Origin of the sequence: Chitinophaga sp. sic0106 (genome assembly GCF_019219075.1) — a bacterium.
In the GTDB taxonomy this organism is placed as follows: Bacteria; Bacteroidota; Bacteroidia; order Chitinophagales; family Chitinophagaceae; genus Chitinophaga.
In genome coordinates this window covers 57,672-103,871 of the sequence record NZ_JAHUWJ010000025.1, presented here as the reverse complement: position 1 = coordinate 103,871, position 46,200 = coordinate 57,672, and the positions used below count along the sequence as shown (strand labels likewise).

Below are 46,200 nucleotides of genomic sequence, written 5' to 3'. Positions count from 1 at the left end.
AAAGGCGCATGGCTATGGAAGTCAGGGATCTGGCAATTGCTCAAATCGTTGTCTTATGTGGCGGAAATCCTGATATTTACTTCAAAACATAAAGAAATGGTCGGAATTTCTTCCGACCATGACTAGCTCAAATGGCCCTCTTTTTTTATCAGCGTTGGAAATACGTGATTATTGATCCCACCAAACTTTGGAGTTAAGGGTGAGTCCCCCTGGAACATTTTCGGAATTATAAGAGATTTCAGACTGTGGGTAAGGCAGTCGGCGAGGGATTTCCTTTCCGGTCACTTTTGAGGTGAGGGCAGGAATACCGGTGCGGCGCCAGTCGGTGTAGGTTTCTGCCTGCAGGTACATGGCAACATATTTCTGCGTAAGCACCAGGTTGAGTTTATTGGCGGCGGCATCAAAACTGCCACTGGTGGTCAGATAGTTACCAATTGCTGCACCCACTTTGGCAAAAGAGGCTTTCACCGCATTTTCGTAGTGGAGCTTACCATTTACATTATCTCCTGCTCTTACAAAAGCTTCTGCCAGGATGAATTCCACTTCATAGCTGGTGATCATCAATACAGATGAATTCGGAGAATCGTAAAAGCCTCCCAGGTATTCATCCAGGCGTGTATCACCGGCCGCTTCCATAAAACTAGTCAGATAGGTATTTTCGTACTCGGCATAACCTTCACGTTGCGTATTGAATTGATACAGCGGGTTAGCTCTGGACTCATCGTCGAGGAAGTAGACTTCTGCATCATCTGCTTCGGCAGTAATCAGGCCACCCGCGGCAGTGGCAGCAGTGATTACCTTGGCAGCAGCGCCGGCAGCATCTTTCTTAGTCTGGTGAATGAGCAAACGCAAACGCAGTGAATTGGCGAATTTGATCCATTTGGAAGCGGAACCGCCATACACCACATCATAAGTACCAGGATTTACACCCGGAACCGGATTGTTGAGATCAGCGATGGCTGAAGTGATCAGGCCGTCGATGGTCTTATACAGATCCTCCTGCTTATCGTATTTGGACTTATACTGACCTTCCAGGCCTTTGAATGCATCGGAGTAAGGCAGATCACCCCATACATCCGTCATGGTGAGTACGGTGTAAGCTGTCATCAGCTTAGTGATACCACCCAGCAGGAAATATTTTTTAGCATCTGCGGTATGCAGCAGTTCCTGATAATTAATCAGCGTACCCTGATACAGACTACTCCATGGGTTATTAAAGTTATCCGCTACCAGCTGATACTTCTCATAGTTACCAAATTGCCTGTCGGCACCGGTTACCTGGCCGGTAAGAATGCCTGTAATCAGGGAGAAGTCGGCGCCACCCAGGGTGTAGGCACCTGTTACCTGGGCGCCGGCAAGTACCGGACCAGGGGAAGCCAGTAAAGGTCTGTCTGGATCAACGTTTACATCCAGGTATTTTTTACATCCGGTGCTGAGCAGTACTGCAGCGATACCTAATGTGGCTATGATTTTATTGCTAAATTTCATGATGTCATTTTTTAAAATACTACCTATGTTTTTTCCGGACTAGAACTCGAATTTGAGGCTGAAACCATAGGTTTTTGTACCTGGGTTATTGAAGTAATCAAAACCTTGTGCTTCCTGGGTTCCGAACAGACTTGTTTCAGGATCTACACCTTTGTATTTGGTGCTGAGCCAGAGGTTGCGGCCGATTGCGGAGACAGTCACGCCCTGGAAGTAGCGCTTGTTTTTAAATAATTTCTTGCCATCAATACGATAAGAGAGTGACATTTCGCGCAGACGTACCCAGCTTGCATCTTCTACAAACGGTTCGTTTACGAGGAATCCACTACCTACGCCGGTATAGAAGTATTCGTCCAGCAAGCCCGGAATATCATTTTTATCTCCTTTTGTGATTACTTCACCAGTGTTGGCATCGATGTGACCTTTTACACCGTCAAACACTTTGGTAGTATACCTGTCGAGGGTATTGGCACTCACACCGAAGTTGGTCATTGCACCCCAGGTACCGTTCCACATGCTGAACTTCTGGCGTGTTTCGAAAAGCAAATAGAGGGAAATACCCTTATAGGTAAAGGTATTACCGAAGGAGCCGATCCATTTAGGATTGATATCACCCAGGTATTGTAAGGCATCCTGGAGGATTGGCAGGCCTTTATCCGGACTACCATCTTCATCGTTGATCACGAGGCGGCCCTGTGCATCTTTAAGGTAACCGGTGCCATAGAGGGTACCATATTGTTTACCTACTAATACTGATGTGGAGATACCGGTGAATCCGTTAAAATCGATTCTATCCAGGCCTTCTGCCAGCTTCACTACGTTATTCCTATTCTGTGAATAGTTGAACGTCATGTTCCAGTTAAAGTCCTTTGTTTTAACTGGTGTAACACCAAGGGTTACTTCATGACCAACGTTGGTCATGGTAGCAGAGTTGAGCCAGATGCTGCCGTAACCGCTGGAAGTAGCCACTGTTACCTGGTTTAGCAGGTCTTTGCTGGTTCCTTTGTAGAAGGTATAATCGAGTGTGATACGATCACCGAGGAAGCGGAGTTCAGCACCTAATTCCGTCTGACTGGTCTTTTCAGCTTTCAGCTTGTCGTTACCGATAACACTTCCTTTGGAGTAACCAACAAGACCGTTGTATGGGAAGGTAATACCGTTAGTCCAGCCGTCGCCGGGAGCAGTTTGACCGAAGTAGGTGGTTGTGAAGTATGGGCTGAGGGCTCTACCCACCATAGAATGAGCAGCCCTTATTTTACCGTAGTTCAGCACTTTGGAATGCATTTTTAATGCATCCGTAAACACGAAGCCGGCGTTAACAGAAGGGAAGAAATACCACTGGTTTTCTACCGGCAGTGTACTGCTGGATTCATAACGTCCGGTAGCTTCGATAAACAGGTAATTATCGTAGCTGAAGTTGGCCTGACCATAGAATGCCACACGACGCTGGCGGGAGTTGGAGATGCCCAGGCTGTTGCTCAGGGTATTGGTAATCCCTTGGAAATCGTTAGACACAAACGCATCCCCTTGTGTGTGCAGATATTTATACGTATAGTCATATACGTTATGACCAAACATTAGACCATAGGAAACCTTTTTAGTCGTTTTCTGGAAGCTGGCGAAGAGGTCGTTGTTTATAGTAAAGCTGCTCATCTGGTCTTCAAAGTACTGACCGGCAACAGCGCCGGCAGAGTATTTGGAGTAGATTTGTTTGCGGTTATCGGAAGAGTAGTCCGCACCTGCACGCTCAGTAATGGTTAACCACTCAAATGGCTTGTAGTTCATGGTTAAATTACCATAAAAACGTTGAACGCTGCCAGTGTAGGGGTTCATATTTACGGTCCAGTATGGGTTATCATAACCACCGGTACCGCGGTAGCTCCGTTGTCTGCCGGAGTTATCGCCTAGCATATAGGTAGATGGATCATCGAATTTAAGACCACCGTTGGAGTTATCAAAAGTTGGCGTGGTACGAAGGAGCCCAAGCATGATACCGCTGGTGTTAGAACCTTGCTGCGGGCGGTTACCACCGGAGTTAGCGTAGTTCATGGAGGTCACCACGTTGAACTTGTCGTTAAACTTATAATCTGTGGAGAAGTTAACGGTTGTTTTTTTGAAGTTCGAGTTAGGGATGATACCACCCTGGTTCATGTGCGAAACAGAAACACGGTATCCCAGGCTGGTATTGCCACCGCTCACACTGAGATTGTGTTGTATTCCTTTACCGGTAACAAAAAAATCATAAGGATCATAAACATTTGCTTTTTTACCGCTTGGATTGGCGCTCCTGCCTACGAGGCGGCCGTTTTTATCCCACAGATAGTTGGCATTACCGTCGAACACCATCGTATCAATCGCAGGACCGAAGGAGTAAGATCTGAAGCCACTGGCATTATCAGGACCGAGATAAGTGCCTTCTAATCCCTGTGCGTATTTATTTTGTCTTTCCGGCAGTTTATTTACTCTATCGAAGTTGCCAGTAACAGTATAAGAAACATTGAAAGTTTTTCCATCTACGGTGCGTTTACCTTTTTTGGTAGTGATGACAACAACTCCATTAGAGGCACGGCTACCGTAGATTGCAGCGGCAGCGGGACCTTTCAGGGTAGTAATAGATTCGATATCGTCATTGTTCATATCTACCAGGCGGTTTGACTGGGTAACGCCTGCGGTTCCACCGGCATCGCTACCAGTATTTACTTCACTGTTATCCATTGGTATACCGTCTACAACGAACAGGGGTTGGTTATCGCCGAGTGTGGTAGGCCCGCGCATGGTTACACGCACTGCGGCGCCAGGTGTACCGGAAGCGGTGATAACAGAAGCTCCTGCCACCTTACCTGACAAGGCGCTGAGTGGATTCGAAGGTGCTGTTCTCGTAAGGTCTTCCGCTTTGATATCCTGTGCAGCGAAGCCGAGTTTTCTTTTATTTTCCTTTACGCCCAACGCTGTTACCACTACTTCACTGAGTGATTTATCGTCCTGGGTGAGCATAATATTTAAGGTAGCAGAAACGCCTGCGGGTACTTCCCTTGTCTGATAACCGAGGCTTCTGATTACCAGCACTGCACCTTCTGGCACAGTAAGACTAAAGCGGCCTTTAGAATCTGTTACAGTACCGGTGGTTGTCCCTTTAATTTGGATGGTTACCATCGGGAGCGGAACGTCGTCCGTACTTCTCACGGCGCCCGACAACTGCCGTGTCTGGGCATGTAGCATGCTGACTACTGCCATAAGCATGGCAAAAAAGAGTAGCATCTTTTTCATAGATGATTCAGATTTTGGTTGAACTTTAAATAATAAAAAATTATGGGATGGAATTCCACAAGCAATAAAAAACCTGTCCCTGGTTGCTATGAGTCATAGCTAACCTATAATAGCATAGGAAAACATCTAAACTGATTTTAAATAAATACAAGTAGTCACAGCTAACGCTATGTCATAAACAAAAAACCATTTCTTTAACAACAATAGTTACAAACTATAGCAAAAAAATCAGGCAACAAATAACGGGAAATCCTATCTGGCACAAGGTCTTAGTGATTATGGTAAAAGTATTATTCCACCGTTGTATTTGGCATATTAACGAATTACGACATTGTCATAAACGCTATTCGATTTAGATTTTGGTTGATGCATTGAGTTAACACAAGGTAGAAAAAATTTGTAAAACAAAAACTATTTTCCTTAACATTATTTTAACGCTCATTCCTACACGAAATATCGTGTTGAAATTCAATGGCTAAAACTTGTTCCGATATTGTTTTCGCTTAATTGAACTTTACCAGTACCTCAAAAACTCAGCATAGTTTGTAGTTGCACGGCTGATTTTTTGTTGCTACTTATCTTATCTAACCCGCTACCAATACTGGTTACATCCGGGTAGTAGGCCTGACTGCATTTGGCCCATACGGTCCAGTTTTTCCTGATTTTGTATTTCATATTTATATAGTACTGCCAGCCATTCCCATAATACTGACCTACGCTATTATCGTATAGCACGCTGCTTTCATAAGCGTATAACCGTGACTGATAACTATCTGTTTGAAACCAGGTGCAGCGGCCGCTAATGGAGAAGGGTAGCTGCTTACATCGATAGGTCAGGTCAAGGAAAGTTAAGTAACCTCGCTGCAATGCTGTTTCAGTTGTGGCCATCAGGTTATACTCCATCCTTGCTGCCGTTGAAAATTGCTTACTCCAGGTACGCTCGGTGTGGAGCCGTATACTTTTGGCGGACTGCTGGTCCGGATATTTTGTGCTTACCTTCAAGCGTAGCTGATACTGATATTCTTTCCGTGGAGTGAAAGTAAGTTGTGAAAAGAACTCTGTGCCGCCGGAGGGATAATCTATCCCATATTTTAGCCAGGGGAAATGGAAGAAATCCGCATAGCCATCCAAGGTCCATTTGCGGGCGAGCCTGAGACTTGTTCCGATATAAATCCCTGTTTCATTCATGGTTTTATAGCTATCCCCAAATCCTTTACTGTAGAGACTTTGATATTGTTTACTATAATTCCTGTATACAATAGAAATATCAGCATGACTGCCTGCACTCATTAGTACACCTTGCATAATAGCCAGGTTAGCGGATTTATCCGCTGCCACTTCTCCAAACAGGTGCATATTTCGAAATGTGCCGGCGTAGTCGGCGCTGAAGTTCAGCAGCTGATTCCCACGAAAATCAAACTGATTATATGGCTTTATTTCTTTCTGGATTGCAGGAGAAAACTGGTGCATCACCACATTGATCGCCGGCTGCCAGGTACCGTTCCACTTGCAGGAGAGGCCGTTGGTAAACTGTGTGAGTTGTCCTTTTTTCGCTATTTCGGAAGTGGTGCGGTGGTAACCACTGGCTACTACTGCGGTAGCTATCAGCTCGTCTGCAATGGTATCTGTGGCAGCTAATGTGCCATCCAGTTTTCTAAGCGAGGTAAAAGCGGTGATATCCAGCTGATGAATGCGGGTGGTTATACCCATGCCCCGGAAAAAATAATATTCTCCTGCCGAAGTGTAAGGCCGTAATACGGGGCCTTCCCGTTTTACCTGCAACACAGCACCACCTTTCCCTCCAGCCTGACTATGCCATTGCAGCAGCCCTTGTCCCAGGTTTACTGCATAATCGCCCACCGCCAGGTAGCGAACTGCTTTATAATTGGTCACAAACAGGTGAGCGCTGTAGAAATCGAACCCCGTTTGCTGTGCGCCGCCGAAAAAACTTTCTCCTGCATCCTTCTCCATGCTCATGCCGTAGCTCAGGTGCTGGGAAAAATTATAACGGTAACGAATAAACATACTTCCGGGTGTTCCGTGGTAATAGGAACGTGTGCTATCCTTTCTGGTATATCCTCCGGCCAATTCCAGCTGCCGGCGGTAACGCAGCAGTATAGCCTGCTCTCCCTTCCGCAGCAGATCTTTCAGGGAATAATGTGCCTGCAGATCGTCTCCTACTTTTACATAAGGTAATAGTTTTTTAATCAACGGTAAGTCAAAGCCGGGGACTGCCTGGAGTTCATAAATACTCACAAAGTTACCTAACAGCTGCCTGTATTGCAGCAGGTTTCCAACCTGCAAAGGCGACAATACCCCTAATGCAGTCAATTCCTGCAGCTCAGCTGTATTCAGCGACAGGCGATGCTTTTGCCGGTATGCCAGTTGCTGCCATTGTTCATCGTCTTCGCTGGTGCTGGTGGTGGCAGCTGTTTCATTTTCCAGGAGCTGCTGCATATCACGGGATAGTTCCTGCTCCTGCGCATATGCACTAATACAAACACCCAGCAATAACAGCAGCGCAACTATTGCTTTTGCCATACCAGTGTAATTGAAGGCGTAAGGCCAAGCTGCTGATGAAAAGCAGCACCTATATCCATCCGGAATTGCCGCATGGTAATCAGCACGAGCGCCTGCAAATAAGCAGGCAGGCCGGTTATAGCCAGTTGCAGCGCCAATGCGGGAACTAGGGAGGTGACCACCTGCACTGTGCCGTAATACTTTTTATCCTTAGTGTTACTGCCTTCCACGCTAAACAGCAACGCAGGAGAAGGCTGCCAGCCTATGCCTGCAAAATATTGGAGATAGTCGCCCCGCAATACCTGCACGGCGCTGGTCCAATCCTTCGCCACCTTCCACCGCAGGTTTGCCCCTGCCACTACATTGCCGCTGCTGCCATACTGCACCACCGCTTTACCGCGATACCCAAACTGCACACCTGCCTGCGCCAGCTTCCCTAAGCCAATGCCCATCCCCCCGCTAATTTCCTGCTGCCGCCAGTATTGATTACCAAATTGCATTAGCCGCATACCTACACCCATATTGCCCACAGGAAACATTGCTGCAGCCGTGTAAAGGGGAATACCAACCATACCAAAAGGCTGCGTCGCAAAAACCGCTACCCCACGCTTGCCTGTAGCCAGTAACGCAGGATTAACCAGCGATGAAACAGCATCTCTGTATACCTCCCCAAAAACCGCCCCATGCCAGTACCGCGCCGCAGGAGGTAGCTGCATGCCATTGATTGAAAGGGTGAAAAATAATAGAAAAAGCGTGCTTACACGCGGGATTAATATCAGCGGGTTAAACATAATATACTGGTTAAACAAACAATTATTTATGTAACAAAAATAGGGGGTAGAAAATGGTAAAACCTTTAGTGGATGTTAATGGGGATTTTTTTTGAGGAGGAGTGCCAACGTCACCTTCGGTGTCGTTGGTGTGGATGCCGGGCTTCGCCCGGCGGCCCACACATTAAAAAATGTTAGAACAATCCGTACAACTGAGAATCAATCTTCGAGATTATCTCACCCAGATCTTCGTCGCTTTCCGGAAATTTATTTTTATCAATATCAATCACCAGCAACGGACCTTCTTTATACTTCTCGATCCAGTTGTTGTAATATTCGTTTAGGCGTTTCAGGTAGTCGAGGCGGATATTCTCTTCATACTCTCTTCCTCTCTTCTGAATCTGCGCTACCAGCGTAGGCACCGACGCCTGCAGGTAGATCAGCAAATCCGGTGGCTTCACCATCGACTTCAACGTTTCAAAGAAATTGAAATAGTTATCGAAATCGCGTTTAGTCATCAGCCCCATTTCATAGAGGTTAGGCGCAAAGATATGTGCATCCTCGTAAATGGTGCGGTCCTGGATAACGGTTTGGTTGCCGTTCTGAATTTCCAGCAGCTGCTTCAATCGACCATTCAGGAAGTAGATCTGCAGGTTAAACGACCAGCGGGGCATATCCTCGTAGAAATCATTCAGGTAAGGATTGTGCTCCACATCCTCGTACTGGGGATGCCATTTATAATGTTTGCAAAGCATTTCGGTGAGCGTAGTTTTACCCGCACCAATATTGCCTGCTATTGCTATATGTTTGATTTTTGTCTGTTTCGCCATGCTTATGTTGATATGGTTCAAATAAGTATTGAAAATAAGGAATCAATAATATTTTAAACCGATTAATTTCTTCGCTTCCTGCAGTGTGGCGCTGGCGTTAGCCCTGGCCTTTTCTGCCCCTTGCTTCATGATCTTGTGCATGTAATCCGTATCACGCTGCAGCTCCTTCGCCTTTTCACGGATCGGTGCTACAAATTTCACCATGTCCTCACCCAGCTGTTTCTTCATATCACCAAAGCGGATGGTTTGGTTAGCCCAGGCATCCTGGTAGAACTTCACTACTTCAGGGGTAGACACCAGTTCCATCAGTGTGATCAGGTTGGTAACTGATTCTGGCATAGGCGCACCAGGTTCACCAGTACCGCTATCCGTTTTTGCCTTCTTCAGCTTCTGCATGATTTTATCATCTTCATCTGCCAGGTAAATGGTAGCCATTTCATTCTCACTCTTACTCATTTTACCATTGCCATCCAGGCTCGCAATACGCACCAGGCTATCGCCATAGTTAAATGCCGCCGGTTCCGGGAACAGATCCCCATAGCGATGGTTAAAGCGCTGTGCAAAATTCCTGGCCATTTCCAGGTGCTGGCCCTGGTCCTTACCTACCGGCACTTTTACGGCACGCTGGATCAGGATATCCACTGCCATCAGCACTGGATAAGTTAATAACCCGGCATTCACGTTCTGCGGCTGCAAACGCACCTTATCCTTGAAAGTAGGTACCTTTTCCAGCTCACCCACGTAAGCCAGCATATTCATCAATAAGTAGAGTTCAGCAATTTCAGGAACATCGCTCTGTGCATACACCACTGCCTTTTCAGGGTCCAGGCCAGATGCTATATTCTCTGCCAGCACGCGCATTACGTTACCCGGCAGATCTTTCGGATCAGGATGGGTGGTCAGTGAATGCCAGTCCGCCACAAATATGTAGCAGTTAAAATCTTCCTGCATCCGAATAAAATTACGGATGGCGCCAAAATAATTTCCTAAGTGTAAATAACCGGTGGGGCGTATGCCGCTTACCACTATTTCTTTTTCTGTTGCCATAACAGGGCGCAATTTAAAATTTCTGGCCGTTTATCCCTAATTTTGGAATACTATCAATTTACCATTTATAATTCATTACCTTTTCGTTTAATTTGTTTATGGAAGTCAACGACACACTGGTACAGCAATTGGCAGACCTCTCCCGCCTGGAATTCAGCGCAGAAGAAAAGAAAGAATTTACCGGTGACCTCCAGCGGATGATCACTTTCGTAGAAAAACTCAATGAGCTGGATACCAGCAATGTAAAACCATTGCTCCATCTTACGGAAGATTATAATGTGTTTAGGGAAGATGCGGTTAAACCCTCCATCACCAGGGAAGAAGCCCTGAAAAATGCTCCCGAAGCCACCGACGAATATTTCAAAGTGCCCAAAATCATCAAGAAATAACCTTACATGCAAAAGTCCGTCATTCACCTGGAAGAGATCCGAAAAAGCTATTACCTCGGTAAAAACGAATTGCCCGTACTCAAAGGGGTTTCTCTTGATATTCTCAAGAATGAATATGTAGCCCTCATGGGCCCTTCCGGCTCCGGAAAATCCACCCTGATGAATATCCTGGGTTGCCTGGATACCCCCACCAGCGGTTCCTACATACTCAGCGGACACGATGTAAGCAAAATGGAAGATAACGACCTCGCCCGCGTTCGTGGCAAGGAAATCGGCTTCGTTTTCCAGCAATTCAACCTCATGCCCCGCCTCACCGCCCTGGAAAATGTGGCCATCCCACTCATCTACGCCGGCATAGGCAAAAAAGAGCGCCTGGAAAAAGCCATGGCCATGCTCGAAAAAGTTAAACTCGAAAACAGGGCCGATCACAAGCCCAACGAGCTTTCCGGTGGTCAGTGCCAACGCGTGGCCATCGCCCGCGCCCTGGTAAACGACCCCTCCCTCATCCTCGCCGATGAGCCCACCGGTAACCTGGATACCAAAACATCCATCGAAATCATGGATATTTTTGGCGCCATCCACGCCTCCGGCAATACCGTAGTACTGGTTACACACGAAGAAGATATCGCTGACCACGCCCGCCGGATCATCCGCCTGCGCGACGGTATCATCGAATCAGACCGTATCAACCAGAAACATGTAGTCACCAACTAATACCTTTTCATACACCTTATTGATCCTTCCGGCCCCCCGCCGGAAGGATTTTTTGTTTTAATTTTAGTGCATGAAGATATATACCAAAACAGGCGACAAAGGCAAAACCTCCCTCATAGGCGGTACCAAAGTGCCTAAAAGCAATATACGCATCGATGCCTACGGCACCGTCGATGAACTGAATTCCTACATCGGCCTCGTAAACGACTACATGGCCGACCCGGACACCAAAAACCTGCTCCGCGAAATCCAGGACCGCCTCTTTACCATCGGCTCCGCCCTGGCATGCGACCCGGACAAAGAAACCAAACTCAAAATACCTGACCTCCACGAAGCAGATATCACCCTCCTCGAAAAAGCCATCGACAGCATGAACGAAGAACTGCCACCCATGCGCTTTTTCGTGCTGCCAGGCGGCCACGTAGCCGTGTCCACCTGCCACATCGCCCGCTGCGTATGCCGCCGCACAGAACGCCTCTGCGTAGGCATGCAGGAACAGGAAATGTTTATAGAACCACTCGTGCTCAAATATATTAACCGCCTCAGCGACTACCTCTTCGTGCTCGGCCGCTGGACCGGCCACAAGCTCGGTGTGGAAGAAATTCCGTGGAAACCAAGAGTCAGCTAACTTTCATAAATTCGCCATATGTTTACAGGAATCATAGAAACACTAGGAGAAGTAATTGCCACCAGACAGGAAGGCGGAAACCTGGTAATTACCATACAATCTGATATCGCTCCAGAACTGAAAGTGGATCAGAGCGTATCCCATAACGGTGTATGCCTTACTGTTACCCATATAGACGGTAAAACCTTCAATACCACCGCCGTTACAGAAACACTGCAGAAAACGAACCTCGGCCTGCTCACACCCGGCCAGAAAGTAAACCTCGAAAGAGCCATGGTGTTTAACGGCCGTATCGACGGGCACCTCGTACAGGGTCACGTAGATACCGTAGGCACCTGCGTTTCCCGCGAATCACAAGACGGTAGCTGGCTGTTCCGCTTCCGCTACCCTGCCGACTTCGCCGGCCTCATGGTAGAAAAAGGCTCCATCTGCCTAAATGGTATCAGTCTCACCGTATTCGATGTAACCACAGATGAGTTTTCTGTGGCCATCATCCCATACACCTACGAGTTTACCAATATCCAGTATATCAATCCGGGAGATACTATTAACCTCGAATTCGATATCCTGGGTAAGTATGTAGCCCGACAACTGGCAGTACGCCTCTAAATTCAGCCGATTGAAAAAACTGCTGTTCATCATATCTATCATTTTTCCGTTGCTGGTACACAGCCAGCAACGGAAACTGGTATACGCCTACGCCGGATACGACGTAAATGCCCTCCCGGAAATTTATAACTATACCCCCATTGGTATACGCCTCACCTTCAGCGACAGCACCACACAGGAAACCACCGGCATCGCCAACGGTAAACTGAAATGGAATAAGCTCTCCGTACAGTCCTCCAACGGAGAAGTAAACAACGGCATACTTACTTTTAACCGCACACAACTCCAAAAAGATAATTACCAGGTACAACTCACCATCAGCATGCCCGGCGAAACGCCCGTGCATACTACCTTAGAGCTGCCACACCTGGTAGGCATGCGCTTCAATCAATATTCCGATAGTCTGAAAAAAAATATCCGTTTTTACCTGAACGTAGAAGGTCAGTTCAGCAGTGAACGTATCCTTCCATTAGATACTAACCTGGTAAGATTTAAAACCTCCGCCGGACAAATCCTCGGGCAGGACCTGCTGCTTCCTGCCGGCGATACCACCCGCTTTATACAGGTAGAAGCATGGTATAAAATGAATCCTGAAAAATACCTGATCACCACCATTCCGGTAAAACAATTACCAGATAAAGACTAGATCAACATCCTGGACTTCAACTCCAGGTATTTATTCACCACATTTACGGTTAACTGCTCCGGTGGCGTCAGAATTGACATAATACCGTATTTTCCCAGCTCTTTTGCAATCAGTTTTTTATCATAGGCAAATTGCTGAGCGATCGTCTGTTTATAAATCCCTTCCATATCATAGGCTACCTCCTGGGTCATTTTCTTCAGCTCCGTATTCTCAAAAAATACGACCAGTAACAGGTGATACTGCGCCAGGCGCCGCAGGTACGGCAGTTGCCGCTGCAAGCCCGACATCGATTCAAAATTAGTAAACAATACCAGCAAACTCCTGTGCGGTAAGCGGCTGCGCAATTGCACACTGAGCGTTTCATAATCGCTCTCCTGCCATTGCGTTTCCTGTGCATAAAGCGACTCCAGAATACTGTTCAGCTGCACCATCTTACTGCTCGCCGGCAACATCTCCATTCTCTTTTCTGTGAAAGTAACCAGGCCAGCCTTATCTCCCTTGCTTAGGGCTATATTACTGAAAACCAATGTGGCATTGATGGCGTAATCCAGTAACGACAGGCCTTCGAATGGCATCCGCATACTTCTCCCCTTATCAATAACACAATAAATCTGCTGGCTTTTTTCCTCCACAAAACTATTAACCATCAGGTTACCTGTGCGGGCAGTAGCTTTCCAGTTGAGCCGCCGCACATCATCCCCTTTTGCATATGGCTTGATGTGATCAAACTCCACGCTCTGACCAACAATACGCCTGCGGTGTATACCAAAGTGATCCTGCTCCTGCAGAAAACTTTTTAACGTAAAATGCCGCAGCTGCTGAAAGCTGGGATACACGCTTACCTGCGTTTCATTGTCGATCACAAAGCGCCTGTGTATTAATCCCAAGGCTGTACTAACAAACACGTTCGTATAGCCGAAAGCGTAGTTACCCCGTTCCACCGGCCGCAACTGATAGGTAAACGTTTGATCCGCCCCCGGCGCAATTTGCATCTCTATACTAAAATCCCTCCACTGGAATTGCACAGGTACCTCTTCCAGTATCACGAATTTAGCCGGAAAGCCATAACCATTATGGACCTGCAGCTGCACTTCATTTTCATCCCCATTACTGAAACGGTTAGCCATGATTCTTTCTACCGTGACAATTGCCGACGGGCGCCCCATCAGTAAAATCATATCCGCCACCGTAAGCGCCACTGCTATAAAAAACAGCAATACCACAATGGAAAATAACACCGGCACAAAAAACGCTACCAGGAACAATATCACCACCACTCCCATCATCAGGTAAAACCTGTTGTGGAAAAAGAGATTTTTGAGGAGGTTATATTTTACAGCACCTGCCATATGTGTAGATTATCTTGGAACTTCAATTGTTTTAACAATCTGTGCAATCACATCATCCGTGGTAATGCCTTCCATTTCACGCTCCGGTGTAAGAATAATACGATGACGCAGCACATGTGTCACCATAGCCACCACATCTTCCGGAATCACAAAATCGCGGTTATTCATGGCTGCCTGTGCCTTCGCACAGTTCATAACGGCAATGGATGCACGTGGTGAAGCGCCGAGGTACAACGATGAATGCTGACGCGTAGCATGCACGATAGCAGCAATATAATGCAGCAGTTTTTCATCCATCCGCACCTGCTTCACCAACTGCTGAAACTGTATCAGCTGCGCAGCACTCAGCACTTTATTCACTACGGTCACAATACTTTCCTGCGATGGTAGCTGGTTCATTGCTTCCAGGATGGCAATCTCTTCTTCCAGCTCCGGATATTTCACCTGCACCTTGAACAGAAAGCGGTCCAGCTGCGCTTCCGGCAACCGGTAAGTACCTTCCTGCTCAATAGGGTTCTGGGTGGCAATCACCATGAATGGGCGGTCCAGCTGATAGGTATGACCATCGTTGGTGATCTGTCTTTCCTCCATTACTTCAAACAGGGCCGACTGCGTTTTAGCAGGCGCTCTGTTTATTTCATCGATCAGAACCAGGTTGCTGAACACCGGTCCTTTTTTATATTCGAACTCGCGGGTTTGCGGATTAAACACAGAGGTCCCCAATACATCTGCCGGCATGAGATCCGGCGTAAACTGAATACGGGAAAAATCAGCATCAATGCTTTGTGCCAGCAGTTTAGCGGTCAGTGTTTTAGCTACACCAGGCACACCTTCAATCAGCACATGGCCCTGTGCCAGCAAAGCAGTGATGAGCAGGTCCACCATTTCTGACTGACCTACAATTACTTTTCCGATCTCTTCACGCACCGCTTCCACTCCTTCCTGGAGCGCAGTAAAATCAGTACGTGGCTGAAATGTATTTGTGTCCATTTCTTATTTGGTATTTATATAAAACAGTTGAATATTACGATAAAGCTCTCTTACAAATTCGCTGTCCACATAGCCGTTGGACTGCACATTATGCAGGAGTCGCACCATACGTGCTACCTGCTCCCGTTCAGCCCCTGACTTATGCGCCAGCAGTTCTGCAAAAGCTGCATCGAGTTGATTGGTATTGATGTAATAACGGTTACGGATATACTCCAATACATGCAGCATCATTTTATGTGCGATGTTCGCATGATCCTGCTGCTGATAATACAGCTCTCCGATAGCATCTACAAACTCCAGTGAGGAGTTGGCAACGACAGGTTTTATTGGTATGACCCGCTGGCGGCGCTTACTTTCAAACAACACGTAGAGCAGCATTAAAGCCAGGGTAAGCCATAGTGCCCATCTGATGGCCGGATAGCGCAGCAACACCTGCCATTCCGAAAACTCATCATTCCTGGAGGCCTTTTGGGTGTTATAGAAATCATCCCAGTAAATGTTGGAGGCTACCTGGTCGAGGTAACTCATTTGTATCGCAAATGCCTCTGTATTGTTGTTATGGAGAATAAAATAGTTACTGAAAGTATATGGGTTCAGCAGCACAAAAATGCGGCCTTTTCCGTATCGTATTCTCACAAAGTTAGGATGTTCGTTTGTGCTATAACCTATTACCCGCGTGATGCTGGTATCTGCCTTGGTGAAATAACGCTCTTTCATTGGGCCGGCATAGCGGTAGGAAACATGGATATTATTGAGGGTATCCACATAAGCCTGTGATCCGCGTTTCACGTCACCACCATCGTCCGGGAGTTTGGTAACCAGTCCCAGCTTGATGTTCAGTGAAGGGTCCATTTTATTAACTGCAATAAACAGTTCGTTACCATTATTCACATAGGTCAGTAAACTGTTGACATCATTTTCTGTCAGAAACAGTTCATCGGCAACAATCAGATACACGTTACCGCTTTTGTGCAGCTCCGTTTCTTTCTTAAACGTATTGGAAAACGGTTTGGTAACGATCTGCAATGGTTTGTTGGCAAACAGCGATGGCAGCAGTTTTGCGGCTGCGTAGCTCCCGCCGGCTTTGGTGTCTTTGCTGGAAAAAGTAGGCTTGGACATGTCGGTACTTTGCTGCGCTTCCCGGTTGCTGTGCATACTGCCGGCGATCAGCAATACAAAAAGTATTGCTACCACAATGCCTGCTATATAGTATACTTTTTTACTCACTGCTGCTTACTGATTTGTTGTTTGAAATCGTGGAACTGTTGCTGAATTCTTTCAAAATCCGTTGCAGCAATATTAAATCCGCCATACCAGCTGTACTCATAGTCCATTGTCAGTACCGAAAAAGGTTTGTACAGCGGTGTATTCCTGAGTGTACGCAGATAATCTTTATTGGTTTTGTCTTTAGCGGTTTTGATCATACCGTTTTCCGCGAGCATGAACAAGGTATACAGGTACCACCAGCGGATGGCTTCGCGGATATTACCGGCAGCTTCGGCAGCATTAATTTTCTGCTGATATTCTGCTGCGTTGTGCACCTCTGTTTCTTCAGGTGTTACTACAATTCCTACCAATGCAGGTTTCCGGAAGAAGCTAAGGCCGTTTTTGCGCATGTACCTGTAAATCAGGTAGCCCAGCACCAGCAATACTATCCCGATAATCACCCAGCGGAAAATGAGGATATGTGCAGTAATATAAAGTAAGGTAGCACCAATGATGAGTGTCCACCAGGATACGCTTTCTTTGTCCTTATCGTCAGTATAATGCAGGCGTTCATCTTTCCGGAGTTCCTTCAATTTTTCAGAGGACACATCACGTCTGTAGTATCCCGGGAAACCTGCGGGTTCGGTGAGAGAAGAAAATTCTGCGGCTACTTCGTCTTCATCGTAGTAAGCCGAATCTTCTCCGGTGGCTGCATTGCTGGTATCAGTAGTGGCTTCCTCAAATGCGGTGCTGTCTGTACCAATCTGTTGCGCGGCAACAGGTTGAATAAACAACAGCAGCAAAACACATATGGAGCAGAGGTATTTTCTCATTTTACAATCACCTTTCCTGTTTCACTGATCGCATATCCTTTTTTATGTAGGGAGATGGGATACCAGATAAAATAAAATATAATGAAATAGAGCGAGCTTCCCAAAATCAGTAAGCTCACCGCGACGGGCATGGTAGAATGTCGGGTGATAAAGGCTTCCAGGAAGGCGGCTACAATAAATACCGGCACGAGTGCTACCATTATTTTCACGCCGTCTTTGGCGGCTTTTTTCAGTGAATCAATTCGTTTATGCGTGCCCGGGAACAGGAGGCTGTTACCTAATATGAGGCCTGCACAGCCGGCGATTACAATACTTGATAGCTCCAGCGTTCCGTGGATCATCACTACCAGTACGGCTTTCCAACCGAGGCCGTGGGATACGAAGAGGTAGTGAAATGCACCGATCATCACACCGTTTTTGAACAGCATGTATAAAGTGCCCAGGGAGAAGAAAATACCCATCACGAAAACAGATATCGATACATAGATATTGTTAAAGGCGATGCGCAGGAACATGTACCATTCTTCCGAACTGGCGTACACGCCAAAGGGGTCACCGTTGGCGATGTTTCGTTCTGTCATGTTCAGGTATTCATCGCCCAGCACGCCACGGACAAAAGTTTCATCATGTGCGCTGGAAAATGTTCCGATGAGAACGAACACTATAAAGAAGCAAAATGTATACAATAATGTACGGTGGTATTTACGGAACAGCAGGGGCAGTTCATACACAAAGAATTGCCGGAACCTGCCCTGGTCTTCCTTTTTGTGCAGGTATATTTTTTGGAAGATGCCGGCGGCGATGGTATTGAGGTAGCGCGTAACCTTACTAAAGCTATAGAAAGTTTTAGCGTAGGCGAGGTCGTCCAGCGTGGAGATAAAACGGTCTGACATCTCATCCGGATTATCGGTGGGTTCCTCCTGGTACTTTTTCCAGCGTGCTAAATTCTTCTTGATAAATAGAGATTCTCTCATGCCTGATTGGTGCAACAATATATAAACAATTGTGTAGATTTGAGCATGACCGCGATCAAAATCCCTACTTCATTTAATATCGACCTTGAGTTTGAGGCTGCCGATCTGGGCCAGCGCTTTCTGGCGTGGCTGATAGACTGGGTGGTCCGCGGGGTGTATATTACGATTTTTGTGCTGATCATTGGTTCACTGACAAGGTTATTTCAGGAGCCGGCGATGATGGTACTTTTTTTCCTGGTTATCATGTTACCGGTAGTAGCATATCCCTTGTTATTTGAAATGTTTATGGAAGGGCAAACACCGGGCAAATTGGCGATGAGCATCAAGGTGGTGGGCCTGGTGGGAAATGTACCAACTACCAGTCAACATTTGGTGCGCTGGTTTTTCAGGATAATAGAGCAGCCTTTATTTTTTTGGGCGATAGTACCGGTAATGTCGATATTAAGGTCACCGCTGAATCAACGCCTCGGCGATGTGGTAGCCGGCACTATCGTGATCAGTACCAAACCCAGGGGAAGCATAGAGGAAACTATTTTCAGGGATTTATCAGCATCCGGTTACCAACCGCAATTTCCTGAAATCTTACGATTGTCTGACAGAGACATGAACAAGATTAAGGAGTTGCTGGACCGTGCGCTTACGGGTGATCATCAGTTGGCGGAGCGTGTGGCGAACCGCGTAAAAGAAGTGTTAAAGATCACTACCAACCTGCCTGACACAGTTTTTTTGGAGACGGTACTCAACGATTACAATTATTACACAACCGTTGAGAAGTAGTACAGCAAAGGGTTTCGCGGGACTCAGAAAAATTATTTTCAAAAATATTTTCAAGAAAAACTGCATAAAATTTGGATTTACAACACATTGTATTACCTTTGCAACCGGCAAGTCTTATACGACCAGCTCCTGCTGAACTCCCCCAGGACAGGAATGTAGCAAGGGTAGGCGGTTGAAGCGGTGCGATATAAGTAACTTGCCTTTTTTCTTTTAAAAAGGTCATTAGGTCGCTGTCACTAGTCAGCTGGTTCACATCCCATCTCCCTTTCTAATGACAGTTACTCCGCAATTTGATACAACACGTACAACTTTTAATTTACATAGTATGAAATTCTTTATTGATACAGCTAATCTGGCGCAAATACAGGAGGCTCACGATCTCGGTATACTGGATGGTGTAACCACCAACCCATCATTGATGGCTAAAGAGGGAATTAAAGGTGAAGCTGCTATTCTGCAACATTACAAAGACATCTGCGAGATTGTAGGTGAAGGCGATGTAAGTGCGGAAGTATTATCCACTGATTTCGCGTCCATTATTGAAGAGGGAAAGAAACTGGCTGCAATTGATTCTAACATTGTAGTGAAGGTTCCGATGATCAAAGATGGCGTTAAAGCAATCAAATGGTTTACTGATAACAATATCAGAACCAACTGTACGCTGGTATTCTCTGCAGGTCAGGCTATTCTGGCAGCTAAAGCAGGTGCTACCTACGTATCTCCTTTCATTGGTCGTATCGATGACAGCAGCTGGGATGGTGTGGAGCTGATCGCTCAGATCGCCCAGATCTACAGCATTCAGGGTTTCAAAACTGAAATTCTTGCTGCGTCTATCCGCAATGCACTCCACATTGTGAAGTGTGCGGAAGCAGGTGCCGACGTTTGTACCTGTCCGTTAGACTCAATCCTTGGCCTGCTGAAACATCCTTTAACGGATATCGGCCTGGCGAAGTTCTTGGAAGATGCCAAGAAAATGTAATCGCAATATTTTTTAGATGGTGTATCCCCGGTGCAGAGATGTACCGGGGATTTTTTTTGCGCTTATTTCGCGCAAAGCTAAGAACCAAATTTTTAGCCTGGCTCCCCAGCGCCTGCGGCGCTGGGGAGCCAGGAGAGGAAGCTGGCCGCAGGCCTGGTTCCTCTCCTGGTAAAAAAAACAAATACCTCACTTCAGTGTTGTATGTATTATGGCAAAATACATTCTGGCGCTGGACCAGGGCACCACTTCCTCCCGCGCGATAGTTTTTGATAAGCAGGGCGCAATTGTAGCCGTTGCACAGAAAGAATTTAAACAGATATTTCCCCAGGCCGGATGGGTAGAGCATGACCCCATGGAAATATGGACCACGCAGGCCGGCGTTGCCGGAGAAGTGCTCCTGCGCGCTAATACCAGCGGAGAGGACATAGCTGCCATCGGTATCACCAATCAACGGGAAACGACCATTGTGTGGGACCGGAAAACCGGCAAGCCTGTGCATAACGCCATAGTGTGGCAGGACAGGCGCACCGCCGACTACTGTAACCAACTAAAAAAAGAAGGCAAAGAGTCCTATATCAGGGATAAAACAGGCCTTATTCTCGACGCCTACTTTTCCGCTACCAAAGTTAAATGGATACTGGATAATGTGCCCGAAGCCCGCACCAAAGCTGATAATGGAGAGCTGGCATTTGGTACCGTAGATACCTGGATCATCTGGAATTATACCCGCGGTAAACTGCACATCACCGACCCCAGCAATGCCTCCCGCACCATGCTGTTTAATATCCACGATATGCAGTGGGACGAAGACCTGCTCAAATTTTTTGATATTCCCGCCAGCATGATGCCCGAAGTACGGGAGTCCAGCGAAGTATACGGCAATACCGCCCCTACACTCACTCCTTTCAGCATACCGATTGCCGGCATAGCAGGAGATCAACAGGCAGCCCTGTTTGGCCAGCTATGTACACAGGAAGGGATGATCAAAAACACTTATGGCACCGGATGCTTTATGGTATTAAATACCGGCGCGCAGCCAGTGCCTTCCAAAAATAACCTGCTCACCACCGTGGCCTGGAAAATCAATGGGAAAACCAGCTACGCCCTGGAAGGCAGCATCTTCATTGGCGGAGCAGTAGTGCAATGGCTCCGCGATGGCCTGGGCATTATCCGCCACTCCTCCGATGTGGAAAAGCTGGCCGCCACCGTTCCCAATAGCGACGGCGTATACCTGGTGCCTGCCTTCGCCGGCCTCGGCGCACCCTATTGGAACCAATATGCCCGTGGTACCATGGTAGGCATTACCCGCGGCTCCACCGCTGCCCACGTGGCCAGAGCCGCCCTCGACGCCATCGCCTACCAAACACGCGATGTACTCAACGCCATGGAAGCCGATACCGGTATGCATATCAGCGAACTTCGTGTAGACGGCGGCGCTACCGGCAATAATATGCTCATGCAATTCCAGGCCGATATCCTCAACGCCACCGTAGTGCGGCCCAATATCACCGAAACCACCGCACTCGGCGCCGCCTACCTCGCCGGCCTCGCCGTTGGATTCTGGGATAGTGTGGAAACATTGGCCCAACAGTGGCAAATAAATGCCTCATTTAAACCCAATATGGAAGAGAACGTACGCCACGAACTCTGTCACAACTGGGAAAGAGCAATACGGGCCGCCCAGGCATGGACAGAATAACATCTCCCTGAAAAATTTATTACCTAAACCTGCATTGGTACAACCTGATTTTCGGGCGACTCCTTCAGTGTCACCTGTGCAATTCCGCGCTTAGCGCGGTAGGTAGCGGATTGCAGCACCACCTGCTTTAAGCGGTTGCAAAATGGAAAGCCATCGCTACCTTGGTAAGCTTGCAGCACCACCTGCTTTAAGCGGTTACAAGATAGAAAGCCATCGCTACCTTGGTAAGCTTGCAGCACGGATGCACCAGAACGGGATTATGGGCCAACTATTTTTTATTTTATTCCTAAAATCAACCACCTTTGTGTATAAATTACACATTATAAACTTTCATTTTTTTCTGAAAGTTTAGTAACTTTGATAATTATTAACGATAGCATAGGATTTGCTAACAGTGATAATAAGGAAACAACGAATCAGATATATCTTAAACTGAAACTTATGAGTCAGCTCAACATTCCGGACACGAACAATCCAAGGGTAGTAATAGTAGGGGGCGGTTTTGGTGGTATCAATCTTGCCAAGCACCTGAAACACCTGCCAGTACAGGTAGTGCTGCTGGACAGGAACAACTATCATCTGTTCCAACCCCTGCTGTACCAGGTATCCACCGCAGGCCTGGAACCGGATAGTATCGCATTCCCGTTAAGAGGTATTTTCCGTAAACAGAAAAACCTGGAATTCCGCATGGCGGAAGTGACTGGCGTACGACCACAGGATAACACACTCGAAACAGGCATCGGTGACCTGCATTACGACTACCTCGTGTTTGCCACCGGCAGCAATACCAACTTCTTTGGCAATAAAACCATCGAAGCAAATGCCATCGGCATGAAATCCCTGATTGAAGCCGTACAGATCCGCAACTACGTTGTTAAACAGTTTGAAGAAAGCCTGCTCCTCACCGATCCGGAACTCATCAAACCTAAACTCAACTTCGTAATGGTTGGCGGCGGCCCTACCGGCGTGGAACTCGCCGGCGCCTTCGCTGAACTGCGTAAATATATTCTGCCTAAAGATTACCCTTCCATCCCGCAAAATCTCATGAACGTATACCTGATCGAAGCAGGGCCGCGACTCCTCGCCTCCTTCTCCGATCAAACCTCCGAAAAAACCGTGAAAGCACTGGAAGAATTAGGCGTACGTGTAATGCTCTCCACCGGCGTGAAAGAATACGACGGCGAAGTAGTAACACTCAGTACCGGTGAACAAATCAAAACCCAGTCCCTCCTCTGGTCAGCAGGCGTAAAAGGAGTACCGGTAACAGGCATCGCACCGGATATAACACTGCCTAATGGCCGTATCCTTGTCAACGAATTTAACCAGGTAAAAGGCTTCGAAAACATCTACGCCATTGGCGATATCGCACAGATGACCAACGACTCCCGCTTCCCTAAAGGCTACCCAATGGTAGCACAGGTAGCCATTCAGCAAGGAGTAAACCTGGCCGCCAACATCAAAAACGAATTCCAGAAAAAACCGCTGAAAGCATTTCACTATAAAGATCTTGGCAGCATGGCCACCATCGGTAGAAACCGCGCCGTAGCTGAATTTGCCGGTATTAAACTGAGTGGATTCCCTGCCTGGGTAGTGTGGATGATCGTGCACCTCATGAGTCTCCTCGGATTCCGTAACAAACTGGTAGTATTCATCAACTGGTTCTACCGCTACTTCACCTTCGAAAGAGGTACACGCATCATTATCAAACGCGGTGCTGCCAACATCGTGAAATTGCGGCAGACGATTGTATCTTAATATATTCATTTGAAAGGCCCGCCGGTGGCGGGCCTTTCAATAACTTCTTCAAGGCGGAGGCCTTAGTTATTTTCTATTCAGAATAGAATTCAAAGTTATAGTCGACACCAACTCATCATTCCTCGCTCCCAGCGCACGGTAATACAACAGAATAGTATAGTTATTCTCCGTTTCCCAGCTATCTCCCTCCGTCAGCGACGTATCAAACTTACCAGTCGGATCTGACTTATCCACCAAGCCATAAATATAATTGTAGTAACCCTGCTTCAGCAGCATATTCACTTCATACGACCTCGTTTGCGGGTTGTACGTCATCCTGTTCAAATCATTACACTCGTAATTGGTCATCTCCCCAAACAGGTACATGTCGTAATTAGCATACGGCTCCGGTGATAAAAATGAAAAATGCACGGTGGCGTAGTCCCCTTCAAAATTTGGGTTATAATCGTCCAGCGTAGCCAGATAATATTTGCCATTGATGTCTTTGATAAACTGATAAATTTTATCAGCCCGCCCGGCATCCGGTACCGCATACACGTCCGTACTGTTTTTGTGATACTCTGTGTGCCGCACCCGCTCGGTCTGTAAACGGAAACTACGCAGGTCTATCCACCGGAACTCCTTACCTCCCGGAAACACACAATCAATTTCCGCATTGTATTTGTATACGTTCCCATTGATAAAAGAAGGCCTGATACCTGCTATAGCATTGTCCCAGCGGGCATTCTGCAATATCACCACCTTGATCTGTTCAAATGGATTTACAATATTCAGCGCACCGGTATTCAATTCAAAATTGACCTTCTGGTGCGTACGAAATAACTTTGGAGAGATCGTTTGCTGAATATAACCTGCAATCCCCGCTTTGTTCTCCACTATCATCAACCGGCGCGTAAAAGCCAGTTGGGAGGTGTCACTATCCAGATAAACCTTCACAATATAGTTGCCCGAACGCGTAGGAAAACTTTGATCCGGCAGCATGGCGCTGTAATGTGTATACCGCTGAAACGCAATACTGGACAGGCGATAGCTCTGTATCCTCGTAGAAGAGAACCCACGGAGGTATTCCAGCTGGTTCACCTGCGCCGGCGTCCAGTCAGCGTTACAAAGCACAAATGTGTAATAGTAATCTTTCACATCGTTATCCAGATCATCGAAAGCCAGTTCCAGCTTTTCGCCGGAGTTAAGCGTAACCATGGGTAAGCTCAGCGGATCACCGGCCTGGTTTAGCTTTACAGACTTAATATTGTTCATATATACATGATCGGGAGTAACAGCGAGTTGCTGGGCTTTCAGTGCTACAGGAGTGAACGCTGTAATCATAACAGCCACATAAACAAGTACTTTACGCATACTGGGTATTTGATCAATTCAAGTTACAACTATTTTAAGATTTTACGTTTTGGGATTTTTTTGATTTTGTCGGGAGGGAGTTTACCTTAGTAGAAATAACAGCCGGACCATCCATGGATATTTCTCAATTCATCGCTAAAAGGATAGCCTTCAATAAAAACAAATCCTTTTCCAAAGTTATCATCCGCATTGCCATGTGGGCTACCGCCATCAGCGTGGCCGTGATGATACTGGCTACCGGATTTGTAAATGGCTTCCAGCAGGTGATTAAGGAGAAAGTATTCAGCTTCTGGGGACATATCCACATTAATCAGTACCAGCCCAACGCCGGGCCGCTGACACAGGAAAAACCCTTCACTGCCGATACGGCGCTGATGAAGCATATCCAACATCTCCCCGAAGTAAAAACCATTAGCACGTATGCCACCAAATCAGCCATTATCAAGTCTGATAAGGAAATTGCCGGCGTAATGTTCAAAGGTGTGGATAAAGGCTACGACTGGCCTTCTATTAAAGAATATCTCGTAGAAGGCACGATTCCCACTTTCAATGATACCGCCTATGCACAAGGCATCCTCATTTCCGCAGCGCTGGCAAAAGAGCTGCAGCTACATCTCCATGATAAAGTTATCCTCTATTTTATACAAGGTGGCGGACAATCACCACGTGCCCGAAGGCTCACTATCAGCGGGATTTATAAAACATCTATCGAAGAATATGATAAAACATATATCATTGGAGATATTAACCTCGTACGCAGGTTAAATGACTGGTTAAGCAACGAAATCGGTGGTTATGAAATCTCCCTGAAAGACTATCATCAAATGGATGCTGTGGCCAGCAACATTGACCACAACCTGCTGCCAGACGAGCTTTTCACCCGCACCATCAAAGAAATTTATCCTAATATTTTCGACTGGTTACAATTACAAGGTCAAAATGAGGTGATCATCATCGCTATTATGACTATCGTAGCCATCATCAATATGATTACCGCCATACTCATCCTGATCCTGGAGCGCACCAACATGGTGGGCACCTTAAAAGCACTGGGAATGCGCAACTGGAGCATACAGAAAATATTTGTTTTCCAGGCTGCCTACATCGTTTTGCTGGGAGTAATTATCGGAAATATCCTCGGCCTTGGACTGGCATTTATACAGGTACAAACAGGGGTGCTCAGATTACCGGAAGATTCCTATTATATGTCTACCGCCGCTATCTCACTGCGCTGGCACGAAATTGTACTCATCAACGTGGGCACCTTCGTGGTATGTACAGCTGTATTGCTTTTACCTTCGCTCATCATCAGAAGAATCACGCCGATAAAAGCAATACAGTTCAAATAAACCTTACTCCTTTTTGCGACTTTCTATCACATAATCCTGCAGATAGGAACACTGATCGTATACTTTTTTGTACAACGCCGTCTGGTTATAGTTTGCAGCCAGTACCGGGAAATAACGGTTACGCATCAACGATAAGTAATAAAGTTTACTATCATCATTTTCCGGTACATGCTTTTGTGCACAACGTGCCGCCAGGAAAAGGCACCTGGCCTTAAACTCCTTATCTGTGGAGGCTTGCGCGGCTTTGGTATAAAATATTTCCGCATCATATACCCCATAGTACTGCCGCTCAAACGGATCTTTTTCACAGCTGGCTTCATACCATAAAGTACTTGGCCGGAAATCTTTCAGCATAAACCAGGTTTTACCATAATAGGATATATTAAAGAGACCTGTAGCTATCTTATGATATACGGCCGCGCTCACAGGCGGTTTCTTCGTCAGGCCCAGGAGCCGCACCATTTCTTCGCAGAACTGCGAGGCGGTATAAAGTGTACGGTGCTTGGCGGTAGCTGTATCTTCGCCAAAATCCTGCAACTGATCCACCCATACCTGGTAGGTCGACTGCTGCACCTTAGCCGGTACTTTTTTCAACCACGGCAATGCTGCAGTGAAATTACTTACCCGCATATAAGCTGTGCCTATGGCCATTTCCATGTTGAGGTGAGTAGGAAAATGGGACACAAGGTATTTTTCGTAGGCCGTTTTATTATCACTCTTCAGAAACGTATGCAGGGCAATCAGCTGCTCCGCACTCATCTGGTTTTTCACCATATCCTCTGCACCATAAGGGCTGGTACCGAGGCGCAAACTATCACAGCGACCGCGAATCAGCGCTTCTTTCGTATAGTCGCCCTGTTTATGATAGGCAGGCGCCAGGATAGTAGCCAGCAGATTGCGCATTGCTTTATTGAAGAAGAGTTTTTTATCAGAATTGTACCAGTACTCATCCTGGTTGAGCTTACCCAGCTTTGTTTCCAGCCATTTGAAACTACCCAGCAGTTTAGCTTCGTAAGCTGCATCCAGTTGCTTTTGCTCATTCAGTGTCACCAGCAGATTCACCAGTTCCCACTGGTCTTTCATAGCGGGATCTTGCACTGTATACTTCTCCAGCCTGCTCCTGGCGCCACTCAGATCTTTCCTTATAAAGGCAATATAGGCAGCACTTACTTTCCAGAAATCCAGGTCCTGTACTTTACCTTTTTGTATAGCTTCATCTGCCAGCCGTTGCAGGGCCATAGCGGAATCGCGATAGTTTAGTCCTTTCGTTTCGTCATAATAATCCATGTAAGAGTAGTAACCCAGATTGAGGCCGATACTGTCCGCCGCTTTGGCTACACGTGGCGTAAAAAACTCCGATTCCAGCTTATTGATTTCCCGGGTAAGCATGGGACTGAGTGCCGGCGCTGCGGGATCAAGCTGATAAGCCATACGCAAAGGCGTGAGGTCCACAAAAGGAATCTGGAAGCTGTAAAGCGCTATCGCATTGGCTTTCTCTTTATTGTTACGGCAAAGGGAGAATATATCCACCGCCGAAGTATTGGTCCATTTAACATTCAGGAAAGCCATTTCACGTAGTCCTGGCTCTGCTGCAAAAACTTTGGAGAACAGGTAAGCCGCATTCACAGAGTCATCCAGGTGATACAAGGCCCCTGCTTTCAATGCCAGTGCCTTGTTGTAAATCAGGTTATTGCTGCTTGCCTTGCCAAAATCTCTGTCAAACGCATCAACCGTTTCTTTGTACAACTTGCGGTAATGTGTGAGTCGCAGCAACTGAAACTTATAGCGCTGCGCAATATCTTTATCTTTTACGCCTGCTAACAACCCTTTGCCCTGCTCATATAAGGCGGTCATTTCAGGAGTCAGATTTTGTTGTTCTGCCCATGGATCGGGGTTGTAAACCACCTTTTCGCAATCCTTGGCAAACAGCAGGTAACGGGCTGCGTCACTATGTTTAGGGTTGGCCAGGTACATGGCAAAGCTGTTGCTTTTCACACTGTCGGCAAGCGTGTTGCTCTGCCCTTTGGCGCTACAGTCGGCAACCTGTGCAATCTGTTCCCGGTCGTACTGATAAATATAACGGTGGATATCATCTATTGAAACAGATTTATCATCCGCATAATTCCGCCAGTCCTGCACATTCACGGTGGCTTCGTCAGGAGTGGCATTGTCGTAATAATTACTGAGGGATGTAAAATAGAATGGTTCATATCCCTGTCCTTTCGTATAGGCGTTGAAGTAAGAGATGTAATAATCGTAAGGATCAATTTCACCGCCTCCACAGGACAGGATATAGATGATATTACCAAAGAATACGGCTAAAAAGCTAATTGAAAAGGCGATAAATTTCTTGTAATTCATGCAATGGGTAATTTTTCAAGGTGGCAGCATCCAGGTGATAAAAAATGATAGTGGGGTGATAGTCCTGCCTTTGTCTGGAAAGCATATGGGCGGCGGATTTCAGCAGGCCGATATTGGTTGCTTCCCTTCGCAGCTCGCTACCTTTGCGCAGCAGGTATCCGTTTATCAGTGTATCATTTTTTACCACAAACAGTTGTTTGCCCTGAGGTATAAACAGTTTATGGTTGCTTAGTTCGGTGGTTCCAATATTTCGCAGGATTCCTTTGTATTGCCCCTGTTCAAATAATACCGTCCAGTCGAACAGTGGCAATGCGATGTCCAAAGGTAAAGGATAATTTGTAATACGATCACTGCCGATATAGGCTTGCATGGTTTCCAGGTCGAGGATGGAGTTATGATCGCCGGCTTTGCGGAGGTCGCCCATGTTATAACACATGAGCAAGCCCTTATCCACCGGGGGCGTTCCGCTGCTGGTTCTGTATTTTACCTGGTGCATACGGATGGTGGCGGATATGGTTTTCCCTTTAAACCAGGGTTGTTGCTGAAGTTGTGTTAAATAGTTGAAATAGGGAGATGACGAAGTTTGCGTCCAGTCGCAGTCAATCTGTATCTCCTGTATACTTTTGTTGGGCAGACCGGCAGTCAGGGTTTCCAGTAAGCGCGTTGTTTTCTCTGTAAAACCTGCAATGGCCAGGGAGTCCTTCAGCTGTGCCCATACCTCGTTCATGATAAATATAACCGGCACTACCGGCTGTTCCGCCGGCAATGGCGCCTGCTGCCTGAATATGGCTACAGGTGTGGGTTGCCCGCTGACTGCATCCACCGTTACATCAAACATTTTGATATAGAGCTTTTTGGCAGGCAGCTGTTGCAGGTATTGCAATTCCACGGGATTGCCTATCCAGCTTTGTTTCCAGAAATAGAAAGCAGGTTCCGGATGCCGCTCCACTGCTTCCTGGCAGCTGGCAAACAGCAGGGTTATCCATATAAACAGGAGCAATCTCATATCAGTAAGCGACCGCAGATGATGCCGGTGGCTACGGCTGCATTGAGCGATTCTGCTCCACCTAGGCGGGGAATGGTGATCTGGTGGGTAGCGGCGGAAGTTACCTCGTCGGAAAGGCCGCGCCCTTCGTTACCAATGAGGATAATACCTTCTGTGAGCCGGGAAAATTGAGTGATATCCTTTCCATGCAGCGTGGCCGCATAGGAAGGCAGGGCTGTATTTTCCAGGAACGATTTTATATCGGTTTCGGATATACGAACGCGGGCGATGCTGCCCATAGTTGCCTGTATGGTTTTAGGATTATAAACATCCACGCAGTCCGGCGAACAAACGATTTCTTTGATCCCAAACCAGTCGGCTATACGAATGATGGTACCCATATTCCCCGGGTCCTGTATAGCTTCCAGCGCCAATACCAGGCTTCCTTTGCCGGGCAGCTGTGCACTGGCGGCAGGCATATCCAGCAATGCCATGGCTTTGTTGGGAGTAGTGAGGGCGCTTAATTGTTTCAGCACAGCCTCTTCCACGGTGTATACCGCTGAAGCGTCCAGCTTTTTCAGCACTTCCGTATGCCCGGCAATCCAGTCGGCAGTGGCATATACGGCTTTTACCGGCATACCGGCCAACAGCAGCTCCTGCACAATCTTATCCCCCTCCGCAATATACTGGCTGGATTTTTGACGGTTTTTTTTGTGCTGTAATGATTGAATATATTTAATTTGCGCCTTTGACAACATGGGCCCAAACCTACACGATTTCTTTTAATCAGCCAAGAACAGGCCGTGTAGCCCTCATGTCAGCAATTTCCTTACTAAAATATTTATAACGTTTTCGCCCGTGATGCAGCCGCCACAGAATATAAGGACATCCCTGCTGAAATATGTACTGTTACTGGCCGTAGTGCTGTTGTTGGGCGCATGCTCCAATACTAAATACCTGCAGCAGAACCAGTCGCTCTACATCAGCAGCAAGTTCAATGTACAGGGCGATATCCTCAATTCAGAGAAACAGGAAATCCGCAGCGACCTTTCCTCCAAATCATTGATGGTAGCACAGCCTAACTCCAAGCTGCTCAACACACGTATCAAAGTGTGGCTCTATAACCAGAAGTATAACGAGAAAAAATCCAACTGGTTCTGGAATATCGTGCTGGCGGAACGCAACCTGGAAGAGCCTTCCGTGTTCGATACCACCAAGCTGAAAGAGTCGCTGAACCGCATGACCAGCTACCTCCATAACCAGGGCTACTTCTACGCTACCGTTACTGTTGATACCAGCACCAGCAACCGGAAAACCAGCGTTGTATACAACGCCAACACCGGCAGGAACTTCGTAATAGACCAGATCACCTATAACATACCTGACTCCAACATCCTGGCGGTGGTAAAGGCCAACGAAAAGCTGTCGATGATCAAAAAAGGGAACACCTTCAAATCGGCCAACTTCAGCAGCGAAAGGGAACGCCTCACCCGTATCATCAAAGATGCCGGCTACTATAAGTTCAACAGGGATGCGATAGAATTCAGTGTGGACACGCTTAATAAAGCCCTCTTCAAAAACCCGCTGAACCCCTTCGAAGGTTTCGTTAACATCTTCAATGAAAACAAAGGAAGGGAAAAGCCGACGATGAACGTGGAGATCATTGTCAAAAATCCGGAAGACAGCACCTTCAGCGAATGGCAGAAATACCATATCCGCCGTATTTACGCCTATCCCGACTACCCGATCAATGGCAATATCAACGATTCCACCTTTAAACAGGACGTCCGGAAATATATTACCATACGCCAGCACCAGGAAATGCTGCGCCCTAAAATACTGTCGAAATCCATTCTGCTGCGCCCAGGCGAAGTATACTCACTGCAGCAGTATAACAATACCATCAATAAACTGTACGACCTGGGCCTGTGGCTCTTTGTGACCCTCCAATACAAGGAAGCAAAAGATACCGCCAACTCCCTGGATGCCTACCTGATGCTTACACCTCGTAAAAAACAGGAAGTAGCCGTCAATTTTGAGGTAAGTAATAGCTCCGATTACCTGCTGGGAAGTGGGGTGAGCCTTATCTACCGGCATATCAACCTGGGCAAAACTGCTACGCAGTTCGGCTTTGGCCTTAATACCGGTATTGAACTGATCAAAGACGCGAATAATAAATGGGCCCTGCAGTCCAAACAGTTTGGGGGAGAATTCGGATTCACCTGGCCACGCTTTGCGCTGCCATTTAATATCCACCAAAACCCACGTTCCAATGTAAAAACCAGGCTTACCGTAGGGGCTAACTACCTTTCCCGTGTGGAAAAATTTGACATCACCAGTATCAATCTTTCCTATGGCTACGACTGGAATTCCAGCTCTTACCGCCGCTGGATCGTACGTCCGTTTACGTTAAACTATGTGGGGGTAAACCTCAATCCGTATTTTAAGGATACGGTGGTAGATCCTAATCCCTACCTTAAACGCAGCTTCGAGCCGGCGCTAATTGGTGGAGAAAACATTTCTTACATATACAGCAACAACGATGTGCTGCACCAGAACCACTACACCTACTTCCGCATAAACGTGGAAGAATCCGGCCTCTGGCTCAATGGTATCAACAGCCTTATCAGCGCTGCCACCAATAAAAAGTCCAACCTGGAAACCATCACCAAAGTGGGTATTTCCAACTTCGTGAAAATAGAAGCCGATTACCGCCACTACTGGAAGCTGGGCATCCACAGCGGACTGGCCACCAGGGTATATGCAGGCATCGGTATTCCGTATAGTTATTCACAGGTATTACCGTATGTCAGGCAGTTTACTGCCGGCGGACCAAACAGTATCCGCGCATGGCGCCTGCGTACTCTTGGACCAGGCTCCTATAAGGACAGCTCTTCCACTGCGGAAATCTTCCCGGATCAAACCGGGGATATGAAGCTGGAAGGAAATGTGGAGTACAGGTTTGATCTCCTGCGGATGTTTGGTGGCACCATCAACCTGAAAGGCGCTACCTTCCTGGATATGGGAAATATCTGGATGATCAAGGACGATCCTGCCCGCCCGGGATCAGCGTTTAATATTAATCAGTTTTATCATGACCTGGCAATAGGCACCGGTGCCGGTTTGCGGCTGGACTTCTCGTTCTTCCTGATCAGACTTGACTGGGGCATTCCGCTGAAAGTGCCTTACTTCACGGGTAACAAGAATGGCTGGTATGTGAGTGAATGGAACCTGGGCAGTGGCAGCTGGAGAAGGGAAAATATTATCTGGAACGTGGCTATTGGTTATCCTTTCTAAAAGGAACGGCAGATAGGAATTTCAGGGCTGGCGCGCCGCGCCAATCGAAAAACCTTTCTGCCGGTATATTTATTCCGCTTTTTTAACAGCATTTTTCTCAATAAAATCATTCATCTCCTCAGCATCTTCCAGCTTAAACTCCCCGATGCGCGTGCGGCATAAGCTGCTCATATAACCGCCCACACCCAGCTCAGCGCCAAAGTCATTTGCCAGCGAACGTATATACGTTCCCGTGCTGCATACTACTCTGAAATACACTACCGGCATTTCAATTTTAGTGATTTCAAATTCCTTGATGGTCACTTTACGTGGTTCCACCTTTACTTCCACACCCTGGCGGGCCAGGTGATAGATAGGCTTGCCATTTTGCTTGATGGCGGAGTGTATAGGAGGCAGCTGCATGATTTCACCGAGGAATGGCTGTGTAGCCGCAAGTATAGCTGCTTCGGTAAGGTGGCTGGTATCCTGAGGATTTTCAGGTGCAGATTCCAGGTCAAAAGTAGGCGTGGTAGCGCCGAGGGTAAAGGTGCCGGTATATTCTTTTTCCTGTGCCTGGTATTCGTTTATTTTTTTGGTCATTTTGCCGGTACAGCAAATGAGGAGGCCGGTAGCCAGCGGGTCCAGTGTACCTGCGTGTCCTACTTTAGCTTTGGTAGTATTTCTGATCTTGCGTACAACGTCAAAGGATGTCCACGTCAGCGGCTTATTGATGAGTATAACCGCGCCTTCCTGGAATTTTGTTTTTTCTTCAGTTTGCATTTTGCAAAGATAGCTTTAAGCGATCAGGTTTCAGTTTTGCTTTTTTTGACTATTTTCACGGAATTTTCAAATTATGTCATTAGAACATCATAAAGACGCCAGATTACGTTACCAGCAGCAGGTGGATAACTCGCGCGACTATGTGATCCCTTTCATTCAGCAGGAATTCCCGGAGCTAAAGGGCCTGCGGGTAATGGAAGTGGGTTGCGGAGAGGGCGGAGTACTTACACCGTTCCTGGAGATGGGTTGCCAATGCGTTGGTGTAGACCTGGTTCCGTACAGGATTGAGCTGGCTACCAGCTTCCTGGAATCTTATGTCGCCAGCGGGCAACTGAAGCTCATAGCCAAAAACATTTATGATGTTGATTTTTTAGGAGAGTTCCGTAACTCTTTTGATATTATCATCCTCAAAGATGCGATTGAGCACATTCCTGACCAGGAGAAAATCATTGGTCATATGAAGCAGCTGCTGAGTCCTAACGGGCAGATATATTTCGGGTTTCCACCCTGGTATATGCCTCATGGCGGACATCAGCAGATTTGCAGAAATAAATTCCTGAGCATGGTGCCTTACATCCATTTGCTGCCAAGGCCGCTCTACAGGGGCGTTTTAAAAGCTTTCGGTGAAAAGCAGGATGTCATCATTGACCTGATGGAAGTAAAAGATACCGGGATTTCTATCGAACGTTTTGAGCGCTTCGTGAAGCGTCAGGGATATGATATTTCCCAGCGCAGGTTTTACCTGATCAATCCAATTTACAAGTATAAATTTGGGGTGAGCGCGAAGAAACAACTCGGACCTATTGCCGCCATACCTTATTTCAGGGATTTCCTGACTACCTGTGTGTATTACATGATTAAGCCACGATAATTCTTATCAGGAGTTTACAGGACCAAGGTGTTGTAAACTCCTGATATTTCCCCTCGCCGATGGCGAGGGGAAATATCAGGAAAATAAAGTTAGCTATTCCAAATTTCCCACGCTGCCTCCGCCTGCAATATCAACATTTCATGCCCATTCTTGATGGCAGCGCCTTTTTCTTCTCCCAATTGTAAAAACCTGGTCACTGGCGGGTTATATACCAGGTCGTACAGCAGGTGCTGACTACCGATGAACTCATAAGGAATTGGCGGCTGGGCATCTACATTCGGGTACATTCCCAACGGGGTGGTGTTTATAATCAGGGTGTTTTGTTCTATTATTTTTTTATCGAGAGATGTATAGGCCACGGTTGCTTCACTGGCCGTGCGGCTCACCACTGTATACGATATCTGCAGTTCACGCAGGGCATACATAACAGCCTTGGCAGCACCACCTGTACCCAGTACGAGTGCGTGGGTATGCTGTGGTTGCAGCAATGGCTTCAGTGAGTTGGTAAACCCGATTACATCTGTATTGTAGCCTATTTTCTTACCTTCTTCCAAACGGATGCAGTTTACAGCGCCAATAGCACGGGCAGCATCGCTTAAATCGTCCAGGAAAGGGATCACTACTTCTTTATAGGGAATGGTTACATTCAGTCCGCAAAGGTCCTCCTGCTGATGAAACAAGGTGGGGAAGGTGGCAATATCCGCGATGGGAAAGTTTTCGTATACACAGTCTGCGATGGCTTCTTTCTTAAACTTCTCTGCAAAATATCCTTTGGAGAAAGAATGACTGAGGGGGTAGCCTATAAGACCATATGTTTTCATGCAGATATTAGTTGATAGGTTTATAAAGACGTAGGGATTTTGTGATGCACAAAATCCCTACTATAATTTGCTGATACTAAATCAGGAGATCATTATTCCTTGTCGAGGAACAGGTGGAAGGTATCTCCACGCAGTCCTACGCGCATAGCTTCCAGGGAGATCACCTCATGGGGAGCCAGGTTACCGAGGTTGGCGTTGCAGCCTACCAATTCCAGGAAGTAAAGCTGTTGTGCTTTTTGTGGTGCTTCCCAGATAATTTTTTCAGCTGGGATCTGTGTCAGGATTTCCTGCACCAGCCCTTCGCGCACCTCACCTGAGCCGCGATAGATACCTACGTTGCCGCTTTCGCGTGCTTCAGCGATTACGTAAGTGGCACCGGCCGACAATTCAGCGCTCATCAGTTCGATCCATTTGTATGGAGGAATGATGTGTTCTGCGTCTTTGGAACCTACTTCGCTCAATACGAGCCCCAGTTTTGCCAGTTTTTCGATATAGCCGCATTTTTCAGCGTGAGGGATGATGATAGAACCATCAGATACCTCCATGTAGGAGATGCCATAATCCTGAACGGTTCTTACATATTCTTCGAACTGATTACGAATCAGGAAAGCTTCAAACAGGGTACCGCCAAAATACACAGGGATGTTGGCAGCCTGGTACAACTCAATTTTCTGGCGCAGGTTAGGGGTAACGAACGAGGTACCAAAACCTAACTTAACGATATCAACGTGTGGCGACGCCGCGGATAAAAAATTACGTGCTTCTTCCAAACTAAGCCCCTTATCCATGACCATAGTGAGTCCATGTTGCCGAGGTTTCTGAGTCCTTTCCGGGATTTGTGTCAGATTAAAATTCATTTAGTAATATTTTTATCATCTTAATGGTCATTAAAACACTCAACTAACTTAGCCAGGCACTATGGGATAGCTTAGCGGGCAATTTTAGTAACCGGAAATAGTATTGTTTTTAACCATGACAATTAAAAACCGGCGCAAAAATAAGAAGTATACTTTATTTTAAAAGGAAATAACATTGGTTAACGTTTCCTACGGTACTGTGCAATCATGTCGACCACACTCACATGCTGTAAAATAGCGGGATCCAGCTCTACTAATTTTTTCACGGCCTTGGCATTTTGTTGCAGTGCTGTTTCCAGGTGCAGCAGCCCCTCCTTGGTTTTACCCATGGTGATGAGGATGGCAGCACGGTAGTACTGGAACACCGGCTTGCGGCCTGCTTTCTCTTCTGCGGCATTCAGCTGTACGAGGGCTTCTTCCAGGAATCCGCCTATATAAAGGCCTCTGATCAGCTCCTGCCAGGTGGATACGCTCTTAGGACGGGTTCGCACGGCATTCATGAAAAAAGCCAGCGCTTCCTTGCATTTATCCATTTCGAGCAGGCACTCGCCCATACTCATATTATATTCAGCACTGTTCTTATTGATTTTCAATGCATTTTGAAGAGATTTAACGGCATTGGGCCAGTTTGCCTCCATCATGTAAGCTACTGCTATTTTATAGTAGAGCTTGTCATCATTGGGGCTCAGATGGGATGCTTTACGGTAATAATACCTTGCCTGGGTGTATTTGCGCTGGCGCTCATAACAATGGCCAATAGCCTCATAAATCACATCTTCCGGCTTTGCTATTTCCAGGTGCTTGGACAGGACCTCGATTGCTTCTGCGTATTTACGCAGGCGGATGTAGGCATCGCCAAGGTTACGGTATGCATAATCAAATTTCTCATCAATGACCAGCGCATACTGGTAGGCATCGATGGATTTTTCATAGAGCTTAAGCCCCTGATAGGCTGTACCCAGGTTGAACCAGGCCAGGTGATTATAGGGACTCTCGTCGATTATCCAGGTATGCAGGCGGATACTTTCCTCATTGCGACCTGTGAACTCCGTCCAAAAGCAGATTTTATGCAAGGCTTCCTCGTTGTTCGGATCATGTTCCAGCGCCATTTTCAGGCAATCGAACACTTTTTCAAATTCTTCCCAGTCGTCATACACATCTGCCAGTTCCAGCAATAACTCGGTGCGGTCGTCCCCGTCGAACTGGTCAATCTGCTCTTTGAGCACAGCAGCGGCTTTCTGGTGCTGGTTGAGCGCCAGGTAAACGTCTGTTTGCAGGATGTAGAGATTGATATCAGTTTTATCAAGAACGGCTGCTTTTTCAAGCATATCGAGCGCTTCCGGGTATTTTTTCGTCTCGATAAGTAAGCTGGCCTTTTTTAACAGGAGTGCGGCGGAAAAGGGAAATTGTTCTATGGCTATTTCAGCGGCCTGCAATGCTATGGGCATTTCATCATGCTCGTCGTAATAGTCTATGATCTGCTCAAATGAATCTTCGTCCAAAAAAGAATGAGACTTACCAGCTCTGAGGTTTTCAAACTGCTGCAATAAATCTCTCAGATCATCAAAATCCTCGTTTAAAAATGAAAAGTCTTTACTCATTACTGTAAATATAAACAATTTCCGTATCCGCCAAAAAGCAGTGACGCTAAACTATTTATAAATTTTTTAACATTTTGTTAAGGTTTCCTCTTTCAGACCGTTAAAAATTTGTTATATAATTAAGAGAAGTTGTTGTATCTTTGTAATGCAATGAAAACGAAAACTAACATATTAAGGGTCTTTTCATTGTCTTGCATGTTGGCAAGCGCTATGGCGCTATTCGCTGTTGAAGCCATGGCAAATAATAGCTTTTTGCCCAACGATAACAAAGACAAGGTGAAAAAGACGGAGAACAACCGCTTTGTCCTGAACACGGCAATGCCCAAGACTAATTTGGGCCTGGATGCCAGTTACCGTAACTCAGGTGCATTTAGTTCTGACTTTAAGTTTACCAAAACCGACAACGTTGAGTCTGTAAACTTTCAGCAGGTGATGACTTATACAAAAGGTAATGTCACCTACGTGGTACCTTACAGTGTACAAGTGCAGCAACAAATGCCTGGTAACCTCAATTTCCAGCGCTTGCAGATCATTCTGCCGCTTAAAAAAGGTTGATAACGTTTCTTCAGTACAATATCATAAGGCTGGTCGGTTGACCGGCCTTTTTTTTTCTTAAATGGAGATACAGGAGGCCTGTCACTTATGGAAGATCCCGATAACGTTTATTGGTATTGCCATCTTTGTTTTACAATCAGTAAAGATTCAGACCGGTAATTATCTCCCTTCCTGTTCAAAAACAAAATGCCGGCCCATCCGGGACCGGCACCAATAACATATCATCTGTTCACTTAATTCATATTCTTCAGCTCCTGCTGACTCACCTCCTTATACCCACTCCTCGGCACATCAAAATACGACGCCGGCACTGGAATCAACTCCACCTTAGTAGCCGTAACGGTGATGGTGGACCCCGTTTTTGTATGAATTTCGTATTCCAGTACCAACCCCTTCAAATTAGTAAAACGTTGGTTATAGAGCCTGTTTTCGGGCACTAAATCGGGCGTATAATAAAGTACATAGGTTTTACCATCCGGCATGGTCGCCAGCGCCTTTTTGCAGGTATAGCCGGCGATTTCCTTTTTTTCCGCCTGATCTGCGAATTTAGTACCCTCGTATTGCTTCATATCCTTATCAAACTGCTCCTTGCTGTTGCGGATAAGGTACCTGGACCCATGCTGGTCAATCAGCGTGGTCATTGTTCTTTCCCGGCTGTTGATCAGGTAAACGTAGTTAACGATGTTAAAATTAATTTCTACCCTGCTCAGGTAACTCCTCATGTAAATAGTTAAACTGCTGTTTTGCAGCATAGCATCGGTTTGCGCCATTTCTGGCGGCAAATCCATCCTGTAGGTGATTTTGGCATCTGATATCGTACGTTGCGCCATTGCGCTAACGCTGATCCACAGGCATAAAAACGTTGTTAAAAACCGGTGTGACATAGTATGGTCGTTTTTCATCGGTAGCGTTCAACCACTGCTACCAGGTCAGCTTTTCCTTGTTTAAAAAGGCTGCAATACCACGCTTGCAATCCGCATGGCCACGGGTGGCCGCATTCTGCTGCGCTGCATATTCCAGGCTGTCCGGTAAGGTATGGTCCAACACTGTGCCAATCAATTTTTTGGTCACTTTAAGGGAATTGGCCGAAGCCTCGTTACACAAGCCCATAGCCACTTTAGCCACATATTCCTGTATCTCTCCTGCAGGTACCACCGCAGTAATCAGGTTGGCCGCCGCCGCTTCTGCCGCTGATATTAATTTGCCAGTCAGCAGCAACTCCTTCGCACGCCCCTCTCCGATCTTGCGCACCAGGAAAACTGCTACCAGCGCAGGAATAAAACCAATCTTCACCTCCGTATACCCCATCTTCGCTTCAGGCACCACATAACTCAGGTCACATACGGTTACCAACCCACTGCCACCTGCTATGGCATGGCCTTCTACCTGGGCTATCACTATCTTGTCAAGTTCGTAAATCTCCCTAAATAAAGACATCAGTTCACGGGAGTCAGCCAGATTTTCTGCATAGGTATTTTGCTGCAACTGCTGCAGGTAGTCAAGGTCCGCACCGGCACAAAAAGCCTCGCCTTCTCCCTTTAAAATAATCACCTTTACCTGCTCATCATGGCCGGCCTGTGCAAATGCCTGCCGCAACTCCGCTACCAGCGCCCCATTCAGCGCATTGCGCTTGTCGGTACGGTTCAGCGAAATCGTGGCTATCCTTTCGGCCACCGTATACAGTAAGAACGAATAAGCCATGTGTCAATGTTTAGTTGCACCCTCCGGGAAACTGAAAAGGTGTAACGGGATATTGAACTCCCGTTACACCTTTCCCTATTCTCACCGTGAGAGTGACAGCAATGTAAGAAAAAAACCTTAATCCGTACTCAATTGAAGCTCACAGCAGTGACTATACGATTATTATCGGATCGCCTCTTCAATCACATGTCCTACGTTACCGCTGGGCATCTGGATCTGCAGCAGGGCGGCAATGGTAGGTGCAATATCAGTCATACCTACGGTACGGTTAGATTTACCAGTACGCACGCCCCAGCCCATCCAAACCAGTGGAATATGTGCATCGTACGGATACCATAAACCGTGTGTGGTACCGGTTTTGCCACCGTCGATATAGCCCGGTGTCAGTATCACCTGAATATCGCCGCTACGCTTGGCGTTCAGGCCATTGGTAAACATATTGCGCATCACAGAAGGCAGGATAACATCATCCAGATCCTTCAGAGCAAAAGCATTAGCGATGGCCGGAGATTTCATCAGGCGGGAAATAATAAATGCTTCCACATCCGATTCGCTTTTACCAGCAGCCTCAATGGCAGCATGATTCAACCAGAACTGATAGTTTTCCACCGCACGTATCGCCCCTTTAATACCAAATTTAGCATTCACTTCCTCGTTAACGGACGCCATAGCCGCATTATCATTCCACAGACCACCCGGGAGTTTGTTTTCTTCCATAAAGCCCGGCACATGGGCTACACCATGGTCAGCTGTGATAAAAAACAGGTAATTACCTTTACCCACTTTAGCATCCAGGTATTGGAAGAAAGTAGCCAGATCCTGGTCCAGGCGCAGGTAAGTATCCTCAATTTCAATACTGTTAGGGCCAAACTGGTGACCCACATAGTCGGTTGACGACAGGCTGATAGCCAGGAAATCCGTTACTGATCCCTGTCCCAGCTGGTTAGCTTCCATCGCTTTCTTCGCAAACTCCAGGGTCATGGTATTGCCGTAAGGAGTAGCAGCAATCGCTGAATTCGCAATACCGCTCAGTTCATGTGGGAAAGAGCTGTTAGTAGCATTTTTATACCTGCCTTCATACGGCTTTTCGTCGGTGGTGCTCAGTTTGTAGGAAGCACGCGGATACATAGGTGTCCAGGCTTTTGCCAGGTATTGCTGTGGTAATTTTTCGTTGTTGAAATCTGTGGCCCACTGCGGCAACTCCTTCATGTAATAAGTGCTGGTTACCCAGTTGCCGGTGGTACCATCGTACCAATAGGCGGCATTGGCACTGTGGCCGGCAGGCAGGATAGCACCGCGATCTTTGATGGCTACGCCAATCACTTTACTCTGAAAGTTGTTGGACAGGCGCAGTTCATCCCCAATGGTGGTCACCAGCATATTGCGGGGACTCATTTTACCGGCGTTGGAAGTGCTGCCCACGGTTGTCACCGTCGAATCTTCCGCACAATACACGGAACGGTTCAGGTCAGGACTAAACCAGCTGTTACCGATGATACCGTGGATGGCAGGAACGGAACCCGTATATACACAGGTATGGCCGCAGGCCGTAATGGTGGGTGTATAATTAATTAACGTATTTTCGCAGGAGAATCCTTCGTGGAGTAATCTATTAAAACCACCGGCGCCGTACCTGCTGCCATAGCGGTAGAGGTAATCCCAGCGCATCTGATCAACCACCATTCCCACCACCAATTTGGGTCTAGCGGCAGTTTTAACATTTTTTTTAGTGCTCACATGATTAAATGGTTTCGGCGAAGTGGCCTTCTGGGCATAAGCTGTGGTAACCGCCAATAGCAACAGGCAGGATAAATGGTAAAATCGTTTCATCAAATTTAACTTATTTTGTATATGACTAAAATCCAAGATTGTAATGGTTTGGCGCGATTTTTTTATTAGTCGGCTGGTATTTACAAATCGAACTCAAGTTTACAAAAACTAATATTTTAATACCTTTGTGTCCGTTTTTAATAAAGGTAATTAACCATTTCATAATATAGCATATGGATATTTTCGAGAAACTGCTGAAACATATGGGCCCTATTGGGGAACATTCAGACAGAGCCCATGGCTATTTCGCATTCCCTAAACTGGAAGGAGAAATAGGTCCCCGCATGAATTTCCGGGGCAAAGAGAAAATTGTATGGAGCCTGAACAACTATCTGGGACTGGCCAACCACCCGGAAGTACGTGCCGCTGATGCACAGGCTGCCGCTGAATTTGGATTAGCTACTCCAATGGGAGCGCGCATGATGACTGGTAACACCAATTACCACGAGCAACTGGAGAAAGAGCTTTCCGACTACATGGGTAAAGAAGATACTACGCTGGTAAACTATGGTTACCAGGGTTTTATGAGTGCCATTGATGCTATATGTAACCGCCGCGACATCATCGTTTACGATGCGGAAGCACACGCCTGCCTGATCGACGGGCTGCGTTTGCACCAGGGTCACCGTTATGTGTTTAAACACAACGATATCGAAGACCTGGAAAAACAACTGAAACGTGCTACTGAACTGGCTAAAACTTCCGGTGGTGGTATCCTCGTTATCACAGAAGGCGTATTTGGTATGGCCGGTGATCAGGGTAAACTGAAAGAAATTGCTGCACTGAAAGATAAATTTGAATTCCGCCTGATGGTAGACGATGCGCATGGCTTCGGTACCATGGGTGCTACTGGTGCCGGTACCGGTGAAGAACAGGGTGTGCAGGATAAAATTGACCTGCTGTTCAACACTTTTGCTAAATCCGGTGCTTCTATCGGTGGTTTCATCAGCGGTGATAAGGCCATCATCAACTACCTGCGCTATAACATGCGCTCCCAGATCTTTGCAAAATCACTCCCACTGCCTATCGTTATCGGTCACCTGAAACGTGTGCAGCTGATGCGCAAACACCCTGAGTTTAAAGCAAAACTCTGGGATAACGTACGTAAACTCCAGCAGGGTCTGAAAGACAGAGGCTTCAATATCGGCAGCACCAATTCTCCGGTTACGCCTATCTACCTGCAGGGTGATATTCCTGAGGCTACTGCTATGTGCCTGGATCTGCGCGAAAACTACAATATCTTCTGTTCTATCGTGGTATACCCGGTTATCCCTAAAGGACAGATCATTTACCGCATCATCCCTACTGCAGCACATAACGATGAAGATATCGAACTGACACTGAAGGCTTTCAGCGAAACCAAAGCGAAACTGGATGCTAAAGTGTATGAGGTGGCAGAAATTCCAATGGTGTAATTTCCTACTGAATATTTTTACGAAACCGCCCTTGTACCTCCGGTACAGGGGCGGTTTCGTTTTAGCCTATGCCGCATCTGTATAATGGAAATCTGAAGGCTTTCTGTTTAGGCAGACATAACCGATGCCTTCCTCAGTTCCTGGTAAACACAAAAAGGGCCGCGCCTTGTGCGCAGCCCTTACAACAAATCGTTCTTTCACTAGGTGTAAAGTTCACTTGTTTTCATTAGGACATGGTAGAGAACTGGTCTTCATAGAAAGTTAGAATCTATTGATTCCAAATTATTTATATCGTGATGATTTCTATAATTCAGAAATCATTCGCATTTGATTCTATTCAAAAATAGACTTCTCCTGCAAAGATTTTATAACACTAACGTGGTATTTTGTTAACGGCTTGTTAAAAACACTTACTGCTATAATAAATCAGTGACTCACCATTTTCACAATAATTTTCCGCATTGCGTAAATGAAAAAAGCAGGACTGTTCTACCTTTGCATCGCAAGAAAAAAAGTGGCTCAGAAAAGTATCAGGTCCCTCATTGTTAAAATATAACAACGATTCCTAATAGCACATTCGTGCCTGCCGGTTTTTTATTGATAAGGAAGACAACTAAATAAGGCTTGAAAAAGATCTGGAGTAAGCAAATGTTTATAGTGCACCGCCTGGCCGGCCTCGTTGCAGGCCTCCTGCTCCTGCTCATCAGTATTACCGGCTCCATGCTGGTATTCAACGATGAGCTGGACGAGGCATTGTACCATCATAACTACCACATCTCTCCTGCTAATCAATACCTTCCGCTGCAACAACAATTCCAGGCGGTACGCAACCGCCTCCTGCCGGAGCACCCCTACCTGATGGTAACGCACCTGCCGCAATCGCCCGCAGAAACCACCATCATCCGCGCGGAATACAATGCAGAGAAAAAAGTATACTTCTTCCTAAACCCCTATACAGCCCAAATAGTGGCCCAAAGAGGAAATACGGACTATTTCATGGGCAAGGTGCTGTTCTTCCATTTTTCCCTGCTTTCCGGCAAAACAGGCGCACAAATCATACTGGTTACCGCCATACTCCTGGCTATTTCCCTGCTTACCGGTACCTGGATCTACCGCCACGCCTTCGGCAAAGTCCTCACTTTCAGGGTAAAACTGGAATGGAGCCACCACAACCGCCGCTGGCGCAACCTGCACCGCATCCTGGGCGTATGGGCCATCCTGTTTAACCTTGTGATGGTGATCACCGGCATCATCATGGTGCAAAAGGTGATTGACTCCCGCAAAGGCAAGCTGGCCCCCACTAAAGAAATACCCACCCACCTGGATTACGATCAGCTGGTAACCACCGCCCGCAAAGCTATACCCGGCCTCACGGTAATGGGTATACGCCCGCCCAAAAAGGCTGATGCGCCGGTCCGCATCCTCGGCCATGCCGGCGAAAGTCGCATCTGGGGCGAATCCGGCTCATCTGTTTATTTCGACAACAAAACCGGTGAAGTACAAAAAATCGCCGCCATCCATAATGCTAAGTTTACTGACAAATTCGCCGCTATCGTACCACAACTACATTTCGGCAACTACGGCGGCCTTCCGCTGAAAATCATCTGGTCCTTGTTTGGACTCGCCCCCGGACTGCTCTCCTTATCAGGTTTCCTGATATGGTACCGCCGCAAATTTATTATCACATCACAACGGAAAACCCTGCAAAAAGGGTAATTAACTGGAATACAAATGAAAAGGATCATTTCTTTTAGCATAGCACTATTACTCACGACCTTACAACTCGCTGCACAAAATATCACCGGAAAAATCCAGGACAGCACCAGCAATGCCGTACCCGGACTCCGTATATACCTGGCCGGCACCCAGAAACACGCCATCACCACGGCCGACGGCACCTTCACCATCCGTGACGTGAAGCCAGGCAGCTACAAACTGATCGCTACCGGTATCGGCTATACGACCATTGAAAAAGAAGTTGAACTGAAAAACGATAATATTACCGTCAACTTCCAGGTCGACAATGCCAAAGTAGGCCTTGGGGAAGTAGTGGTAACCGCCGGTCGTAATAAGGAAACCATCGGGACAGTGCCTAGCTCCATCACCATCATCACTGCCAAACAACTGCAGGAACAAAGCGCCATCACCACAGATATTAACCAGTTGCTGGGCCTCAATGTACCAGGCCTTACCCTGGGAACCAACACGGCCACTAAAAAGGGGGAAACCCTCCGGGGCCGCAGCATGCTCATCATGATTGACGGCATCCCTCAATCCACGCCCCTCCGCAATGGCGATAAAGACATGCGCAGCATCGACGTATCCGTCATCGAAAGAGTGGAAATCATCAAAGGAGCCACCGCCATCTATGGCAATGGCGCCGATGGTGGCATCATCAACTTCATCACTAAAAAAGCAACCACAGATAAAAAAATCAGCGGCAGCACCGATGTAAGCACCGCCGGATCGCTTACCAACGCTGCCAATAGCCTGGGCGGCCGCGTATCACAAACACTCAGTGGCACCCTCCATAAATTCGATTATGTGGTAAGCGGTACCTACGAGCAAACCGGTGTCTACAAAGACGCTAAAGGCGAAGTGATCGCGCCTTTTCAATCCCTCGCTCAAAACGAGAACATCAATGCATTTGCCAAAGTAGGCTATAACATCAACGATAACAACCGTATTGAAGTGATGTATAACTACTACCGCACCATGCAAAACTCGACCTATATCAACTCTGGCGGTAAGTTTGGTGAAAGCCCAATCATCGGGGTATTGGGTACTCTGCCAGGTGCGAAACAAGGTACGCCCTATAACCACAACGCCTATCTTACGTACACCAACAAACACCTCTTCAGAAATACCTCCCTGGATGTGAATATCTACTACCAGGACTTTTATACCATCTTTGAATATTCTGACTTCTACGAAGGCGGTGGTAACTCTGCCATCACCTCCCGAAAAAAAGGTATTCG

The 46,200-nt window shown here is 46.9% G+C and carries 38 protein-coding genes and 1 other RNA gene (1 of these 39 cut by a window edge); 17 read left to right on the top strand and 22 right to left on the bottom strand.

Annotated elements, in window-relative coordinates:
• Positions 1 to 168: 168 nt before the first annotated feature.
• The 6 genes from KW844_RS26280 to trpS all read right to left on the bottom strand — a co-directional run bounded on the left by KW844_RS26280 (position 169) and on the right by trpS (position 9,919).
• Positions 169 to 1,488 carry a SusD/RagB family nutrient-binding outer membrane lipoprotein gene (locus tag KW844_RS26280; RefSeq protein WP_218379748.1) on the bottom strand — a complete coding sequence of 440 codons (1,320 nt, stop codon included), beginning with the start codon at positions 1,486 to 1,488 and terminating at the stop codon, positions 169 to 171.
• 39 nt (positions 1,489 to 1,527) lie between these two features.
• Positions 1,528 to 4,752, bottom strand: a complete 3,225-nt coding sequence (locus KW844_RS26275) for a SusC/RagA family TonB-linked outer membrane protein (RefSeq protein ID WP_218379747.1) — start codon at positions 4,750 to 4,752, stop codon at positions 1,528 to 1,530.
• A 525-nt stretch (positions 4,753 to 5,277) separates the two neighbouring features.
• A complete protein-coding gene (locus KW844_RS26270; RefSeq protein ID WP_218379746.1) occupies positions 5,278 to 7,293 on the bottom strand; it encodes a helix-hairpin-helix domain-containing protein in 2,016 nt (671 codons plus the stop codon).
• On the bottom strand, positions 7,278 to 8,063 hold the full coding sequence (locus tag KW844_RS26265; RefSeq protein ID WP_218379745.1) for a hypothetical protein: 786 nt from the start codon (positions 8,061 to 8,063) through the stop codon (positions 7,278 to 7,280). Before KW844_RS26265 ends, KW844_RS26270 begins: the two co-directional genes overlap by 16 nt.
• 173 nt (positions 8,064 to 8,236) lie before the next feature.
• Positions 8,237 to 8,872, bottom strand: coding sequence for a deoxynucleoside kinase (locus KW844_RS26260; RefSeq protein WP_218379744.1), 636 nt, complete (start codon positions 8,870 to 8,872; stop codon positions 8,237 to 8,239).
• A gap of 42 nt (positions 8,873 to 8,914) precedes the next feature.
• Positions 8,915 to 9,919 (bottom strand): tryptophan--tRNA ligase, encoded by a 1,005-nt coding sequence (trpS, locus tag KW844_RS26255; protein WP_218379743.1) that lies wholly within the window; start codon positions 9,917 to 9,919, stop codon positions 8,915 to 8,917.
• A 98-nt stretch (positions 9,920 to 10,017) separates the two neighbouring features.
• Between trpS and gatC the strand changes: the two genes are divergently transcribed.
• From gatC to KW844_RS26230, 5 genes are all read left to right on the top strand, one after another.
• On the top strand, positions 10,018 to 10,308 hold the full coding sequence (gene gatC, locus KW844_RS26250) for an Asp-tRNA(Asn)/Glu-tRNA(Gln) amidotransferase subunit GatC (RefSeq protein WP_218379742.1): 291 nt from the start codon (positions 10,018 to 10,020) through the stop codon (positions 10,306 to 10,308).
• A gap of 6 nt (positions 10,309 to 10,314) precedes the next feature.
• Positions 10,315 to 11,022 carry an ABC transporter ATP-binding protein gene (locus tag KW844_RS26245; RefSeq protein WP_218379741.1) on the top strand — a complete coding sequence of 236 codons (708 nt, stop codon included), beginning with the start codon at positions 10,315 to 10,317 and terminating at the stop codon, positions 11,020 to 11,022.
• Positions 11,023 to 11,092: 70 nt separating this feature from the next.
• Entirely contained in the window at positions 11,093 to 11,650 is a 558-nt protein-coding gene (locus KW844_RS26240) for a cob(I)yrinic acid a,c-diamide adenosyltransferase (RefSeq protein WP_218379740.1), read from the top strand.
• Positions 11,651 to 11,668: 18 nt separating this feature from the next.
• A complete protein-coding gene (locus KW844_RS26235) occupies positions 11,669 to 12,259 on the top strand; it encodes a riboflavin synthase (protein WP_218379739.1) in 591 nt (196 codons plus the stop codon).
• Between the two features lie 10 nt (positions 12,260 to 12,269).
• On the top strand, positions 12,270 to 12,905 hold the full coding sequence (locus tag KW844_RS26230; protein WP_218379738.1) for a hypothetical protein: 636 nt from the start codon (positions 12,270 to 12,272) through the stop codon (positions 12,903 to 12,905).
• Here KW844_RS26230 and KW844_RS26225 read toward each other — a convergent pair.
• From KW844_RS26225 to KW844_RS26205, 5 genes are read right to left on the bottom strand one after another with little or no spacing between them, the layout of a single operon-like run.
• A complete protein-coding gene (locus KW844_RS26225; RefSeq protein ID WP_218379737.1) occupies positions 12,902 to 14,254 on the bottom strand; it encodes a DUF58 domain-containing protein in 1,353 nt (450 codons plus the stop codon). The two genes, KW844_RS26230 and KW844_RS26225, sit on opposite strands and share 4 nt — an antisense overlap.
• A 9-nt stretch (positions 14,255 to 14,263) precedes the next feature.
• Positions 14,264 to 15,244 (bottom strand): MoxR family ATPase, encoded by a 981-nt coding sequence (locus KW844_RS26220; protein ID WP_218379736.1) that lies wholly within the window; start codon positions 15,242 to 15,244, stop codon positions 14,264 to 14,266.
• A gap of 3 nt (positions 15,245 to 15,247) precedes the next feature.
• Complete coding sequence (locus KW844_RS26215; RefSeq protein ID WP_218379735.1) at positions 15,248 to 16,471, bottom strand: DUF4350 domain-containing protein; 1,224 nt, start codon at positions 16,469 to 16,471, stop codon at positions 15,248 to 15,250.
• Positions 16,468 to 17,283, bottom strand: coding sequence for a hypothetical protein (locus KW844_RS26210; protein ID WP_218379734.1), 816 nt, complete (start codon positions 17,281 to 17,283; stop codon positions 16,468 to 16,470). The genes KW844_RS26215 and KW844_RS26210 overlap by 4 nt, the downstream gene beginning before the upstream one ends.
• A complete protein-coding gene (locus KW844_RS26205) occupies positions 17,280 to 18,257 on the bottom strand; it encodes a stage II sporulation protein M (protein WP_218379733.1) in 978 nt (325 codons plus the stop codon). Before KW844_RS26205 ends, KW844_RS26210 begins: the two co-directional genes overlap by 4 nt.
• A 45-nt stretch (positions 18,258 to 18,302) precedes the next feature.
• Between KW844_RS26205 and KW844_RS26200 the strand changes: the two genes are divergently transcribed.
• The 5 genes from KW844_RS26200 (at position 18,303) to KW844_RS26180 (ending at position 23,467) form a co-directional block, all read left to right on the top strand.
• Entirely contained in the window at positions 18,303 to 19,034 is a 732-nt protein-coding gene (locus KW844_RS26200; protein WP_218379732.1) for an RDD family protein, read from the top strand.
• A 105-nt stretch (positions 19,035 to 19,139) separates the two neighbouring features.
• Positions 19,140 to 19,239: signal recognition particle sRNA small type (ffs, locus tag KW844_RS26195), an RNA gene on the top strand.
• Between the two features lie 120 nt (positions 19,240 to 19,359).
• Positions 19,360 to 20,013, top strand: coding sequence for a fructose-6-phosphate aldolase (gene fsa, locus KW844_RS26190; protein ID WP_218379731.1), 654 nt, complete (start codon positions 19,360 to 19,362; stop codon positions 20,011 to 20,013).
• A gap of 208 nt (positions 20,014 to 20,221) precedes the next feature.
• On the top strand, positions 20,222 to 21,712 hold the full coding sequence (gene glpK, locus KW844_RS26185; RefSeq protein ID WP_218379730.1) for a glycerol kinase GlpK: 1,491 nt from the start codon (positions 20,222 to 20,224) through the stop codon (positions 21,710 to 21,712).
• A gap of 441 nt (positions 21,713 to 22,153) precedes the next feature.
• On the top strand, positions 22,154 to 23,467 hold the full coding sequence (locus KW844_RS26180; protein WP_218379729.1) for an NAD(P)/FAD-dependent oxidoreductase: 1,314 nt from the start codon (positions 22,154 to 22,156) through the stop codon (positions 23,465 to 23,467).
• A 66-nt stretch (positions 23,468 to 23,533) separates the two neighbouring features.
• Here the strand turns inward: KW844_RS26180 and KW844_RS26175 are convergent, their stop codons facing one another.
• Entirely contained in the window at positions 23,534 to 24,820 is a 1,287-nt protein-coding gene (locus tag KW844_RS26175; protein WP_218379728.1) for a DUF5103 domain-containing protein, read from the bottom strand.
• A 113-nt stretch (positions 24,821 to 24,933) separates the two neighbouring features.
• Between KW844_RS26175 and KW844_RS26170 the strand changes: the two genes are divergently transcribed.
• The gene (locus KW844_RS26170; protein WP_218379727.1) at positions 24,934 to 26,169 is read left to right on the top strand and encodes an ABC transporter permease; all 1,236 of its coding nucleotides are present in this window, start codon (positions 24,934 to 24,936) and stop codon (positions 26,167 to 26,169) included.
• Between the two features lie 3 nt (positions 26,170 to 26,172).
• Here KW844_RS26170 and KW844_RS26165 read toward each other — a convergent pair whose 3' ends face one another.
• The 3 genes from KW844_RS26165 to KW844_RS26155 are packed head-to-tail and all read right to left on the bottom strand — an operon-like array spanning position 26,173 to position 30,273.
• A complete protein-coding gene (locus tag KW844_RS26165; RefSeq protein WP_218379726.1) occupies positions 26,173 to 28,530 on the bottom strand; it encodes a hypothetical protein in 2,358 nt (785 codons plus the stop codon).
• Positions 28,496 to 29,536: a hypothetical protein gene (locus KW844_RS26160; RefSeq protein WP_218379725.1), complete on the bottom strand. Its 1,041-nt coding sequence runs from the start codon at positions 29,534 to 29,536 to the stop codon at positions 28,496 to 28,498. The genes KW844_RS26165 and KW844_RS26160 overlap by 35 nt, the downstream gene beginning before the upstream one ends.
• Positions 29,533 to 30,273 (bottom strand): RNA methyltransferase, encoded by a 741-nt coding sequence (locus tag KW844_RS26155; protein WP_218379724.1) that lies wholly within the window; start codon positions 30,271 to 30,273, stop codon positions 29,533 to 29,535. Before KW844_RS26155 ends, KW844_RS26160 begins: the two co-directional genes overlap by 4 nt.
• A gap of 103 nt (positions 30,274 to 30,376) precedes the next feature.
• Between KW844_RS26155 and KW844_RS26150 the strand changes: the two genes are divergently transcribed.
• Positions 30,377 to 32,812 (top strand): BamA/TamA family outer membrane protein, encoded by a 2,436-nt coding sequence (locus KW844_RS26150; protein WP_255578638.1) that lies wholly within the window; start codon positions 30,377 to 30,379, stop codon positions 32,810 to 32,812.
• Between the two features lie 69 nt (positions 32,813 to 32,881).
• On the opposite strand, the gene truB is transcribed toward KW844_RS26150, so the two are convergent.
• The gene (truB, locus tag KW844_RS26145) at positions 32,882 to 33,571 is read right to left on the bottom strand and encodes a tRNA pseudouridine(55) synthase TruB (RefSeq protein ID WP_218379722.1); all 690 of its coding nucleotides are present in this window, start codon (positions 33,569 to 33,571) and stop codon (positions 32,882 to 32,884) included.
• 73 nt (positions 33,572 to 33,644) lie between these two features.
• On the opposite strand from truB, the gene KW844_RS26140 reads away from it, so the two are divergent.
• A complete protein-coding gene (locus KW844_RS26140) occupies positions 33,645 to 34,442 on the top strand; it encodes a bifunctional 2-polyprenyl-6-hydroxyphenol methylase/3-demethylubiquinol 3-O-methyltransferase UbiG (protein ID WP_218379721.1) in 798 nt (265 codons plus the stop codon).
• Between the two features lie 89 nt (positions 34,443 to 34,531).
• On the opposite strand, the gene KW844_RS26135 is transcribed toward KW844_RS26140, so the two are convergent.
• From KW844_RS26135 to KW844_RS26125, 3 genes are all read right to left on the bottom strand, one after another.
• Positions 34,532 to 35,263 carry a shikimate dehydrogenase gene (locus KW844_RS26135; protein WP_218379720.1) on the bottom strand — a complete coding sequence of 244 codons (732 nt, stop codon included), beginning with the start codon at positions 35,261 to 35,263 and terminating at the stop codon, positions 34,532 to 34,534.
• Between the two features lie 92 nt (positions 35,264 to 35,355).
• Positions 35,356 to 36,120, bottom strand: a complete 765-nt coding sequence (locus KW844_RS26130) for a phosphosulfolactate synthase (protein ID WP_073083329.1) — start codon at positions 36,118 to 36,120, stop codon at positions 35,356 to 35,358.
• A gap of 179 nt (positions 36,121 to 36,299) precedes the next feature.
• Complete coding sequence (locus KW844_RS26125; RefSeq protein ID WP_218379719.1) at positions 36,300 to 37,721, bottom strand: tetratricopeptide repeat protein; 1,422 nt, start codon at positions 37,719 to 37,721, stop codon at positions 36,300 to 36,302.
• A 195-nt stretch (positions 37,722 to 37,916) separates the two neighbouring features.
• Here KW844_RS26125 and KW844_RS26120 point away from each other — a divergent pair, with 195 nt between their 5' ends.
• A complete protein-coding gene (locus tag KW844_RS26120; RefSeq protein WP_218379718.1) occupies positions 37,917 to 38,276 on the top strand; it encodes a hypothetical protein in 360 nt (119 codons plus the stop codon).
• Between the two features lie 233 nt (positions 38,277 to 38,509).
• Here the strand turns inward: KW844_RS26120 and KW844_RS26115 are convergent, their stop codons facing one another.
• From KW844_RS26115 to pafA, 3 genes are all read right to left on the bottom strand, one after another.
• The gene (locus tag KW844_RS26115; protein WP_218379717.1) at positions 38,510 to 39,160 is read right to left on the bottom strand and encodes a hypothetical protein; all 651 of its coding nucleotides are present in this window, start codon (positions 39,158 to 39,160) and stop codon (positions 38,510 to 38,512) included.
• 37 nt (positions 39,161 to 39,197) lie between these two features.
• Positions 39,198 to 39,977, bottom strand: coding sequence for an enoyl-CoA hydratase/isomerase family protein (locus KW844_RS26110; protein ID WP_218379716.1), 780 nt, complete (start codon positions 39,975 to 39,977; stop codon positions 39,198 to 39,200).
• Positions 39,978 to 40,139: 162 nt separating this feature from the next.
• The gene (pafA, locus tag KW844_RS26105; protein ID WP_218379715.1) at positions 40,140 to 41,807 is read right to left on the bottom strand and encodes an alkaline phosphatase PafA; all 1,668 of its coding nucleotides are present in this window, start codon (positions 41,805 to 41,807) and stop codon (positions 40,140 to 40,142) included.
• Positions 41,808 to 41,980: 173 nt separating this feature from the next.
• Between pafA and KW844_RS26100 the strand changes: the two genes are divergently transcribed.
• The 3 genes from KW844_RS26100 to KW844_RS26090 all read left to right on the top strand — a co-directional run.
• Positions 41,981 to 43,222 carry a pyridoxal phosphate-dependent aminotransferase family protein gene (locus KW844_RS26100; protein WP_218379714.1) on the top strand — a complete coding sequence of 414 codons (1,242 nt, stop codon included), beginning with the start codon at positions 41,981 to 41,983 and terminating at the stop codon, positions 43,220 to 43,222.
• Between the two features lie 624 nt (positions 43,223 to 43,846).
• The gene (locus KW844_RS26095; RefSeq protein WP_218379713.1) at positions 43,847 to 44,938 is read left to right on the top strand and encodes a PepSY domain-containing protein; all 1,092 of its coding nucleotides are present in this window, start codon (positions 43,847 to 43,849) and stop codon (positions 44,936 to 44,938) included.
• Positions 44,939 to 44,953: 15 nt separating this feature from the next.
• On the top strand, positions 44,954 to 46,200 hold the 5' portion of the coding sequence (locus KW844_RS26090; protein WP_218379712.1) for a TonB-dependent receptor. 1,078 nt of this gene lie beyond the right edge of the window; the window shows 1,247 of its 2,325 coding nt (coding positions 1-1,247); its start codon is at positions 44,954 to 44,956; its stop codon lies off the right edge, out of view.

Bases quoted from the DNA above. Each gene is read 5' to 3' on its own strand.
- KW844_RS26180 (WP_218379729.1), top strand. From the start codon at position 22,154: ATGAGTCAGCTCAACATTCCGGACACGAACAATCCAAGGGTAGTAATA.
- KW844_RS26110 (WP_218379716.1), bottom strand. From the start codon at position 39,977: ATGGCTTATTCGTTCTTACTGTATACGGTGGCCGAAAGGATAGCCACG.
- KW844_RS26200 (WP_218379732.1), top strand. From the start codon at position 18,303: ATGACCGCGATCAAAATCCCTACTTCATTTAATATCGACCTTGAGTTT.
- gatC (WP_218379742.1), top strand. From the start codon at position 10,018: ATGGAAGTCAACGACACACTGGTACAGCAATTGGCAGACCTCTCCCGC.
- KW844_RS26275 (WP_218379747.1), bottom strand. From the start codon at position 4,752: ATGAAAAAGATGCTACTCTTTTTTGCCATGCTTATGGCAGTAGTCAGC.
- KW844_RS26260 (WP_218379744.1), bottom strand. From the start codon at position 8,872: ATGGCGAAACAGACAAAAATCAAACATATAGCAATAGCAGGCAATATT.
- KW844_RS26100 (WP_218379714.1), top strand. From the start codon at position 41,981: ATGGATATTTTCGAGAAACTGCTGAAACATATGGGCCCTATTGGGGAA.
- pafA (WP_218379715.1), bottom strand. From the start codon at position 41,807: ATGAAACGATTTTACCATTTATCCTGCCTGTTGCTATTGGCGGTTACC.
- KW844_RS26140 (WP_218379721.1), top strand. From the start codon at position 33,645: ATGTCATTAGAACATCATAAAGACGCCAGATTACGTTACCAGCAGCAG.
- KW844_RS26130 (WP_073083329.1), bottom strand. From the start codon at position 36,120: ATGAATTTTAATCTGACACAAATCCCGGAAAGGACTCAGAAACCTCGG.
- KW844_RS26205 (WP_218379733.1), bottom strand. From the start codon at position 18,257: ATGAGAGAATCTCTATTTATCAAGAAGAATTTAGCACGCTGGAAAAAG.
- KW844_RS26220 (WP_218379736.1), bottom strand. From the start codon at position 15,244: ATGGACACAAATACATTTCAGCCACGTACTGATTTTACTGCGCTCCAG.
- KW844_RS26170 (WP_218379727.1), top strand. From the start codon at position 24,934: ATGGATATTTCTCAATTCATCGCTAAAAGGATAGCCTTCAATAAAAAC.
- truB (WP_218379722.1), bottom strand. From the start codon at position 33,571: ATGCAAACTGAAGAAAAAACAAAATTCCAGGAAGGCGCGGTTATACTC.
- KW844_RS26245 (WP_218379741.1), top strand. From the start codon at position 10,315: ATGCAAAAGTCCGTCATTCACCTGGAAGAGATCCGAAAAAGCTATTAC.
- KW844_RS26235 (WP_218379739.1), top strand. From the start codon at position 11,669: ATGTTTACAGGAATCATAGAAACACTAGGAGAAGTAATTGCCACCAGA.
- KW844_RS26210 (WP_218379734.1), bottom strand. From the start codon at position 17,283: ATGAGAAAATACCTCTGCTCCATATGTGTTTTGCTGCTGTTGTTTATT.
- KW844_RS26115 (WP_218379717.1), bottom strand. From the start codon at position 39,160: ATGTCACACCGGTTTTTAACAACGTTTTTATGCCTGTGGATCAGCGTT.
- KW844_RS26150 (WP_255578638.1), top strand. From the start codon at position 30,377: ATGCAGCCGCCACAGAATATAAGGACATCCCTGCTGAAATATGTACTG.
- KW844_RS26165 (WP_218379726.1), bottom strand. From the start codon at position 28,530: ATGAATTACAAGAAATTTATCGCCTTTTCAATTAGCTTTTTAGCCGTA.
- KW844_RS26125 (WP_218379719.1), bottom strand. From the start codon at position 37,721: ATGAGTAAAGACTTTTCATTTTTAAACGAGGATTTTGATGATCTGAGA.
- fsa (WP_218379731.1), top strand. From the start codon at position 19,360: ATGAAATTCTTTATTGATACAGCTAATCTGGCGCAAATACAGGAGGCT.
- KW844_RS26155 (WP_218379724.1), bottom strand. From the start codon at position 30,273: ATGTTGTCAAAGGCGCAAATTAAATATATTCAATCATTACAGCACAAA.
- KW844_RS26265 (WP_218379745.1), bottom strand. From the start codon at position 8,063: ATGTTTAACCCGCTGATATTAATCCCGCGTGTAAGCACGCTTTTTCTA.
- KW844_RS26160 (WP_218379725.1), bottom strand. From the start codon at position 29,536: ATGAGATTGCTCCTGTTTATATGGATAACCCTGCTGTTTGCCAGCTGC.
- trpS (WP_218379743.1), bottom strand. From the start codon at position 9,919: ATGGCAACAGAAAAAGAAATAGTGGTAAGCGGCATACGCCCCACCGGT.
- glpK (WP_218379730.1), top strand. From the start codon at position 20,222: ATGGCAAAATACATTCTGGCGCTGGACCAGGGCACCACTTCCTCCCGC.
- KW844_RS26120 (WP_218379718.1), top strand. From the start codon at position 37,917: ATGTTGGCAAGCGCTATGGCGCTATTCGCTGTTGAAGCCATGGCAAAT.
- KW844_RS26270 (WP_218379746.1), bottom strand. From the start codon at position 7,293: ATGGCAAAAGCAATAGTTGCGCTGCTGTTATTGCTGGGTGTTTGTATT.
- KW844_RS26280 (WP_218379748.1), bottom strand. From the start codon at position 1,488: ATGAAATTTAGCAATAAAATCATAGCCACATTAGGTATCGCTGCAGTA.
- KW844_RS26135 (WP_218379720.1), bottom strand. From the start codon at position 35,263: ATGAAAACATATGGTCTTATAGGCTACCCCCTCAGTCATTCTTTCTCC.
- KW844_RS26225 (WP_218379737.1), bottom strand. From the start codon at position 14,254: ATGGCAGGTGCTGTAAAATATAACCTCCTCAAAAATCTCTTTTTCCAC.
- KW844_RS26175 (WP_218379728.1), bottom strand. From the start codon at position 24,820: ATGCGTAAAGTACTTGTTTATGTGGCTGTTATGATTACAGCGTTCACT.
- KW844_RS26240 (WP_218379740.1), top strand. From the start codon at position 11,093: ATGAAGATATATACCAAAACAGGCGACAAAGGCAAAACCTCCCTCATA.